The sequence below is a fragment of the Streptomyces swartbergensis genome (genome assembly GCF_002148965.1).
GTDB classification, from domain to species: Bacteria; Actinomycetota; Actinomycetes; order Streptomycetales; family Streptomycetaceae; genus Streptomyces; species Streptomyces swartbergensis.
Genome location: NZ_NGFN01000024.1, coordinates 1 through 44,427, shown reverse-complemented (window position 1 = coordinate 44,427; position 44,427 = coordinate 1). Strand labels below are relative to the sequence as shown.

General features: G+C 70.8%; 42 protein-coding genes and 1 pseudogene. 31 read left to right on the top strand and 12 right to left on the bottom strand.

Annotated features, from left to right (window positions below):
* On the top strand, positions 1-631 hold a 631-nt coding region (locus CA983_RS06700), incomplete at its 5' end, for a hypothetical protein (protein ID WP_086599953.1).
* 173 nt (positions 632-804) lie between these two features.
* On the opposite strand, the gene CA983_RS06695 is transcribed toward CA983_RS06700, so the two are convergent.
* Positions 805-1,413: a TetR/AcrR family transcriptional regulator gene (locus tag CA983_RS06695; protein WP_059415723.1), complete on the bottom strand. Its 609-nt coding sequence runs from the start codon at positions 1,411-1,413 to the stop codon at positions 805-807.
* A gap of 166 nt (positions 1,414-1,579) precedes the next feature.
* Here CA983_RS06695 and CA983_RS06690 point away from each other — a divergent pair, with 166 nt between their 5' ends.
* Both CA983_RS06690 and CA983_RS06685 read left to right on the top strand, forming a co-directional pair.
* The gene (locus CA983_RS06690) at positions 1,580-2,434 is read left to right on the top strand and encodes a phosphatase PAP2 family protein (protein ID WP_086599952.1); all 855 of its coding nucleotides are present in this window, start codon (positions 1,580-1,582) and stop codon (positions 2,432-2,434) included.
* Positions 2,431-3,378, top strand: a complete 948-nt coding sequence (locus CA983_RS06685) for a DMT family protein (RefSeq protein ID WP_086599951.1) — start codon at positions 2,431-2,433, stop codon at positions 3,376-3,378. Before CA983_RS06690 ends, CA983_RS06685 begins: the two co-directional genes overlap by 4 nt.
* Here the strand turns inward: CA983_RS06685 and CA983_RS06680 are convergent.
* A complete protein-coding gene (locus tag CA983_RS06680) occupies positions 3,368-5,419 on the bottom strand; it encodes a phosphocholine-specific phospholipase C (RefSeq protein WP_086599950.1) in 2,052 nt (683 codons plus the stop codon). The two genes, CA983_RS06685 and CA983_RS06680, sit on opposite strands and share 11 nt — an antisense overlap.
* A gap of 163 nt (positions 5,420-5,582) precedes the next feature.
* Here CA983_RS06680 and CA983_RS06675 point away from each other — a divergent pair, with 163 nt between their 5' ends.
* A complete protein-coding gene (locus tag CA983_RS06675) occupies positions 5,583-6,872 on the top strand; it encodes an MFS transporter (RefSeq protein WP_086599949.1) in 1,290 nt (429 codons plus the stop codon).
* Between the two features lie 12 nt (positions 6,873-6,884).
* Here the strand turns inward: CA983_RS06675 and CA983_RS06670 are convergent, their stop codons facing one another.
* Positions 6,885-7,973 (bottom strand): hypothetical protein, encoded by a 1,089-nt coding sequence (locus CA983_RS06670; protein WP_244206690.1) that lies wholly within the window; start codon positions 7,971-7,973, stop codon positions 6,885-6,887.
* A 332-nt stretch (positions 7,974-8,305) separates the two neighbouring features.
* Positions 8,306-9,541, bottom strand: a complete 1,236-nt coding sequence (locus tag CA983_RS06665; RefSeq protein ID WP_086599948.1) for a PP2C family protein-serine/threonine phosphatase — start codon at positions 9,539-9,541, stop codon at positions 8,306-8,308.
* A gap of 275 nt (positions 9,542-9,816) precedes the next feature.
* Between CA983_RS06665 and CA983_RS06660 the strand changes: the two genes are divergently transcribed.
* The 5 genes from CA983_RS06660 (at position 9,817) to CA983_RS06640 (ending at position 16,308) form a co-directional block, all read left to right on the top strand.
* On the top strand, positions 9,817-10,455 hold the full coding sequence (locus CA983_RS06660; protein WP_086599947.1) for a (2Fe-2S)-binding protein: 639 nt from the start codon (positions 9,817-9,819) through the stop codon (positions 10,453-10,455).
* A 13-nt stretch (positions 10,456-10,468) separates the two neighbouring features.
* Entirely contained in the window at positions 10,469-11,449 is a 981-nt protein-coding gene (locus CA983_RS06655) for an FAD binding domain-containing protein (RefSeq protein ID WP_086599946.1), read from the top strand.
* The gene (locus CA983_RS06650) at positions 11,446-13,644 is read left to right on the top strand and encodes a xanthine dehydrogenase family protein molybdopterin-binding subunit (RefSeq protein ID WP_086599945.1); all 2,199 of its coding nucleotides are present in this window, start codon (positions 11,446-11,448) and stop codon (positions 13,642-13,644) included. Before CA983_RS06655 ends, CA983_RS06650 begins: the two co-directional genes overlap by 4 nt.
* A 179-nt stretch (positions 13,645-13,823) precedes the next feature.
* Complete coding sequence (locus CA983_RS06645; protein WP_086599944.1) at positions 13,824-14,975, top strand: XdhC family protein; 1,152 nt, start codon at positions 13,824-13,826, stop codon at positions 14,973-14,975.
* Positions 14,976-15,057: 82 nt separating this feature from the next.
* Positions 15,058-16,308 carry an MFS transporter gene (locus CA983_RS06640; protein ID WP_086599943.1) on the top strand — a complete coding sequence of 417 codons (1,251 nt, stop codon included), beginning with the start codon at positions 15,058-15,060 and terminating at the stop codon, positions 16,306-16,308.
* A gap of 14 nt (positions 16,309-16,322) precedes the next feature.
* On the opposite strand, the gene CA983_RS06635 is transcribed toward CA983_RS06640, so the two are convergent.
* Both CA983_RS06635 and CA983_RS06630 read right to left on the bottom strand, forming a co-directional pair.
* Positions 16,323-17,192 carry a helix-turn-helix domain-containing protein gene (locus CA983_RS06635; RefSeq protein WP_086599942.1) on the bottom strand — a complete coding sequence of 290 codons (870 nt, stop codon included), beginning with the start codon at positions 17,190-17,192 and terminating at the stop codon, positions 16,323-16,325.
* Entirely contained in the window at positions 17,189-17,698 is a 510-nt protein-coding gene (locus CA983_RS06630) for an MmyB family transcriptional regulator (protein WP_425276424.1), read from the bottom strand. Before CA983_RS06630 ends, CA983_RS06635 begins: the two co-directional genes overlap by 4 nt.
* 183 nt (positions 17,699-17,881) lie before the next feature.
* Between CA983_RS06630 and CA983_RS06625 the strand changes: the two genes are divergently transcribed.
* The 7 genes from CA983_RS06625 (at position 17,882) to CA983_RS48865 (ending at position 23,101) form a co-directional block, all read left to right on the top strand.
* Positions 17,882-18,898 (top strand): zinc-dependent alcohol dehydrogenase family protein, encoded by a 1,017-nt coding sequence (locus CA983_RS06625; RefSeq protein WP_086599941.1) that lies wholly within the window; start codon positions 17,882-17,884, stop codon positions 18,896-18,898.
* Between the two features lie 67 nt (positions 18,899-18,965).
* Positions 18,966-19,631 (top strand): SDR family NAD(P)-dependent oxidoreductase, encoded by a 666-nt coding sequence (locus tag CA983_RS06620; protein ID WP_086599940.1) that lies wholly within the window; start codon positions 18,966-18,968, stop codon positions 19,629-19,631.
* A gap of 184 nt (positions 19,632-19,815) precedes the next feature.
* Positions 19,816-20,166: a cyclophilin-like fold protein gene (locus tag CA983_RS06615; protein WP_341866649.1), complete on the top strand. Its 351-nt coding sequence runs from the start codon at positions 19,816-19,818 to the stop codon at positions 20,164-20,166.
* A gap of 121 nt (positions 20,167-20,287) precedes the next feature.
* Complete coding sequence (locus tag CA983_RS06610) at positions 20,288-21,544, top strand: MFS transporter (RefSeq protein ID WP_086599938.1); 1,257 nt, start codon at positions 20,288-20,290, stop codon at positions 21,542-21,544.
* Between the two features lie 124 nt (positions 21,545-21,668).
* Positions 21,669-22,442 (top strand): SDR family NAD(P)-dependent oxidoreductase, encoded by a 774-nt coding sequence (locus CA983_RS06605; protein ID WP_086599937.1) that lies wholly within the window; start codon positions 21,669-21,671, stop codon positions 22,440-22,442.
* 67 nt (positions 22,443-22,509) lie between these two features.
* Entirely contained in the window at positions 22,510-22,938 is a 429-nt protein-coding gene (locus CA983_RS06600; protein WP_086599936.1) for a (R)-mandelonitrile lyase, read from the top strand.
* A 34-nt stretch (positions 22,939-22,972) separates the two neighbouring features.
* Positions 22,973-23,101 carry a hypothetical protein gene (locus tag CA983_RS48865; protein WP_279628423.1) on the top strand — a complete coding sequence of 43 codons (129 nt, stop codon included), beginning with the start codon at positions 22,973-22,975 and terminating at the stop codon, positions 23,099-23,101.
* Here the strand turns inward: CA983_RS48865 and CA983_RS06595 are convergent.
* Positions 23,091-23,984 carry an alpha/beta hydrolase gene (locus CA983_RS06595; RefSeq protein ID WP_086599935.1) on the bottom strand — a complete coding sequence of 298 codons (894 nt, stop codon included), beginning with the start codon at positions 23,982-23,984 and terminating at the stop codon, positions 23,091-23,093. The two genes, CA983_RS48865 and CA983_RS06595, sit on opposite strands and share 11 nt — an antisense overlap.
* Positions 23,985-24,378: 394 nt before the next feature.
* Here CA983_RS06595 and CA983_RS06590 point away from each other — a divergent pair.
* From CA983_RS06590 to CA983_RS06560, 7 genes and pseudogenes are all read left to right on the top strand, one after another.
* Positions 24,379-24,926, top strand: a pseudogene (locus CA983_RS06590) (beta-galactosidase trimerization domain-containing protein); the annotation flags it as partial.
* A 319-nt stretch (positions 24,927-25,245) separates the two neighbouring features.
* Complete coding sequence (locus CA983_RS06585; RefSeq protein WP_086599934.1) at positions 25,246-26,331, top strand: LacI family DNA-binding transcriptional regulator; 1,086 nt, start codon at positions 25,246-25,248, stop codon at positions 26,329-26,331.
* 399 nt (positions 26,332-26,730) lie between these two features.
* Positions 26,731-28,116, top strand: a complete 1,386-nt coding sequence (locus CA983_RS06580) for an ABC transporter substrate-binding protein (protein WP_086599933.1) — start codon at positions 26,731-26,733, stop codon at positions 28,114-28,116.
* Between the two features lie 96 nt (positions 28,117-28,212).
* A complete protein-coding gene (locus CA983_RS06575) occupies positions 28,213-29,151 on the top strand; it encodes a carbohydrate ABC transporter permease (protein ID WP_086599954.1) in 939 nt (312 codons plus the stop codon).
* A complete protein-coding gene (locus CA983_RS06570) occupies positions 29,148-30,098 on the top strand; it encodes a carbohydrate ABC transporter permease (protein ID WP_086599932.1) in 951 nt (316 codons plus the stop codon). Before CA983_RS06575 ends, CA983_RS06570 begins: the two co-directional genes overlap by 4 nt.
* 57 nt (positions 30,099-30,155) lie before the next feature.
* On the top strand, positions 30,156-32,315 hold the full coding sequence (locus CA983_RS06565; RefSeq protein ID WP_086599931.1) for a beta-galactosidase: 2,160 nt from the start codon (positions 30,156-30,158) through the stop codon (positions 32,313-32,315).
* Positions 32,316-32,331: 16 nt separating this feature from the next.
* Positions 32,332-34,137, top strand: a complete 1,806-nt coding sequence (locus CA983_RS06560; protein ID WP_086599930.1) for an RICIN domain-containing protein — start codon at positions 32,332-32,334, stop codon at positions 34,135-34,137.
* A 274-nt stretch (positions 34,138-34,411) separates the two neighbouring features.
* Here the strand turns inward: CA983_RS06560 and CA983_RS06555 are convergent, their stop codons facing one another.
* Entirely contained in the window at positions 34,412-34,714 is a 303-nt protein-coding gene (locus tag CA983_RS06555) for a hypothetical protein (RefSeq protein WP_143645458.1), read from the bottom strand.
* Positions 34,715-34,762: 48 nt separating this feature from the next.
* Between CA983_RS06555 and CA983_RS06550 the strand changes: the two genes are divergently transcribed.
* The 4 genes from CA983_RS06550 (at position 34,763) to CA983_RS06535 (ending at position 37,428) form a co-directional block, all read left to right on the top strand.
* The gene (locus CA983_RS06550; protein ID WP_086599928.1) at positions 34,763-35,056 is read left to right on the top strand and encodes a hypothetical protein; all 294 of its coding nucleotides are present in this window, start codon (positions 34,763-34,765) and stop codon (positions 35,054-35,056) included.
* A 193-nt stretch (positions 35,057-35,249) separates the two neighbouring features.
* On the top strand, positions 35,250-36,320 hold the full coding sequence (locus CA983_RS06545; protein WP_208636907.1) for an aromatic ring-hydroxylating dioxygenase subunit alpha: 1,071 nt from the start codon (positions 35,250-35,252) through the stop codon (positions 36,318-36,320).
* The gene (locus tag CA983_RS06540; protein WP_086599926.1) at positions 36,317-36,496 is read left to right on the top strand and encodes a hypothetical protein; all 180 of its coding nucleotides are present in this window, start codon (positions 36,317-36,319) and stop codon (positions 36,494-36,496) included. The genes CA983_RS06545 and CA983_RS06540 overlap by 4 nt, the downstream gene beginning before the upstream one ends.
* Complete coding sequence (locus tag CA983_RS06535; protein ID WP_086599925.1) at positions 36,493-37,428, top strand: PDR/VanB family oxidoreductase; 936 nt, start codon at positions 36,493-36,495, stop codon at positions 37,426-37,428. Before CA983_RS06540 ends, CA983_RS06535 begins: the two co-directional genes overlap by 4 nt.
* Here the strand turns inward: CA983_RS06535 and CA983_RS06530 are convergent.
* Positions 37,343-38,194 (bottom strand): IclR family transcriptional regulator domain-containing protein, encoded by an 852-nt coding sequence (locus CA983_RS06530; protein WP_086599924.1) that lies wholly within the window; start codon positions 38,192-38,194, stop codon positions 37,343-37,345. The genes CA983_RS06535 and CA983_RS06530 overlap by 86 nt on opposite strands.
* A 192-nt stretch (positions 38,195-38,386) precedes the next feature.
* Between CA983_RS06530 and CA983_RS06525 the strand changes: the two genes are divergently transcribed.
* The 4 genes from CA983_RS06525 to CA983_RS06510 are packed head-to-tail and all read left to right on the top strand — an operon-like array spanning position 38,387 to position 41,724.
* On the top strand, positions 38,387-39,361 hold the full coding sequence (locus tag CA983_RS06525) for an ABC transporter substrate-binding protein (RefSeq protein WP_086599923.1): 975 nt from the start codon (positions 38,387-38,389) through the stop codon (positions 39,359-39,361).
* 13 nt (positions 39,362-39,374) lie between these two features.
* On the top strand, positions 39,375-40,148 hold the full coding sequence (locus CA983_RS06520; RefSeq protein WP_086599922.1) for an ABC transporter permease: 774 nt from the start codon (positions 39,375-39,377) through the stop codon (positions 40,146-40,148).
* On the top strand, positions 40,145-40,924 hold the full coding sequence (locus CA983_RS06515) for an ABC transporter permease (protein ID WP_086599921.1): 780 nt from the start codon (positions 40,145-40,147) through the stop codon (positions 40,922-40,924). The genes CA983_RS06520 and CA983_RS06515 overlap by 4 nt, the downstream gene beginning before the upstream one ends.
* Before the next feature lie 20 nt (positions 40,925-40,944).
* Complete coding sequence (locus CA983_RS06510; protein WP_086599920.1) at positions 40,945-41,724, top strand: ABC transporter ATP-binding protein; 780 nt, start codon at positions 40,945-40,947, stop codon at positions 41,722-41,724.
* Here the strand turns inward: CA983_RS06510 and CA983_RS06505 are convergent.
* From CA983_RS06505 to CA983_RS06495, 3 genes are read right to left on the bottom strand one after another with little or no spacing between them, the layout of a single operon-like run.
* Positions 41,721-42,461: a GntR family transcriptional regulator gene (locus CA983_RS06505; protein WP_244206688.1), complete on the bottom strand. Its 741-nt coding sequence runs from the start codon at positions 42,459-42,461 to the stop codon at positions 41,721-41,723. The two genes, CA983_RS06510 and CA983_RS06505, sit on opposite strands and share 4 nt — an antisense overlap.
* Positions 42,458-43,459 (bottom strand): proline racemase family protein, encoded by a 1,002-nt coding sequence (locus CA983_RS06500; protein ID WP_086599919.1) that lies wholly within the window; start codon positions 43,457-43,459, stop codon positions 42,458-42,460. Before CA983_RS06500 ends, CA983_RS06505 begins: the two co-directional genes overlap by 4 nt.
* A 5-nt stretch (positions 43,460-43,464) precedes the next feature.
* The gene (locus CA983_RS06495) at positions 43,465-44,355 is read right to left on the bottom strand and encodes a dihydrodipicolinate synthase family protein (RefSeq protein ID WP_086599918.1); all 891 of its coding nucleotides are present in this window, start codon (positions 44,353-44,355) and stop codon (positions 43,465-43,467) included.
* Between the last annotated feature and the right edge of the window lie 72 nt (positions 44,356-44,427).

The following is a 44,427-nucleotide window of genomic DNA, read 5'->3' as shown; positions in this document are numbered from 1 at the left end:
CCCGCTGACCGCGTCGGTCACCGAGCCGCTCCTGATCTTCGGCGGCTCCGGGGGCTCCGGGGGCCAGAGCCCGTCGCCCGGGCAGTCCCAGCCGCCGAAGATCAGGAGCGGCTCGGTGACCGACGCGGTCAGCGGGATCAGCCTGCCGATCCCGGAGGGCTGGTACGGCCAGGAGGCCCCGGTCGGCGCGCAGGTGACGTCCGACGACTCCTACAAGTGCCCCGGCGACACCACCTCGACCTGCACGAAGGGCGGAGCCTACTCGGCACCGGCCCTCGCCCTCGGCACCAAGGGCGCCACCGCCGAGGAGGTCGCGAAGGCGGACATCGCGGCGAACGCCGAGGAGTCCTACGGCGGCAAGTCCTACGGCGGGATCACCTCCCACGACGTGCTGGCCGCCAAGTCCGTGACCGTGGCCGGGCAGAAGGGCTATCTGGTCCGCTGGAAGGCCGTCACGAGCAAGGGCGCCGACGGCATCGTGGAGTCGCTCGCGTTCCCCTCCCCCGCGAACGCCAAGCAGATGGTCGTCGTGCGCTTCGGCGTCGACGCCGACCAGAAGGAGTCCGTCCTGGACGAGATCACCAAGGGCATCAAGGTGTCGACGGGCGGCGGCAGCGGCCAGGTGGTCTGACCGGCCCGGACACAGCCGGACAGCAAGGGGGACCCGGACACTGTCGGCCGGGTGGGGCGCCCCGCCGCTCACAGGGGAACCCCACCCGGCCGGGGGGTGCGCGCCGCCCCCGTCCCCACGGGTCGGCGCGGTCGGGTCGCCGTCCGGTCATCCCGTGGACGGCGGCCCGGGTCTCAGGTGAGGCCGAGTGCCGGGAGCACCGCCGCCTCCACGAACCGGACCAGATAGTCCGGGTCCGCGTCCTCGCCCTCCAGGACGGGCCGGATGCGCAGGACGCCGTACATCTGCGCGGGGATGTACTCCAGCGCCGGATGATCGGCGGGCACTTCCCCCCTTTCGACCCCGCGCCGGATGATCTCCTTCAGCGCGGCGATCTCCGGTTCGACCAGCGCCTCGCGCAACGCGCGCTGCAGCTCGGCGTCCTGCGGCGCGGCATGGGCGAGCGCCTGGAGCAGCTTGGTGTCCCGGCCCGACAGCTCGCCCGCCGCCCGGGCGGCCTCGCGCAGGTCGTCCGCGAGCGAGCCGGTGTCGATGCAGCGCGTCCGCCGGTGGGAGCGCAGTGCCGCCGCCACGAACTGGGGCTTGGTCTTCCACTGCCGGTAGAGCGTGGACTTGCTGCACCGGGTGCTGGCCGCGATCCCCTCCATGGTGACGGAGTCGTAGCCGCACTCGCGGAGCTGCTCCAGCACGGCGTCGTAGAACTCCTGCTCACGCTCGGGCGTGATCTTGGAGCGGCGCGAGGAACCGACCGGCTCGGGCCGGTCCGCAGCCTGCGACGTCATGGGCTGTGCTCCTGGCTTCCTCGGGCGGCCGGAAAATTCCCGGCCGGCGGTGTGTCCTTCGTCTATCGATACACCAGTGTACCGGTACGCGGACGTATCGGTACACTGGCGTATCGGTACGCACTCGTACCGATAACAGCAGCACCGTCACCGAAGGGGCCGGGGGATGAATGCCCGCACCGAGCCTGCGCCGGCGGGGTCCGACGCGATAGCGCGACCGCCGCTCGTCCGGGAGTTCCTGCTCGTCGCAGGGCTCTTCCTCGTCTACAAGCTCGGTCGGCAGCTGGCCACGGGCCACACCGGCGAGGCCTTCCACAACGCGTACCGCGTGTGGGACGTCGAACGAGCGGTCCGGCTGCCCGGTGAGGGGGCGGTGCAGTCCCTGCTGCTGCACGGCGACGGCCTGGTGCACCTCGCGAACACCTACTACGCGGCCGTCCACTTCCCGGCCACCGCCGCCTTCCTGATCTGGCTCTACCTGCGCCGCCCGGCCCACTACGTGTGGGCCCGCCGGATCCTGGCCGCGGTCACCGCCGCCGCCCTGGTGCTGCATCTGCTGTTCCCGCTCGCCCCGCCGCGCATGCTGGCCGCGACCGGCCTGGTGGACACGGCGCGGGTGTACGGCCCGTCGGTGTACGGCAGTCCCGCGACCGACTCCCTGTCGAACCAGTTCGCGGCGATGCCGTCGCTGCACTTCGGGTGGGCGCTGATGGTGGCGGTCGGCCTGATCGTGGCGACCCGCTCGCGATGGCGCTGGTTGTGGCTGCTGCATCCCGCGCTGACGCTGCTGGTGATCGTCGGCACGGCGAACCACTACTGGCTCGACGCGATCGTGGCGACGGCGTTGCTGGGTCTCGCCCTCGCGGCGATCCTCCCCCAGACCTGGTCCGGGGGCACCCCCGTCTCGCTTCGCTCGCCGCACCGCACGGTGACGACGGCGGGCCGCGCGCAGGGCAGGCTCGTACCGGCCCAGGCGCAGGTCCGGGCCGAGGAGCAGGCGCTCGCGGGGGCGGGCCGGTGAGCGCCGTCCTCGTCGCCGTGGTCCTGTCCCTCGTCTCCGCCGTCGCCTACGCGGCCGCCGCGGTCTCCCAGGAGCGGCTCGCCTCCCGCTCGCCCGGCGCGGGCACGCTGCGGCTGCTCGGCAGCGGCGCCTGGTGGTGGTCGGTCGGGCTGAACGCGGCTGCCGCACTGCTGCACGTCGTGGCGCTGAAGTACGGTCCGCTGACCGTGGTCCAGCCGCTCGGCGCGCTCACCCTGGTCGCGGCGGTGCCCATGGGGGCACGGCTCGCGGGGCGGCGGGTGAGCGCCGTCGAGTGGCGGGGCACCGCGCTCACGCTGCTCGGTCTGGGGGCGATCCTGGTCACGGCGTCCGGTCCGGCGCCCGACGACGTACTGAGCGTTCCCGAGGCCCTGGCGGTCGCGGGCGCCACCGCGGCCGTCATCGGGGTGCTGTCCCGGCCCGGCGCCCGCCCGGGGCTGCGGCATGCGAGCGCGTCCGGCGTGGCCTCCGGGGTCGCCTCGGCCCTCACGCAGACCGTGACGGTGGCGGCGACGGACCGGTCCGGTCCGTTGCTGAGCGTCCAGGTGGTCGGGGTGGCGCTGCTCGTGGCGGCCTTCGCGGCCGGCGGGCTGCTGCTGTCGCAGACGGCCTACCGGGGCGGTCTCGGCGGCCCGCTCGCGGTGGTGACCCTGGCCAACCCACTGGCCGCCGCGGTGATCGGCCTGTCGCTGCTGGGCGAACGCCTCCAGGGCGGCCCGGCGGGCGTGCTGCTCGCGCTCGCCGGGGGCGGCCTGGCGTCCTGGGGCGTGGTACTGCTCAGCCGGGCGACACCCGTGGTCGCCCCGGTGGACGACGACCATCCGGTGGCCGCCGTCCTGGCCCTGGAACCCGGTTCCGCCACGGCCGAACCGGCGTTGGTGCCCCGGCCGCACGATCCGGGGCACCTCGCCACGGCTACGCGGTGACGATCGCCGGGTCGCTCACGCCCGGCTGCCCGTTCTCGACGTGTCCCGCGAACCGCCGCAGGAACGCCGCGTCGCCCTCGGCGGTGACGGTCACGTCGTACCAGCGGCGGCCGGCCGTGAGGTCGACGGTCCGCCGCACCTTCGCGCCGGGGCGGACGGTGACGGTCGAGGACCGGCCTCCGTAACCGTCGGAGAGCTTCAGCCATGCCGTGCCGGAGCCCTTGTTGGTGAAGGTCAGCTCGATGTCGTCACCGGTGTGGCGTGCGGTGACCTCGCAGCCGGCCGTCCTGTTCGACCCCTTGAAGACCCGCACGAAGCCGTTCGGGCCGTGCACGGTCAGGTCGTACGAGCCCGCCGACCAGTCCGAGTTCCAGGTGTCGGAGAGGGTCTTGCCGGCCTCGGTGGTGTACATCCAGGGGCCGTCGGCGCGGTTGCCGGAGGTGACGTGGAAGGCGGCGCCGGCCTTCGGCCCGGAGGCGAAGGCGAGGGTGAGCTTCCCGGCCGCCGCGTCGACCGAGGCGTCCACGTGCGGTGCGTACTTCAGCGGCCGGGCGCGGCGCAGGCCGCGTTCCTGCCGGGGCATGCGCGGATCGGCGGGCGGGGTCGGCTTGTAGTCGGGGTGGCGTTCGCGGTCCTGCGGCTCGTACGCGTCGGTGCCGGGCAGCGGGGCGGGCCGCGTGTCCTTGCGGGAGAAGTCGAACGCGGAGGTCAGGTCACCGCAGATCGCCCGGCGCCACGGCGAGATGTTGCTTTCGCGCACGCCGAAGCGGCGCTCCATGAACCGCAGGATCGAGGTGTGGTCGAACGTCTCCGAGCAGACGTATCCGCCCTTGCTCCACGGCGAGACGACCAGCATCGGCACCCGGGGTCCGAGGCCGTAGGGGCCGGCCGTGTTCTTGCCGTCGCCCGGGAAGAGGTCGAGGGAGACGTCGACGGTGGACTTGCCGCGGGAGGCGTCCTTCGGCGGCAGGGGCGGCACGACGTGGTCGAAGAAGCCGTCGTTCTCGTCGTAGGTGATGAACAGGGCCGTCTTCGACCAGACCTCCGGGTTGGCGGTGAGGGCGTCCAGGACCTGGGCGATGTACCAGGCACCGTAGTTCGACGGCCAGTTGGAGTGCTCGCTGAACGCCTCGGGGGCGGCGATCCAGGAGATCTGCGGCAGCTTGCCGGCCTTGACGTCGGCCTTCAGCTGGTCGAAGTAGCCGTCACCCGCCTTGACGTTCGTGCCGGTGCGGGCCTTGTCGTACCAGGGCTCGCCGGGCCTCGCGTCGCGGTACTTGTTGAAGTACAGCAGCGAGTTGTCGCCGTAGTTGCCGCGGTAGGCGTCCTGGATCCAGCCCCAGGAGCCCTTCGCGTCGAGGCCGTCGCCGATGTCCTGGTAAATCTTCCAGGAGATGCCGGCCTGCTCCAGGCGCTCGGGGTAGGTCGTCCAGCCGTAGCCGAGTTCGTCGTTGCCGAGGACCGGGCCGCCGCCGGTGCCGTCGTTGCCCGTGTAGCCGGACCACATGTAGTAGCGGTTCGGGTCGGTGGAGCCGATGAACGAGCAGTGGTAGGCGTCGCAGACGGTGAAGGCGTCGGCGAGGGCGTAGTGGAAGGGGATGTCCTCGCGGGTCAGGTACGCCATGGTCGTGGTGCCCTTGGCGGGCAGCCACTTGTCGTACTTGCCGCCGTTGTAGGCCTGGTGGCCGTCGGGCCAGCCGTGCGGCAGACCCTCCAGGAACTGCATGCCGAGGTCGTCGGCGTCCGGGTGGAACGGCAGGATCTCCTTGCCGTCCTTCTCCTGGTGCCAGACCGGTTTGCCGTTGTCGAGAGTGACGGGACGGGGGTCGCCGAAGCCGCGGACGCCTCTCAGGGTGCCGAAGTAGTGGTCGAAGGAACGGTTCTCCTGCATCAGGACGACGATGTGCTCCACGTCCTCGATCGAACCGGTGCGGTGGTTGGCCGGGAGCGCGGCGGCGCGCTGGATGCTGGCGGACAGCGCACTGAAGGCCGTGGTGGCACCCGCGAGTTGGAGAAAGCGGCGCCGGTTGACTTCGGACATGAAGGACAGACCTCTCATCCTGAGGTACGGGATGGCCGGAGCGTGACGGAATCTGCGCGGAAGGAGTGTTTCAGGGACACCAAACGTCAAGGAAGGGGCCGGTGACACTCATGTGAAAGTCGCCGGTACGTGAGGTGTGCCGGGGCATTGTCAGGGGAGGGTCATGGACGTGACAGAGACGCAGACGGTTTCCCCGCCGACGAAACGGCCCGTTCGCCAGCTCCTCGCCGCCTCCGTGGGCAACGCCGTGGAGTGGTACGACTGGTACGCCTACACGTTTCTGGCCACCTACATCGCCGCCCAGGTCTTCCCGAAGAGCGCGGACAACTCGCTGGTGCCGCTGCTGTCCACGTTCGCGGTGTTCGCGGTGGGCTTCTTCATGCGGCCGGTCGGCGGGCTGCTGATGGGCGCGGTCGCGGACCGGCACGGGCGGCGAGCGGCGCTGACGGTCACCATCCTGCTGATGGGCGGCAGCAGCCTGCTGGTCGGGCTGACCCCGACGTACGCGTCGGTGGGCGTGCTCGCGCCGGTGATCCTCGTCCTGGCGCGGCTGCTGCAAGGTCTGTCCGTGGGCGGCGAGTTCGCGGCCTCGACGACCTTCCTGGTCGAGTCGGCAGGCCCGGGCAGGCGCGGCCTGTTCTCCAGCTTCCAGTACGTGTCGACGACCGTGGGACAGCTGGTCGCCTCCGGCATCGCCACGCTGCTCGTGGACACGCTGAGCGACGGGCAGATGAACAGCTGGGGCTGGCGCGTTCCGTTCATACTCGGGGCCGTCCTGAGCCTGGTCGGCTTCTGGATCCGGCAGGGCGCGCAGGAGACCCGCAGCGCCGAGCAGCAGCAGGCCCCGCGCCCCGGCCTGTTCGAGGCGCTGCGGAGGCACCCGCGCGAGTCGCTCCTCATCGGCGGCATCACGGCGGGCGGCACCATCGCCTACTACACGTGGACGTCGTACCTGCCGACGTACGCCGAACTCAACGCGGGTCTGGAGAAGTCGGACGCGCTGCTCGCGGGCACGATCTCACTGGCCTTCTTCGCCCTGCTGCAACCGCTCGGCGGCCTCCTGTCCGACCGCTTCGGCCGCCGCCCCCTGCTCCTCTTCTTCGGCCTGGGCTTCGCCCTGCTCACCGTGCCTCTGCTGCACGCCCTGCGCGACTCCTTCGCCGTGCTGCTGCTCGTGAGTTGCGCCGGCATGGTGCTGCTGACCGGGTTCACCTCGATCAGCGCGGCCGTGAACGCGGAGATCTTCCCGCCCCGGGTCCGCGCGGCCGGTATCGGCTTCCCCTACTCGCTGACGGTGGCCCTCTTCGGCGGCACGGCTCCGTACGTGGGCACGCTGTTCAAGGAGGTGGGCCACGCCGGGCTCTTCCCCTGGTACGTCGCGGTGCTCTGCCTGCTGTCGTCGCTGGTGTACCTGCGGCTGCCGGAGACGGCGCACACACCGCTCAGGCGGTGAGAGGGCGGCAGGTCAGGGCCCGGCTCGTGGGCGAGGCCCCTCCACCCCTTCGTCCATGTGCCCTCTCTCGCGCGTCCCCTCGTCCGCCCCGTCGTGCGGTCCCGCGCCGTCCTGGAAGGCGGTCGGCGGTCCGGACGCCCCGGTCGTCTCCCCCAGCATGTTGCTCTCCCTGACGGCGGCTCTCTCCGGGTCGATCACGGCGTCGGTCGTCTTGCCCACCTCCGCCAGCGTCATCTGGGCACGGTCGTCGACCAGCCGGGTCACCAGGTGCTGGGCGGCGCCGAAGGCCGCGGCCCAGCCGAGGACCTGCGCCCTGCTGTCGAGATCGCTGAGCCCGGGGACGAAGGCGCCCCGGATCAGCAGCAGTCCGAGGAAGGCCGACAGGGCGCCGGTGGGGAACTTCAGCACCGCTGACGCCAGGGGCAGCATGTAGGGAGCGTCGGTGCCCCTGATGTGGCGCAGTGAGGCGATGACGGTGAGTGCCGCGCCGGTGAGCCCGGCGATCTCGACGGTGAGGATGTCCCTCGACTGGGCCCGCTCGCTGGCGGGGGTGTTCGCCGGCACGTCGTGATCCTCCGCGGTGGGACACACGACGTCGATCCCGGTCGCGTCCCCGGGGCTGACCTTGGGCGTGAAGCACATGCTCAGCGACTCGGGGAAGAACCAGCCGTAGACGGCGAGGCCCGCCACGCCCAGCAGGACGAGGAACGTGGCGGTCCACAGGATGTTGCGCAGGCTGCGCACCCGGGCCAGTTCGTCGTCCAGGGCGTTGTACGCGGCGTCGAGCGCCCGGACCATGAGGTCCCGGTCGCTCGGTGACATCTCGCCGGAGATGATGGAGCGCAGCCGCCGGGCGAGACGGACTCGTCGTGGGTCGTCCGTTTCCAGATGATCCTTGACCAGCGCCATGACCTCACTGGCGCGGCCGGCGGCTTCCTCGTCGGAGACCAGTTGGAGGAGCGTCACCTCCGCGCTGCGGACGTTCGACCAGACGCCCTCACGGGCGGCCGACCCCGACCACATGCGCCGCCATCCGAAATCCTCTTCGGCAGCCGAGCGGGCCTTTTCCAGATGGCTCCGCATTCCCTCGACGAGCGTCATACGGTCTTCAGGGCAGGGCCGGACACTCTCGCGATCCAGTTGCGCTTCCAGATACGCGATCCGGGTTTTCGCCCGGGCGCGCCATGCGGTCCGCGGCGGCCGGCGCGGAGCGATGCCGGTCACTCGTGGACGGCGGGCACGCGCAGCCTCTCCCACGACTTCCGGCCCGGCGTGCCGTCAACGTCCTGGCCCCTGAATGACCTGCGTCTCCGGTGCGGCGACGTTGTTCTTTCCATGCGTCCACACTAAATGAATTCACGGCCATGAAAAAGTCGAGAATTCCGTTTCAATTTCACTATTTGATGGGGAAACGGCTTCCGCCGAAAACCGGCTCACAGGCGGACGATGACCAGGGCGATATCGTCGCGGCCACCGCCGGAGACACCCATGTGGGCCAGCAGTCCGTCGGCGAGTTCTTCCACCGGGAGGGTGCTGCACCGGGCGAGAGTGTCCATCAGCCGGGTCAGGCCGGTGTCGATGTCCTCGCCGCGGCGTTCGATGAGGCCGTCGGTGTAGAGCACGAGGGTGTCCCCGGGGGCGTAGGACAGGCCGGCCTGGGGGCGGGGGACGTGTTCCGGTCGGGCGCCGAGCGGCGGGTCGGTGGCCTGGTCCAGCAATTGGCAACTGCCGTCCGGACTGAGCAGTATGGGCGGTGGGTGGCCGGCGTTGCTGTAGATGATCAGCCGGCTGCGCGGGTCGACGAGGACCTTGGCCACGGTGGTGGCGAGCGCGCCGTCGACCGCCCGGGCGTACAGGCCCAGTACCTCAAGGGCCTGCGCGGGGCTGGGAACGGCCCGGATGGCGGCGCTCAGGGCGCTGCGCAGCATGCCCATGACGGCGGCGGCCTCGAGGCCGTGTCCCACGACGTCCCCGATGGCGACGGAGTAGCGGTCGGGCGGCAGATCGACCACGTCGTACCAGTCGCCGCACACGTTGAGCGATCCGCTGGCCGGCAGGTACCTCACGGCGATGTCCCGGTGCCTGTCCAGGTCGGGCGAGCGGAGCATGACCTCCTGGAGGGTGACGGCGATCTCGCGTTCGCGGGCATGCGCCTGGCGCAGCTGCTCGTTCAGCTGTTCCAGATCGTGCGCCCGGGCGTGCACCTGGGCCGCGATCCCTGCCGCCTGCTGGTTCAGCAGCGGGGTGAGTTCACGGATGAAGGGGGAATGCATGAACTCGGTGACGTCGTCGGCGCGCGCGATGATCCATTTCACGGCGCTGTCCGGCCCCAGGACGGGGCTGGACATCCCGCACCACCATCGCTCCTCGACCTCGCCCGGCCGGCCGACGACGGGGATGTCGAATCGCCGCGGTGCCACGACGTCGGGCTTCCGGGAGTCCAGCACGCGCTGAAGCGAGGCGCCGAAATCACGCGCCGCGTCCAGCGCGGCAGGCGTGTCCGGGAACGCCCCCAGGATGGAGCGCCCCGCCAGTTCCTCGCGGCTCCTGCCGGTGACCTGGAGGTAGGACCGGTTGGCGTAGCGGATCACCAGGCCGGCGTCCAGCACCAGGTACGGGTTCGGTGCGGCGTCGAACAGCTCCTCGAAATCGATCTCCGCTGTCGTCACGCGCGTGACCTGCCGATCTCTCAGGCGTGACCGCTTCTTCTCCAACCTACGAGCCGTCCGGCGGGCGCGCACCTGAGTCGGCTCAGCCCTGGGGGGAGAGAAGGATCGGGGGACAAAACTCTCCCTCCCACGGGCGCCACCGGCGATGCCAGACTTCCGGCGTGACCGGCCGCGGCTGTGATCCGCACGGTTGTCCAGGTCCTGCGGCGACGACGGTCCCCGCCTCCCGTGCCGCTGTGCGCGGCATGATCCGTCCGCGATGCGAAGGCGTACCCATGTCCACTGAACTTTCCGAGGCTGCCGCTCCACCCCCCGCTGGGACGGGTGAGTCCTCCCCGGCGCCCAGTCGGCGCACCTTCATCGCCACCAGTGCCGCGGTCGGCGGTGCCGTCGTGGCCTCAGGGACGTTCCTCGCGAGCCCGGAGGAGGCCACCGCCGCAGGATCGGCGCCCTCCAGCCGGGTCTCCCTGACGGTCAACGGCACCCGCCGGACCGTGACCGTCGACAACCGCACCTCGCTGCTGGACCTGCTGCGCGAACACCTCGGCCTGACCGGCTCGAAGAAGGGCTGCAACGCCGGCGCCTGCGGCGCGTGCACGGTCCTCGTCGACGGCCACCGGGTCAACTCCTGCCTGACACTGGCCGTCCGGCTGGAGGGCGCCGAGGTCACCACCGTCGAGGGCCTGGCCGAGGGCGACCGACTGCACCCGTTGCAGCAGGCGTTCATCGACGAGGACGCCTTCCAGTGCGGCTACTGCACCCCCGGCCAGATCGTCTCCGGCGTCGGCTGCATCCAGGAGGGCCACACCAACTCGCCGGAGGAGATACGGGAGTGGATGAGCGGCAACATCTGCCGCTGCGGCTGCTACGTCAAGATCGTGCGCGCGGTCGAGCAGACCGCGGGCCGGAAGTAAGGAGCGGCCCACCATGCATCCCTTCGCCTACACCCGCGTCTCCGACACCCGCGAAGCCCTCGGCGCCGGTCGCCGCGGCGGCCGTTACATCGCCGGCGGCACCACGCTGGTCGACCTGATGCGCGAGACCGTCGAACGCCCCGAGACCCTGGTCGACATCAGCGGCCTGCCGCTGCGCGAGGTCACGGCCACCGAGCGCGGTGGACTGCGCATCGGTGCGCTGGTGCGCATGGCCGAGGCCGCGGCCCACCCCAAGGTGCGCGCCCTGTACCCCGTCATCTCCCAGGCGCTGGAACTGAGCGCTTCGGCCCAGTTGCGGAACATGGCGACCATCGGCGGCAACATCATGCAGCGCACCCGCTGCACCTACTTCCGTGACGTGACCGCCGACTGCAACAAGCGCGAGCCGGGCTCCGGTTGCGCGGCGCTGCACGGCCACAACCGCTCGCACGCGATCCTCGGCGCCTCCGACCACTGCGTGGCCACCCACCCTTCCGATGTCGCCGTGGCCTTCGCCGCACTGGAGGCGACCGTGCACCTGCTGGGCCCGGACGGGGAACGCCGTGTTCCCTTCGCCGGCTTCCTGCTACGGCCCGGCAGCACCCCCAACCGCGAACAAGCCCTGCAGACGGGCGAATTGATCCAGGCAGTGGAGATCCCGGCTCATCCGCGCCCGTTGAAGTCCGGCTATCTGAAGGTGCGGGACCGCCAGTCCTACGAGTTCGCCCTGACCTCGGCGGCCGTCGCCCTGCACCTGCGCGGCGGGGTGATCCGCGAGGCGAGGGTCGCCGCAGGCGGGGTCGGCACGGTGCCGTGGAAGCTGCCCGCGGTCGAGAAACACCTCGTCGGCGAACGCCCCTCCGAGGCTCTCTGGGCAGCCGCCGCCGCGAAGGCGGCGGACGGCGCCCGCCCGCTCCAGCACAACCGCTTCAAGGTCGACCTGCTCAGCCGGACCGTCGAACGCCAGCTGCGCATCGTAGGAGGTACCAGGTGAGCCCCCAGCCGCAGGCAGCCGTGGGTGCGCCGCTGTCCCGGGTGGACGGCCGGCTGAAGGTCACGGGGAAGGCGCTGTACGCCGCCGAGCACGACGTCGACGGGGCCGTGCACGCGGTCATCGTCGACGCCGGTATCGGCCGTGGCCGCATCACGTCCATCGATGCCCGGGCCGCTCTGGCCCACCCGGGCGTGCTCCGGGTGATCCACAACGGCAACGCGCCGAAGCTGCCGTACCGCGACAACTCCGGGTCCAACAACCCCCCGGAGGGCCGTCGGCTGCGGGTCTTCCAGGACGACCGGGTCCGCTTCCACGGCCAGCCGGTCGCCGTGGTGGTGGCCACCACCCTGGAGGCCGCGCAGCACGGCGCGAGCCTGGTCGAGGTCAGCTACGACGCCGAGCGGCCGTCCACCGACCTGCACGAGGCCGAGCCGGACGAGCCGACCCGCTACGCGCGCGGCGATGCCGATGCCGGATTGCGCTCGGCCGCCGTGCGGCTGGATCTGACGTATCGCATGGCCCGCAACCATCACAACCCGATGGAGCCGCACGCCACCATCGCCCGCTGGGACGGCGACCGGCTCACTGTGTGGGACAAGACCCAGTGGGTGGTGGGCACGCAGACCGAGCTGTCCACGGTGTTCGACCTGCCTCTGGAATCCGTGCGGGTCATCTCGCCGTTCGTCGGGGGCGGCTTCGGCAGCGGGCTGCGCTGCTGGCCGCATGTGGTCGTCGCCGCGCTCGCCGCCCGTGAGACGAAACGTCCGGTCAAGCTCGTCCTGAGCCGCAAGCAGATGTACCTGGGCACCGGCTTCAGGCCCTCGTACGAGTACCGCCTGCGGCTGGGCAGCGACCGGCGTGGCCGACTCTCCGCGGCGGTCCACGAGATGGATGGCGAGACCTCGTCGTACGAGAAGTTCACCGAGGGCATCATGGCGGCCGGGCAGATGTTCTACAGCATGCCCCACGTCCGTCAGGCGTACCGGCTGGTGCCGCTGGACGTGAACACGCCGCTGTGGATGCGCGGTCCGGGCTTCGCGACGGCGTCCTTCGTCATCGAGTCGGCCATGGACGAACTCGCCCACCGGATCGGCATCGACCCCATCGAGCTGCGCCGGCGCAACGAACCGAACGAGGACGAGTCGAACGGGCTGCCCTGGTCCACCCGCCGGCTGCGTGAGTGCTACACCGTGGGTGCCCGCGAGTTCGGCTGGCACCGCCGCAGCCCGAAGCCCCGCTCGACGCGCGACGGGGACTGGCTGACCGGCCTGGGCATGGCCGCGGGCGTGTACGACCCCGGGCGTTTCCCCGCGCAGGCCCGGGTCCGCCTGGACGCCGACGGCACCGCCGTGGCCGAGGCCGCCGCCAGCGACATGGGACCGGGTACCTACACCGCCCAGGCCCAGGTCGCCGCCGACGCGCTCGGGCTGACCATGCGCACGGTGACCTTCCGGCTCGGCGACTCGCTCTACCCGCCCACTCCGCCGCACGGCGGCTCGATGACCATGACGTGTGTCGGCTCGGCCGTTCTCGACGCCTGCAACAAGGTCCGCCGACAGGCGATCGAGCTGGCAGTCGAGGACGAGGACTCCCCGCTCCACGGGGTGCCCGCCGATGACATCGTGGTCCGCAGCGGACGGCTGCACGTGCAGGGCAACCCGGCCCGCGGCGAGACCTACCAGCGGCTGCTGGCCCGCAACAACCGCACCCACCTCGAAGCGGACGGCTCGTACGCCGGGGCGCCGGAGCCCGCGCGGCACTCGTACTACGCCTACAACGCGACCTTCGCCGAGGTGGCCGTGGACGCGACGCTGGGTCTGGTGCGGGTGCGGCGCATGCTCGGCGTGTACGACGCGGGCCGCATCATCAGCCCCAAGCTCGCCGACAGCCAGGCCCTGGGCGGCATGGTCGGCGGCATCGGCCAGGCCCTGCTGGAGCACACGGTCACCGACCACCGCGACGGCCGGATCGTCAACGCCAACCTCGCCGACTACCTCGTGCCCGTCAACGCCGACATCCCCGACCTCAAGGCGATCTACCTGGAGGGCGAGGACATGGACGCCGACCCCCTCGGCGTCAAAGGCATCGGAGAGATCGTTCAGGTCGGTGTGGCGGCCGCCATCGCCAACGCGGTCTTCAACGCCACCGGCCGACGGATCCGCGAACTGCCCATCACCGCCGAGGCGTTGCTCTGACCGAGTGCCCGGGGCCGCTGCGGAGCGGCCCAGCGGCCCGGGGCACTCCTCCCTCGTCCGGCAGACGGTCCCCCCGTCCGGCTGCCGGGCCTTCCAGGGCCGCCGCCGCGTAGAACGACGCTCCCCGGTGGCGCGGCGGCGGCCCACCCATGCCCCCCTTTGCACGAAGGACCGCGTTCATGCTGAACATCGCCGACACACTGCACCGCTGGTGCCGCGAAGCACGCCCCTTCGCCCTGGCCACCGTCGTCGACGTCAGCGGCAGCGCGCCCCTGCCCACCGGTACGTCGGTCGCGGTGGACGCGGACGGCAACGCGGTCGGCAGCATCTCCGGCGGCTGCGTCGAGGGCGCGGTCTACGACCTGTGCCGGCAGGTGCTCCACGATCGGGCCGCCCCCCGGCGCGCCTGGTTCGGCTACTCCGACGACGACGCCTTCGCCGTGGGCCTGACCTGCGGTGGCGAACTCGACGTCCTCGTCCAGCACGTCGACCCCGCGACCCAGCCGCACCTCGCCGCGGCCCTCGCCGACGCCATGGAGGGCCGGCCCGCCGCCGTGGCCCAGGTCGTGGACGGCTCCGACGACCTCCTCGGCGCCACCCTGAGCGTGCTCGGCGACGGCAGCATGACCTACGGAACCCTGGACGGCGGGCCGACCGACCGGCTGGTGACGGAGGAGGCCAGGGCCCTGCTGCGGGCGGGCCGCACCGCCCGTGTCACGGTCGGCGGGGACGGGGACGGCTGCCCGGAACCGCTGACCGTCCTCGTCCACGTCCACGCGCCCCCTCCGCGCCTGCTGGTGTTCGGCGCGGTCGACTTCGCCGCCGCCCTCAGCCAGGCCGGACACTTCCTCGGCTACCGGGTCACCGTGTGCGACGCCCGTCCCGCCTTCGCCACCACGGCACGCTTCCCGCACGCCCACGAGGTCGTGGTCGACTGGCCCCACCGCTACCTGGAACGCACCGAGGTCGACGCCCGCACCGCCGTCTGCGTCCTCACCCACGACGCCAAGTTCGACATCCCCCTGCTGCGCCTGGCCCTCGACCTGCCCGTCGGCTACATCGGCGCCATGGGATCCCGGCGCACCCACGACGAACGCCTGCGCCTCCTGAGCGAGACAGGCGTGACCGACGAACAACTCGCCCGGCTGCACTCCCCGATCGGCCTCGACCTCGGCGCCCGCACCCCCGAGGAGACAGCGATCTCCATCACCGCGGAGATCGTCGCCCACACCAACCAGGGCACCGGCCTGCCCCTGTCACAGGCCACCGGACCGATCCACCGGCCGCTTCCCCCACCTGTTGAGGTCGCGCATTCCGAGATGCAGCCGTAGGGCACATCCGGGGACGCATCACAGCGCATCACGAGTTCTCCCCGCATCGTCGCACGTCGCCCTGAAAAGAGAACGCCACCGAATGTCACCCTCAACCGACAACCGCCCCCGCACACTGCCCTTCGTCGTCCTGGTGCTGTCCGCCGGAACCTTTCTCATGGGCACCACCGAATTCGTCATCGCGGGCCTGCTCCCGGAGATCGCCGACGATCTGGGCGTCAGCGTGGCTGACGCGGGTCTGCTGATCACGGCGTTCGCGGCAGGCATGATCGTCGGCGCGCCGGCGATGGCGATCGCGACGCTGCGCCTGCCCCGGCGCTCCACGCTGGTCCTCGCACTCGTCGTCTTCTCCCTCGGCCACCTGGTCGCCGCGCTCAGCTCGTCCTTCGCGGTCGTGCTCGCGGCCCGCGTGGTGACCGCACTGGCCACCGGTGCCTTCTGGTGCGTCGGAGCGATCGTGGCCACGACCGCGGCAGGGCCGGCAGCGACGTCTCGGGCCCTGGGCATGCTCCTGGGGGGCCTGACCGTGGCCAACGTGGCCGGCGTACCACTGGGCTCGTGGCTCGGCCAGGTCTCTGACTGGCGAGGGCCCTTCTGGGTGCTGGCCGCGTTGTCAGCCGGCGCCGCGGCTGTCATCGGACGGTTCATCCCCGACGAGGGGCGGAAGGAAGTACCCTCCGTCCGAGCCGAGTTCACCGCGCTGCGCCAGGGCCGGATCTGGCTGACGCTGAGTTCCATGACGCTGCTGATGGGCGGTGTCCTGGCGACCTACAGCTACATCTCGCCCCTGCTCACCGTCCGGGCCGGAATCCCCGCTGAGGCCGTGCCCGTGGTCCTGACCGGCTACGGTCTGGGCGCCCTGCTGGGCACCACGGCCGGCGGGCGCCTGGGCGACCGTCGGCCACTTGCCACACTCTTCACTGCCGCCGCCACGACCACGCTGGTCCTGCTGTTGCTGACCTTTCTCTCCACGAGCCCCGTGGCGACCGTCGTCCTGGTGACACTCATGGGGGTGACCGGCTTCGCCGCGACCCCGGTGCTCGGCGCGCTGGCTTTGCGCTTCGCCGGTTCCGCGCCCACCCTCGCCTCCGGCCTGGGCGGCTCGGCGCCCAACGTGGGGGTCGCCGTGGGCTCCTGGACGGCAGGCATCACCCTGACCTCACCGCTGGGGCAGGCCGGGCCCCCGCTGGTCGGCACAGTGGCGGCCGCACTCACCCTCGTACCGCTGACCGCGCTCGCGCTGATGCGCGCCACTCGTTCCGAGGCACCCCTGCCTCAGCGAGGTGCCGTCGCAGACCGATCGGCCGGGGCGAGCATGCAGGACGTCGACTGACGCGGCGGCATCGGTCAGCGGAGGGAAGAAGAGGGCGACAGGTCCTGGTCGGCGGCCCAGGAGGCGAGGATGCGCAGCCGCTCGTGGGTGCGGGAACCCGGGGCGGCGGTCCAGACGGTCAGGTGCTGGTCGGGGTCGGTGTTGGCGGTGAGCGTGTCCCAGTCCAGGACGAGCTCTCCCACGACCGGATGATTGAGGGTCTTCGTGCCGACGGTGCGGGCGGCGACCCGGTGATCGCCCCACCACTTGGCGAACTGCTTGTCGCGCGTGGACAGTTCGCCGACCAGTTCGATCAGCCGGGGGTCCTCGGGGTACTTGGCGGCCTCCATCCGCAGCTGCGCCACTGAGATCTGGGCGGAGGCCTCCCAGTCGGCGTACAACGTGCGCATCGTCGGCTCGGTGAACTGGATCCGGGGATAGTTGCGGTGCTTTTCCGGGATGCGGGAGAAGTCGATGACCAGGGCGGCGGCCAGCGCGTTCCAGGCCAGGATGTCCCCGCGTCGGCCCTGCACGATGGCCGGGGTGGCGGTGAGGTCGTCCAGGACGCGCTGGAGCTGTGGCTGGACCTGCTGCCTGCCGCGGCGCCGGGTGCGGGTGGTGGTCTTACCCGCGAGCTGGAAGAGATAGCCCCGCTCGTCGTCGTCCAGATGCAGGACCCGGGCGAGGGTGTCCAGCACCGGAGCGGACGCCTGCATGCGGCCCTGCTCCAGCCGGGTGTAGTAGTCGGTGCTGATGGAGGCGAGCTGGGCGACCTCCTCCCGGCGCAGCCCGGCGACCCGGCGGGGCCCGCCCGTCTCCGGCAGTCCGACCGTGCGCGGGCTCAGCTCCGAGCGGCGCTTCTTGAGGAACTCACCCAGCTCATTGAGGGGAACGTTACTGGTCATGCTTCCATCCTGACGGGACCGGCAGGTTCTGGTCGGCGGCCCGGGAGGCGAGGATGCGCAGCGGATCGTGCGCGGGCCATCCGCAGCTGCGTCACCGTGGCCTGCGCGACCGTCTCCCAGCCGGCGTACGGGCTGCGCATCGCCGGATCCGTGAACAGCAGCCGGGGATGGTCGCGGTGCTTCGCCGGGACGCGGGTGCAGTCGGTGACCAGCGCCGCGGCCAGGGCATTCCAGGCCGGAATGTCACCGCGCCGCCCCTGGACCATGGCCGGGGCGGAGGTGAGGTCGTCCCGTACCCGCCGCAGTTGCGGCTGCGCCTTCCGCACGCCCCGGCGCCGCGTGCGGACGGTGATCTTGCCCGCGAGCCGGGCGACCTCCTCGCGGCGCAGCCCTTCGCCCCGGCGCGGCCGACGGGCCGAAGGAAGTCCGACCGTGCGCGGGCTCAGCTCAGAGCGGCGCTTCTTGAGGGATTCACCCAGCTCATTCAGGGTGAAGTGGCTGGTCATGCTTCCCAGCATGACATCGATCGCACGCGGGGAAAGGGGGAGAATTCCCTCCCAGGATGTTCCGCTCCCTGGATAGATTCCTCCGCTTTTCGCACCTGCCCTCGCGTGTGAGGCTCGATTCCGAGCAGCCGTTCACGATTCCCGGTTGCGGTTCCAGACCCTCGTACCTAAGGAAGCACCCACATGCGCGGAGCAGTCATTCACGCCCCCGGCGACGTGCGCTTCGAGGAACTCGACGACCCGGAGATCAGCCGGCCGACCGACGCCGTCATCCGCACGGTCGCCACCTGCGTGTGCGGCTCGGACCTGTGGCCCTACCGCGGCGCGGAGCCGGTGGACGAGCCCCAGCCGATGGGGCACGAGTACGTCGGCATCGTCGAGGAGGTCGGCAGCGAGGTCACCAACGTGGAGCCGGGACAGTTCGTGGTCGGGTCGTTCGCCACCTCGGACAACACCTGCCCGAACTGTCTGAACGGCTGGCAGTCCTCCTGCCTGGGCCGCGAGTTCATGAGCACCTGCCAGGCCGAGTACGTCCGCATCCCCAACGCGCACGGCACCCTCGTCGCCACCGACGACCAGCCGGACGGCGAGTTCGTGCCCAGCCTGCTCGCCGTCTCCGACGTGATGGGCACCGGCTGGTACGCGGCCGTCGCCGCCGAGGTCACGCCCGGCTCCACCGCCGTCGTGGTCGGGGACGGAGCGGTCGGACTGTGCGGCGTCATCGCCGCCAGGGAACTGGGCGCCGAGCGGATCATCGCCATGAGCCGGCACGAGTCGCGCCAGAAGCTGGCCGTGGAGTTCGGTGCCACCGACATCATCAGCGAACGCGGCGACGAAGGCATCGCCCGCGTCAAGGACCTCACCGGCGGCATCGGCGCCGACTCGGTCCTGGAGTGCGTCGGCACCCCCGAGGCCATGCGGCAGGCCCTGCACTCCGCCCGCCCCGGCGGCAACGTCGGCTTCGTCGGCGTCCCGCACGACGTGGCGATCGACGGCCAGGAACTGTTCTTCTCCCACGTCGGCCTGCGCGGCGGCCCCGCCCCCGTGCGCGCCTACCTGCCCGACCTGATCGACCGGGTCCTGACCGGCCGGATCAACCCGGGCAAGGTCTTCGACCTCACCCTGCCCCTGGAGCAGGTCGCCGAGGGCTACCGGGCGATGGACGAGCGCCGCGCCATCAAGGCGCTCCTGAAGCCCTGACCGCGAACCGTCCCACCTCGGGGGCCGGGCATCCCCCACCCGGCCCCCTCCCGCAAAAGGAATCACCGTGACCACTTTCGCCCTCGTCGGCGCCGGCCCCGGCCTCGGACTCGCCACCGCCCGCCGCTTCGGAACCGCCGGCCACACCGTCGCCCTCATCTCCCGCAACGCCCAGCGCCTGGACGACCTCGCGACCGAACTGGCCCGCGACGGCATCCAGGCACGCGGCTTCACCGCCGACGTCCTCGACATCGAGTCCCTGGACTCCGCCCTGTACGCGGCCGGAGCCACGCTGGGCCCCGTCGAGATCCTCCAGTACAGCCCCGTGCCCCGCGCCGATTTCATGAAGCCGATCCTCGACACCGGCGCCGACGACCTCGACGACCCCCTCGCCTTCTCCGTCAAGGGCCCCGTCACCTGCGTCAACGCCGTCCTGCCCGGCATGTGCGAACTCGGCCGCGGCACCCTGCTGTTCGTCAACGGCTCCAGCGCCGTACGCCCCCACCCCGACCGGGCCGGCACGTCCATCGCCTTCGCCGGCGAAAGCGCGTACGCCCGCATGCTCCACGACGCGCTCGCCCCGGAGAACATCCATGTCGCGCAGCTGATCGTCCCCGGAGCCATCCGGCCCGACGCCGAACACAGCAGCCCCGAGGCCCTGGCACAGCGCCTCTACGACATCCACCACAAGCGCGACGGCTTCCGGCACTACTCCGAGCCGCTGCCCGACTGAATCGCCTGGACGCCCCGTGATGCCGACCGCCCTGCCCGCCCTGGCACGTGGCGCCGTAGCCGCGGCCCTGCTGCTGGCCATGACCGCCTGTACCGAAGCGTCGCCACCACCCGCGTCCCCGAGCACGCCGGCGCGGACGACGACAAGTCCCGCACCCACCGCAACCCCTGGCAGGTCCACCGTCATGAACATCCGGGTCACCCTCGACGGCCGACCCGTCGACGCCACCCTGAACGACAACGCCGTAGCCCGCGACTTCGCCTCCCTGCTCCCGCTCAGCCTCGATCTGGAGGACTTCCACCAGACGGAGCGGATCGCTTATCCGCCGCGCAAGCTGGACATCTCCGACGCCCCGGACCCGGCCGCACCGAAGGCCGGGGACCTGGCCTACTACGCGCCTTGGGGCAACCTGGCCCTGTTCTACCGCGACGGCGGCTCTGCGTCCGCCGACCTGATCGTCCTCGGCCACGTCGACGACCGCGACACCGAACGGCTCGCCAACGCCGAGCACATCAGCATCGAAGCCGCCTCCTGACCCGGCCGGCAGCCACCGCAAGCACGTCGAAGAGGTGGCAGCCGTCCGCTCCGACAGCCTCCCCGTCCCCACCCTGACCTGTCCCTTCCGCCACCCTTCCGCTCAAGGAGAGACCACACGCATGCCTTCCGCATCCGGGACCACGCCCGGCAAGCTGCCCTTCGTCGTCTGGGTGCTCGCCGCCGGCACGTTCCTGATGGGCACCACCGAGTTCGTCATCGCCGGACTGCTGCCCGAACTGTCCACCGGCCTCGGCGTGAGCACCTCCCAGGCGGGCCTGCTGATCACCGCCTTCGCGGTCGGCATGATCATCGGCTCGCCGACCATGGCCATGGCCACCCTGCGCCTGCCCCGGCGTCAGACGCTGATCCTGGCTCTGTCCGTCTTCAGCCTCGGTCACGTGGTGGCGGCCCTCAGCACCTCCTTCACCGTCGTCCTCGCCGCCCGCGTCGTCACCGCCCTGGCCACCGGCGCCTTCTGGGCCGTCGGTTTCGTCGTCGCCACCGCCGCCGCAGGCCCGCAGAAGGCCACCCGCGCCACCGGCGTCATGATCGGCGGTCTGACCCTCGCCAACGTCGTCGGCGTGCCCATCGGCTCCTTCGCCGGCCAGTTCACCGGCTGGCGCGGCCCGTTCTGGGCCCTGGCGGCCCTCTCCGCACTCGCCGCGGCCTTCATCGGCCGCTTCATCCCGGCCCAGGAACAGAGCGCGAGCGTTTCGCTGCGTGCCGAGGTGGGCGCTCTGCGCCAGGGCCGGCTGTGGCTGGCGCTGAGCGCCGCCGTGCTGATCATGGGCGGTGTTCTGGCGACCTACAGCTACGTCACCCCGCTGCTGACCGACCGCGCCGGCATCCCGGCGGGTGCCGTACCGTTCGTCCTCATCGCCTTCGGCATCGGCGCCCTGGGCGGCACCACGACCGGAGGCCGCCTGGGCGAGCGCCGTCCGATGGCCACCACCCTCACCGCCGCCGCGGCCACCACCCTGGTCCTGTTCCTGATGATCCCGCTGTCCGCCGACGCGGTCACGGCCACCGCCCTGGTCTTCCTCATGGGCCTGACCGGTTTCGCGGTGAACCCCGTCGTCACCGCGCTCGCCATGCGCTTCGCCGGCGACGCCCCCACCCTCACGTCCGCGCTGACCACCTCCGCCTTCAACGTCGGTGTGGCCGGCGGCTCGTGGATCGCCGGTGTGGCCCTGGACTCCTCCCTCGGCCTGACCGGACCGCCCCTGGTCGGCACCGTCATCGCCGCCCTCACCCTGCTCCCGCTGATCGCCCTCGCCGTCCGCGGCACCTCCGGCAGGGGCCGAATCGTGGCCCAGCGCACTGCCCCGGCCCACGCGCCGGGTGACGTACCCGCACAGGGGCCGTCCCCTCGCTGACCGCAGATCCTCCGCTGCCCGACCACCCACACGGACCGGCGCGCAGAGCAAGCGCGCAGGCCTCGCCACGAACCCCCGAACGACAGCCGGACCACTAACAGCCCGCGATGGGAGAGGGAACGACATGAACCCCACCTACGACTTCACCGGCCGGGTCGCCTTCGTCACCGGAGCCGGCTCCGGTATGGGCCTGGCGACCGCCCGGGCCTTCGCCGAGTCCGGGGCCGCAGTCGCCCTCACCGACATCGACGAAGCCGCCCTGGACGCGGCCGCGCGGGAACTCACCGACGCCGACGCCGGCCACCACGTCCTCGCCCTCACCTGCGACGTCAGCGACGAGGACCAGGTCGCCGCCGCGGTCGACCGCACCGTGGAGACCTTCGGCCGCCTCGACATGGCCTACAACAACGCCGGCATCCAGATCCCGCCCAGCGACGCGGCCGACGAACCCGCCGAACGCTTCCACCGCGTCAACGCCATCAACCTCCGTGGCGTCTGGGCCTGCATGAAACACGAGCTGCGGCRCATGCGCGCCCAGGGCAGCGGAGCCATCGTCAACTGCTCCTCGCTCGGCGGCCTGGTCGGCCTCCCCGGCCGCGCCTCCTACCACGCCTCCAAGCACGGCGTGATCGGCCTGACCACCAGCGCGGCCCTCGAATACGCCCCGCGCGGCATCCGCGTCAACGCCGTCTGCCCCGGCACCATCAACACGCCCATGGTCAGCGACATGATCGCCAAGGGAGAACTCGACCTCGCCGAGGCCGAGGCCGACCAGCCCGTCAACCGGCTCGGCACCGCAGAGGAGATCGCCCAGGCCGTCCTGTGGCTGTGCAGCCCCGGAGCCGGCTTCGTCGTCGGCGTCGCCCTCCCCGTCGACGGCGGCTACGTCGCCCGATAGGGACGGGCCACGACGCCGCCCGGCCAGCACCCGAACCCCGCCCACAGGCACCGATGTGAGAGACGCCATGAAGTTCATCCAGCAGCAGCTCAGCAGCAAAGCCCCGGCCGACCGGTTCACCGGTGACGTGTGGTGGGACGTCATCCACGCCGGCCAGGAGCCGTCCCGGATGCGGGTCAACATGGTCCGCTTCTCCCCGGGCGCCCGCACCAACTGGCACTCCCACGTTCTGGGCCAGGCCTTGCACGTCGTCTCCGGCGTCGCCCTGATCGGCACCCGGGACGGCACGGTCTTCGAGGCCCACCCAGGCCAGACCATCACCTGCCCGCCGGGCGAGGAGCACTGGCACGGCGCGGCCCCCGACCGGTTCATGGAGCACCTCGCCCTGTGGGAGGGCAACGGCGACGGCAGCACGGAAACCACCTGGGCCGAGCCGGTCACCGACGAGCAGTACAACGGCCCGCGCACCCGCGAACTGCCGTACGCCGCCTCCTGATCCCGCACCTGACACGCTGAGAACCATCCGTGCCATGAAGACTCCCACCGAAGCCACAGCGGACAGACTCATCCATCTCCGGGCAGCAGGCGTGAGCCTGGTGCTCTACCCGCGGGCCAACGGCCTGCCCACCGTGCTCCACTGGGGCGGCGTCAGGCGCTGAGTGCGTTGCGCAGGGTGGTGGCCATCAGGTCGATGGCTTCTTTCCCTTCCGGGACCGGGCCGGTGTGGGTGAAGTAGTGGTCGACACCCTCGAAGACACGGTGGGTGACCGGAACGCCGGCGGCTTCGAGAGCCTTGGCGTAGGCATCTCCCTCGTCCCGCAGGCGGTCGTTCTCCGCGGTGATGACCAGGGCTGGCGGCAGTCCGGCGAGGTCATCGGCCAGTCCGGGCGAGACGAGGGGATGGTCGCGGTCGGCGGGGTCGGGGACGTAGGCGGCCGTGAAAACCCGCATGAGCTGGGGGGTCAACAGCGGCTTGGCGATGAGGGACTGCTTGGTGGAGGGGTCGGCGAGCTGGTCGAGCGGTGCGGAGTCGATGATCTGGAGCAGGGGCGTGAAGGTGCCGCGATCCCGGGCCATGCGGCAGACCGCGGCGGTCAGGTTGGCGCCGGCGCTGTGTCCGCCCACAGCAATGCGCGAACCGTCCCAGTTGCAGGCGGGGCCGTTCGCGGAGACCCAGGCGGTGACGTCGTATGCCTGGGTGACGGGCACGGGGAACTGCCGCTGCGGGGCGACTGCGTAGTCCACATTGACTACGACACAGCCGGCCGTGGCGGCTATGTAACGGCAGATGTGGTCGTCCTGCTCCGGGCGGCCGACCACGAAACCGCCGCCGTGGAAGTTGACGTACACGGGGGCAAGGGCTCCGGAGATGGCCGGCGGGCGGTAGACCGTGCAGTTCACCGGTCCGGCGCCGGTCGCCACCCGGAGTACTTCGGTGCGCTTCGGGATGTCGGTGAAGCGCAGGTCCTGGTGCACACGCGCCATCATGCGGCCGAGCAGCAGTTGGATCCCTCTGGCCTGGATTCTTGGACTGAATGGCATGACTTGCCTCTATCGCTACAAGTTTAAAGTAACAGGAATCCTGATAATGGATGCTCATCCCTCATCGCGCAACGGGGAGCGCGTGCACCAGCACCCGCGCTTGCGGCGCATCGTCTCCACCGCCCCATCGCCGCCGTCCAGCTTGCGGCGCAGCGCCTCCAGCACGTCGCGCGCCAGGACCGTATGGTCAGGCCGATCAGGGGCGGGACGCGTTCGCCAGTCCCTTGGCGATCACCAGTAGTGTCGCGGGCCCCGGGGGCGCGGCGGTCAGCAGACCTCTTCCGAATCCGCGGCGGTCGAGCCGGTAGCGCGGGGCTCGGCGAGGACGGCACGCATGCCCCGTACCGCACGGCAGGTGCCCAGCCAGGTGCCGGTGACCTCCGAACGGCCCGTGCGAGCGGGACTCGGTGTGCGGACGGACGAGCTCTTCCCGCTGCTCCCCGGCGAGACCCGACAACTCACGGGCCAGGTCCCCCAGGACGCCGGCGCCACCTGCGGTCCGAACGGGTCCGGCTCACGAGCGCCGAGGCCATCGCCTCCTACGCCGACGGGCCACTGTCCGGCGTGCCGGCCGTGACGAGGAACGTCCACGGCACCGGCACCGCCTGGTACCTGGCCACCCGCCCCGATCCGGACACGCTGGCGGCACTGTTGGGCCGTATCCGCGACGAGGCCGGCGTCCGTCCCGCCCTCGCCACCCCGGCGGACGGCATCGAGGCCGTTCGCCGCAGCGGGACCGACGCGGACTACCTGTTCCTGATCGACCACTCCGGAGCCGGCGCCGAGATCCCGGCCCACGGCATGGAACTCCTCACCGGCAAGTCCGTCCACGGATCGGTCGCCGTTCCCGCCGGTGGCGTTGCCGTGGTGCGGGAGACGCGCCGAACGCAGTCGCCCGGGGCGGGGCAGTATCGGCAGGAGGTTCCGGGAACCGGTGAGTGATGTGATGGCCCCGCGCCGACGCATCCCCGCGAGCCGGCGGTGCGTTCTGCCCGGTGTCAAACGGTCGAGAGCCGGTTCGGGGAGGACGTCGTCTTCCCCATGGCTGCGGACGGTGATACCCGGCTCCGACCTCAGGGCGGCCCCAGATTCGCATGGGGTTACGAATTTGTTCCAGACGCTTGACGGCCGCCCTATGACTGCGTAGACATGTCAGCGTAGTCAGGCAGGCACCGGACAGCAGCGGTTCGGATCACGATCGTCGGGAGACACCATGGCGCGAGAGGCAAGGCGGGGCGGAAGTTCCGGCGCAGCGCGCAGTGTGGATGTGGCCCGCTTGGCGGGCGTATCGCAGAAGACGGTGTCCCGTGTCTTCAACGACGAGCCGTATGTCTCCGCCGACGTACGCCGACGCGTACTCGATGCTGCCGAGGAACTCGGATACCGGCCGAACAACGCCGCCCGAGCGCTGGCTTCCGGACGTACACGGTCCATCGGTGTCGTGACGCTGGGAACCGCCTTGTACGGGCCCGCCTCACTGATCATGGGGATCGAGCGCGCCGCACGGGACACGGGCTACGCCCTCCGTGTGGTCAACACGATGGAAGGCGATCCCGCGGGAGTCGCCGGCGCGGTGGAGTCGCTGCTCGATCAGGGTGTGGACGGCATCGTGGTCTCCGAGCCGATCGACGAGGGGCACGACGGAGACCTGTCGGCCCGACTCGACATGCCCGTCCTGGTCCTCGGTGCGCCCCCGATACCCGCACCCAGGGCATTGGCCGCCGGCACGGGCGCCGATCTGATGGCGCGGGCGGCCACCGAGCACCTGCTGGAGCTGGGGCACACCACCGTTCACCACCTCGCCGGCCCGCAGCGGTGGTACGCCGCCCGGGACCGCTTGGAGGGCTGGCGAGCGGCGCTCACCGCGCACGGCAGGACGGTGCCGCCCGTCGTCGAGGGTGACTGGTCGGCCGCGTCCGGCTACGCGGCGGGCCGTGAACTGGCCTCCGACGGCGAGGTGACCGCGGTGTTCGCCGCCAACGACGACATGGCGATCGGCCTCATCCGGGCACTGGCGGAAGCAGGCCGACGTGTGCCGGAGGACGTCAGCGTCGTCGGCTTCGACGACATCCCCGTGGCCCCCTATGTGACCCCTCCTCTCACTACGATGCGTCAGCCGTTCGACGCCGTGGCGCAGGAGGGACTCAAGCGCCTCGTACATGCCATCGAGAATCCCCAGGCGCTCCCCTTGGCGGCGAGTGATCCCCCGGTCGACCTCGTGATCCGCAGTTCGACCGCGCCCCCTTCGACCCGGATGACCCCAGGTCGGAGTCGGAGTGCCGCCTCTCGTTCGAGTGGGGGCCGACACAGTCCGCCCCTGAACGGAGGCGCCTCCAACCACCACTGAACAGCGCAGACCAGCCCGAGCCGCTTTCCTCACTTCCGCACCTGGCCACAACGCGAGCCGCCGTATCGGGCTCGCTCGCTTCCCCTTCTCCAGAGCGCGCCCTCGCACGTGCAGACATCCCCGTTGCGCGAGCCACGCGTCTCCCCGCCGTCACGCGGCAGTCACTGACCAGGTGAGCTGCCACGAACGGCTCACAGCCCCACCCGTTGCTGCCCCGGGCCGCAGGCTTCCACCTCACCGGTAGGTGGACCGCCCGCCGGGCGAAGTCCGTTTGAAACGTGTGTCCGTGCCACGGCGACGCCATGTCCTGTCCGTCACGCGCACAGCCCTTCACGTCTCCCTCGTTGCGCACGTCCCAGCCCGGCGTGCCATTCCCTCAGCCATTGGCGGGAGTTCACCATGAACAGAGCCAGCTTCACCCCCAACACCTCCCAGATGAGCCGCCGGCTCTTCCTCACCGCCGCGGGAGCCGTCTCGCTCGGAGCCGCACTGACCGGCTGCGGCGGCAGCGGCGGCTCCGCCTCCACCGCCAAGTCGGTCACCCCGGCCGACATCGACAAGGCGATGAAGACTCCGACCGAGCTGACGTTCTGGACCTGGGTCCCGGACATCGAGCAGGAGATCGCGCTCTTCGAGAAGAAGTACCCGGCCATCAAGGTCAAGGTCGTCAACGCGGGCCAGGGCGTGGAGCACTACACGAAACTGCGCACGGCGATCAAGGCCGGCAAGGGCGCGCCCGATGTGGCCCAGATGGAGTACCAGGCCATTCCCACGTTCACGATCACGGACAGCCTCCTGGACCTGAGCCCGTACGGCGCGTCCGAGCTGAAGGACACGTTCGTCGACTGGACGTGGGGGCAGGTCAGCGGCCCCAAGGGCGAGATCTGGGCGATCCCGCAGGACACCGGCCCCATGGGCATGCTGTACCGGGCGGACATCTTCGACAAGCACGGCATCGAGCCGCCGAAGACCTGGGACGACTTCGCCGCCGCGGCGCGCAAGCTGCACAAGGCCGACCCGGACGTCTACCTGACCAACCTGGCCGCGAACGAGGCCGCCGCCTGGCACGGTCTGCTGTGGCAGGCAGGGGCAAAGCCCTACGCGACCTCCGGCAAGGGCAATGTCTCGATCAACGTCAACGACGCGATCTCCAAGAAGCTCGCGGCCTACTGGGGCGGGTTGGCCCAGGAGGGAGTCATCGGCGTCGAGCCGGACTTCACCGACGCCTGGTTCTCCGCCCTCAACAAGGGCAAGTACGCCACCTGGATCACCGCCGCCTGGGGGCCGGTCTTCCTCTCCGGCTCGGCCAAGTCCACCGCGGGCAAGTGGCGGGCGGCGCCCCTGCCGCAGTGGGACGCGGCGAAGCCGAGCTCGGGCAACTGGGGCGGCTCCACCAGCGCGGTCATCAAGGCGACCGAGAACCCGATCGCCGCGGCGGTGTTCGCGCAGTTCCTCAACAGCGACCCGGAGAGCGCGAAGCTCTTCAGCACCAAGCAGTCGTTCTTCCCGGCGACGAAGCCACTGCTCACGGACCCCTCCTTCGCCGGCGACGCCTCCGCCTTCTACGGCGGGCAGAAGGTCAACCAGTTGTTCGCCGAGATCGGTGAGACGGTCAGCACCGAATTCCAGTGGCCTCCGTTCCTCGACCAGGCCGTCACCGACTGGACCGAGACCGTCGGCACGTCTCTCGCCAGGAAGAAGGACACCGTCGCCGCGCTCGACGCGTGGCAGACGCGGCTCACCACGTACGCCAAGAAGCAGGGCTTCTCCGTCCAAGCCCCGTGAGGTCCGGCGGGTCCCGCACTCCGGCACTCCACCGCGAGGACACGGGACCCGCACCCGGCAGCCCTCCCCTCACTCCCCCCTCCGAAAGGCCCGATGATGACCGCCACAACCGCGGCCTCCACCGAGGACCCGCGCCGAGCGGGACCGAAGCGTCGGCGGCTCGGTGGACCGCGTCATGGTGCGGCAGGTCCACTGTTCATCGCACCGTTCATGGTGCTGTTCCTGCTGATGTTCCTCACGCCGCTCGGCTACGCCGCCTACCTCAGCCTTTTCCAGGAACGGCTCATAGGCGGGACCGCGTTCGTCGGGCTGGACAACTATGTGACCGCGCTGAAGGACCCGCTCCTCAGAGAGGGGGTCGTGCGGGTCGGGGCGTTCTTCGTGATCCAGGTCCCGCTGATGCTGCTGATGGCCCTGCTCTTCGCGCTCGCGCTCGACAGCGGCCTGCTGCGGCTCGCGCGGGTGATCCGCCTGGGCATCTTCGTCCCCTACGCCGTCCCGAGTGTGGTCGCCACCCTGATGTGGGGCTACCTCTACGGGCCGGACTTCGGGCCGTTCGCCCAGCTGGGCGAGAAGTTCGACCTGCCGGTCCCCCACTTCCTCAGCGACGGATGGATGCTCAGCAGCCTGGCGAACGTCGTGACCTGGGAGTTCGTCGGCTACAACATGATCATCCTGTACGCGGCCCTGCGCACCGTCCCCCAGGAGCTGTACGAGGCCGCCGCGATGGACGGCGCCGGCCCCTGGCGGATCGCCTGGTCCATCAAGCTCCCCGCCCTGCGCCCGGCGCTCCTGCTCACCCTGTTGTTCTCCGTGATCGGCAGCTTCCAGCTGTTCAACGAGCCGAAGCTGCTGCAGGACATCGCGCCCGACGTCATCGACAGTTCGTACACCGCGAACCTCTACGCCTACTCCCTCGCCTTCACCGGGCAGCAGGTCAACTACGCGGCCGCGGTGTCCTTCCTCCTTGGTCTGGTCATCGTGATCTTCTCCTACGTCGTCCTGTTCACCGCGAACCGCAGGAGGACCTCATGACGACCACCAGTCCCCCGGCCGCGCCCTCCCGGGCGGCGCTGAGCAGCACCGCGACCGGCACGCCCCGCACCGCCCACCGGCGGCGCCGGAGGCCGGCCCGGCGCCACAGCACACCGCTGACCATCGTCATGCTGGCCGTCCTCGCCTACTTCCTCCTGCCGCTGTTCTGGCTGGCCGTGGCGTCGACCAAGAGCACCCAGGACCTGTTCACCTCGTTCGGACTGTGGTTCTCGCACTCCCCGCAGCTGCTGGAGAACATCCGGGAGACCGTGACGCACGACGACGGGGTCTTCCTGCACTGGCTGCTCAACACGGTCCTGTATTCCGTGGGCAGTGCGCTCGGTGCCGCGCTCCTGGCGGCCGCCGCCGGGTACGGGTTCGCCAAGTACCGGTTCCGCGGCAACAACGCCGCCTTCTCCCTGGTGCTCGGCGCCATCATGATCCCGACCACCGCCCTGGCCATCCCGACCTATCTGCTCTTCGCGAAGGTCGATCTGGTCAACACCCCCTGGGCGATCGTCCTGCCCTCACTCGTCAGTCCGTTCGGCCTCTACCTCATGCGCATCTACGCCCAGGACGCCGTACCCGACAGCCTGCTGGAGGCCGCGCGCATCGACGGAGCCGGCGAACTGCGGATCTTCTGCACGATCGCGCTGCGCCTGCTGGCCCCGGGGCTGGTGACCGTCGTCCTCTTCACGCTCGTGGCGACCTGGAACAACTACTTCCTGCCGCTGATCATGCTCAACGACCCGCGGCTGTACCCCGTGACGGTCGGCCTTTCCTCCTGGGCGTCCCAGGCCGTCGGCGGCGGATCCGGTGCGAACAGCAACATGCTCGCTCTGGTCACGACCGGCTCGCTGCTCTCCATCATCCCGCTCGTCATCGCCTTCCTGCTCCTGCAGCGGTACTGGCAGAGCGGTCTGGCCACCGGCGGCGTCAAGCAGTGACGCCCCGCCGGTGCGCACAGGCCGGCACGCCCCATTGACTCCTCGGAGGTTCCACTCATGGCGGATCTGCCCGCCCGCGTCCTGTTCGGCGCCGCGTACTACCACGAGTACACGCCTGCCTACGACCCCGAACTGCGGCCCGACGAACGGCTGAAGACCGACCTCGACCTGATGGCCGAAGCCAAGTTCACCGTCATCCGGGTCGGGGAGTCGGTCTGGTCGACGTGGGAGCCGGAGAACGGGACGTTCGACCTCGACTGGCTCCAGCCGGTCCTCGACGGCGCCCGCGAACGCGGCATCTCCGTCGTCCTCGGTACGCCGACCTACGCCGTGCCGCCGTGGCTGGCCCGCCAGTACCCGGAGATCACGGGCGAGCGGCGCACCGGCGAACGCATCGGCTGGGGCGCCCGTCAGGAGGCCGACTTCACCCACCCCGCCTTCCGCTTCCACGCGGAGCGCGTCATCCGCAAGATCGTCGCCCGGTACGTCGACCACCCGGCGATCATCGGCTGGCAGGTGGACAACGAGCCCGGCCTGCACCTCTTCCACAACCACGGTGTCTTCCAGCGCTTCGTCGACCACCTGCGCGACAAGTACGGCGACGTCGAGACCCTCAACCGCGAGTGGGGCCTGGTCTACTGGTCGCACCGCCTGTCCACCTGGGCCGACCTGTGGACCCCGGACGGCAACGAGCAACCTCAGTACGACGTCGCCTGGCGGGAGTTCCAGGCCCGGCAGGTCACCGAGTTCATCGGCTGGCAGGCCGACATCGTCCGCGAATACGCCCGCCCGGAGCAATTCGTCACCACCTGCATCTCCTACACCCGCAACGGGGTGGAGGACGACGAGATGTCGGACCGCCTCGACATCGCCTCCGGCAACCCGTACTACGACATGCAGGACGGCCTGCTGCTCCCCGACCCGACGCCCGACGACCACGAGCAGGTCTGGAAGACCACCGGAGTCTGGTCGATGTACCAGACAGCCGACTGGATGTTCTCCTCCCGCCAGGAGCCGTTCCTGGTCACCGAGACCAACGCGAACTCCATCGGCTTCTGCTGGGACAACCGCCCCGGATACGACGGCCAATGGCGGCAGGCCGCCTGGGCCCATGTGGCACGCGGCGCCCGGATGATCGAGTACTGGCAGTGGCAGACCCTGCGATTCGGCGCGGAAACCTACTGGGGCGGCGTCCTCCCGCACAGCGGACAGCCGGGCCGTACGTTCACCGAAATCGCCCGTCTGGGGGCCGAGTTCGACAAGGCGGGACCCCTCGTCGCCGGGATCGAGCCGGACGCCGACATCGCGATGGTCTACTCGATGCCGAGCAAGTGGCTGATGCAGAAGTACCCGCCGCTGTCCAAGCCGGACGGCGCCCCCGACCCGGCCTCCTACCACCGCATCTTCGACCCCTTCTACCGAGGTGCCTTCGACTCGGGCCGCCAGGTACGGATCGTCCACGCCCGGCAGCTGCACGACGCGAGCGGCCGACGGGAGGGAATGAGCCCCGAGGAAGCCGTGCGGCGCCATCCGGTGCTCGTCGCACCGGCCCTGTACGTCGTCGACGACGCCACGGTCGACTGGCTCGCGGACTACGCCCACGCGGGCGGCCACCTCGTAATCGGCCCACGCACCGCGTACGCCGACCACGAGGCCCGCGCCCGGCACGAACCGGCCCCCGGGCGTCTCACCGAGGCCGCGGGCGTCCGCTACGACGAGTTCAGCAACCTCACCCGGGACGTTCCGGTCCGCACCGTCCCCGGCGGCCCGCTCGAGGTGCCCACGGACGCGACGGCGACGCACTGGATCGAGGGACTGACGGTCATCGACGCCGACGTGCTGGCCTCGTACGAACACCCGCACTTCGGCCGCTTTCCGGCCGTCACCACCCGTCGCCATGGCACAGGGCGCGTCACGTGCGTGGGCACCGTGCCCGGCCGCGACCTCGCCCGGGCACTGGCCGCCTGGATGGCTCCGGCCTCGCGCGACGGATGGCAGGGTCTGCCCGCGTCCGTGACCGTGACGACCGGTACGTCACCCGACGGCCGCCGCTTGCACATCGTGCACAACTGGAACTGGGAGCCCGCACGCGTCCAGGTTCCGGCCGACCTGTCCGACGTCCTGACCGACGACCCCGTACCGGCCGGCACCCTGCTGGACCTGGACCCGTGGGATGTCCGCGTCCTCGTCTCCGCCGACACCACCCCGACCCCGTAAGCAAGTTGGAGGAACCATGCAGAGAAGAAGAGTGGGGAAGGCGCTGGGCACCTTCACCGCCGCGACCGCGCTGCTGGCCATACCCGCGTCCGGTGCGCAGGCGTACAACCCGACGGGCGGGACTCTGTACCAGCTCGGCACCGAACCGTGCCTGAAGGGGCGGGGCAACTGCGCGGTCTACCCCAAGTCGGCACAGCTGCCGAGCGGACGTCTGGTCGCGTCGTTCGAGAAGTCCACCGTCGTGACGGAGACGGGAAGCGCCGACAAGCAGACCCTCCCGGTCTACAAGAGTGACGACGACGGCACCACCTGGCAGCCCCTGTCCGAGGTCAAGGCCCCGGCGTACCTCTCCACCGACCCCAAGTACGCCAAGTACACGAGCAACTGGACCAACCCCTACCTCTACGCACTCCCGCAGGATGTCGGGGACCTGAAGCAGGGCACCCTGCTCCTCGCGAGTGTCGTGTCGGGCGACGACTACTACTACAAGGAGCACAAGGCAGCCGACCCCAACTGGACCCCGTCCAACGACGGAGACCGCAAGGACATGGCGATCGCCCTGTACTCCAGCACCGACGACGGCGCGACCTGGAAGATCCTCGACATCGTCGCGACAGGCGGCTGGCAGGGCGGCAGCGCGGGCGCGACCGGGCAGAACATCGCGAACGCAAACACCAACAAGCAGGTGGACCCGCTCTGGGAGCCGTACCTGATGGTCCACAAGGGCAAGATCGTCTGCTACTACTCCGACGAGAACGACTACACCGGCTTCGACCCCACCACCGGCGTCCCGACCCTGGACCCGGCGAACGACACCGCCAAGGACTCGCTGGGCCAGATCCTCGTGCACAAGACCTGGGACGGCCGCAGCTCGCAGTGGAGCAACCCCGTCGTCGACATCGCGGGACTGACCCAGGACATGGGCGGCGGCAAGACGGAGATCGGCGGCGGCCGGCCCGGCATGACGAACGTCGTCCGCACGACGGACGGCAAGTGGCTGCTCACCTACGAGTACTGGGGCGGCGGGGCCAACACCCGCTACCGGCTCGCCGACGACCCGCTGAAGTTCCACACCGGCTCGCCGACCGGCACGGGGGTCAACTCGCTGCCGGTCGACACCGGTTCACGCACGCTGTCGATGGGCGGCAGCCCGGTCCTCATCAAGCTCCCCGGTGGGCGTCTGGTCTACAACGCCGCGGGCAGCGGCAGTGTCTGGGTCAACGAGAGCGGACGCAGCGACGGTGAATGGAAGGAGTATCAGACGACGTCCCAGGCCGGCTACAGCCGCAACTTGACGTACGTCGAAGGCACCGGCCGCGTCTCGATCCTCAACAACCAGGGCACCTCCACCCTCAAGTTCGCCGAGGTCGACCTCGGCGACTCCGACGGCGCCTACCACCAGCTGGTCAACCGCAAGACCGACCAGGTGATCGGCACCGGGAACAACAGCAACGACGCGAACCTCGGCAACGGCGACGTTCCCGACGTCCGGCTGGAGGCCCCCGGTTCCGCAGGCGACCCGGACACGCAGTACTGGCACATCGTGACCGAACCGAACGGCGGCAAGACGCTGCTGAACAAGTCGGGCGGACGCGCGGCGGCCATCTGGACCGGGAACGCGACGGCCGGACAGAAGATCGGGCAGTGGGTGGACAACAGCGCCACGGGCAGTTGGAACCTCGTCAAGACCGATGACGGGTTCTACAAGCTGCAGTCCCTCAAGAACCCGAACCTGTACCTGACCGGCGCGTCGGCCGGGGCGCAGCTGACCTTGCAGAACGCGCTCACGGACGGTTCCCAGGACTGGGAGCTCGTTCAGTAGGCACGGTTTCCAGGGGCCTGACAGGTCCAGCGGCCGGGGCCCGGTGATGGAGCCGGGCCCGGGCACTTCGGGTTCAGCGCATATCCGCCAGTTCGAACGATGTTGCTTGGGCCCCACAGCCAGTCGACGGCCGTGGACCAGCATGCTCGATGTCGTCTAGGGCAACGGAGCGGTGGGCGCGGCGGTGGCGGGTGCGTTACCGCCGTCACCGACGCCATCGCCGCGGCCGCCAGGAGGCGGGTGAGCCGACGCAGGGGTACTCCTCCCGTTCTGTTCATGCGGATCCACGGACTTGTACTGCGGACGGCGTGTTGTGCCGCTCCTGTGCGGCCAGCTCCCGCAGCCACATGACCAGGTGCCAGTCCTGGTCGTTGGCGAGGGAGTCGGCGCGGTGCGCGGCCCGGCCGTCGACGGTGGAGGGCATGACGAAGGCGCAGGTGGCGGAGCCGTCCTCGGTTTCGCGTTCCACCGACGACCGTGCGGGCCACGGCACGCACGTCGCCTCCACCATCGTCGGCTCCGGCGCGCGCAGCGGCGGGAAGTACGACGTACGGGCACGACGACAGGGCCGGCTCATCCCGTACGACGCTCGGGCTTCGCGGACGACTCCTGGGCCACGGACGACATGGCCTGCACCGCCAACGGCGGGCTGCGGGTGACCTTCGACCGCGGCGAGGTGGGTGTTCCAGCCGCCGGGGCTTACACGGTGGCCTTCCCCGAGGAGACGGTCACGCCCTGGCTGTCCGCGTTCGGACAGCGTGTCCAGCGGCAGACCGTGACACCCAGCCGCTCGCTCGACCTGGGCGCGGCGCACATCCCGGAGACCGCAACCCTCCCGCTGTCCCCACTTCCGGACAATCACGGCAGCATCGCGATCGGACGTGTTCGCCAAACACATCACCGGCCGCCTCTTGAGTGATCCACCCAGCGGCGTCACCCCGCAGCCCCTGCCAGCGATGAGCAAGACGCATGACATGGCTCTGACCAGCCCTTTCACAGAGGTGCTTCCGTCTGGCAGAAGCCGCCTTGCGCGGCAACCCCAGCCGCCAGGACCCTGAGTCCAACCACGGCACGCGGGGCGACGACGCCCCGCCGACAGGGACGGGAACCCCATGCCTCACATGACCGCCTTCGCCAGGAACCAGTGGTACGTCGCCGCCTACAGTCACGAGGTCGGGCGGGAGTTGCTCGGACGGACGATTCTCGGTGAGACGCTCGTGCTCTACCGGACCGAGGAGGAGGGCACACCCGTCGTGCTGCACGACCGGTGTGTGCACCGGCGGTACCCGCTGTCCGAGGCCCCGACGCGCCTCGACGGTGACCGGATCGTGTGCGGGTACCACGGGTTCACGTACGACACGACCGGTACGTGCGTGCACGTGCCGGGGCAGAAACGGGTGCCGCGCACGGCCCGGGTCGCCTCCTACCCGGTCGTCGAGCAGGACTCACTGATCTGGGTGTGGATCGGTGACCCCGCGCTCGCCGATCCGCAGGGCATCCCGCGGGCCAGGCACCTCGACTCCCCCGGCTGGGTCACCGTGCGCGGCATGGAGCCCATCGACTGCGACTACGGGCTCCTCGTCGACAACCTCTTGGACCTGTCCCACGAGACGTATCTGCACGGCGGGTACATCGGCACCCCCGAGGTCGCCGAGACGCCGATCACGACGGAGGTCGACGAGGGCGCCGGGATCGTCCGGGTCAGCCGGCACATGGACGACGCCGAGTGCCCGCCGTTCTACGCCAAGTCGACCGGCATAGAGGGCCGGATCACCCGCTGGCAGGACATCGAGTACCACGCGCCCTGCCTGTATCTGCTGCACAGCCGCATCGCCCCGGTCGGTGTGCTGCCCGAGGCGGACGGCAGCGACCCGAACGGCTTCCACACCGAGATCACGTACGCGATCACACCGTCCGGCGACGGCAAGGTGTACGACTTCTGGGCCGTCTCGCGCGACTGGGCGACGGACGACGCCGAGGTCACCGAGTTCCTGCGCGGCAACAACCACACGGTCGTGATGCAGGACGTCACCGCCCTCAACCTGCTCCAGAAGACCCTCGGCACCGAGCGCACCGGCTACCAGGAGCTGAGCATCAACATCGACACCGGTGGCCTGGCCGCCCGCCGTATCCTCGCCCGGCTGGTCGAGGAGGGCGAGAAGCCCGTGGAGAAGGTCCAGTGACGAGCCCGACCGGCGAGATCTACCGCATCGACTGGCTGCCCGGCACCGACGTCCTGCACGGCACCTGCCACTGCGGCCGCGAGTACACCGCACAGGACCCGGTGGAGATGTGGGAGTGGATGCTCGCCCACCCCCAGGGGCACGACGTCGACGAGCCGCGAGGAAACAGTTCATGAGCGTCTACGAAGCCGAACTCGTCGTCGAGCGGCGTGAGTTCGCCGCCGACGGCGTGCTCGCCCTCAGCCTGCGCCACCCGCTCGGCGAACCGCTCCCGGCATGGGAGCCGGGCGCCCACATCGACGTCGTGCTCGGCCCCGGGCTGGAGCGGCAGTACTCGCTGTGCGGCGATCCGGCGGACCGGTCGGCCTGGCGGATCGCGGTGCTGCGCGAGCCGGACGGCCGGGGTGGTTCCGCCCATGTGCACGAGCAGGTGGGGCAGGGCGACAAGGTCCGCGTGCGCGGGCCCCGGAACAACTTCGGCCTGGAGCCCGCCCCCCGCTACCGCTTCGTCGCGGGCGGCATCGGCATCACCCCGATCCTGCCGATGCTGGCCGCGGCCGAGGCGGCGGGCGCCGAGTGGACGCTGCTGTACGGCGGGCGCACCCGCCGGTCGATGGCGTTCGGCGAGGAACTCGCCCGGTACGGGGACCGGGTGACGATCGCGCCCGAGGACGAGACGGGGCTGCTGGACCTGCCCTCCGTGCTGGACGACGTGCCCGAGGGCACGCTCGTCTACTGCTGCGGCCCCGGGCCGCTGCTGGACGCGGTCGAGGAGCGCTGCCCGTCCGCGGTGCTGCGCGTCGAGCGGTTCCGGCCGAAGGAGCAGGAGACCGGCGGCGACACCGGGTTCGAGGTGGAGCTGGCGCGGAGCGGCAGGACGCTCTCGGTCGGGCCGGACGTGTCCGTACTGGACGCCGTGCGCGCCGCCGGGGTCGAGGTGCTCTTCTCCTGTACCGAGGGCACCTGCGGGACCTGTGAGACCGACGTCCTGGACGGCACCCCGGAGCACCGGGACTCGGTGCTCACTCCGGAGGAGCGGGAGAGCGGCGAGACGATGATGATCTGCGTGTCCCGGTGCCGGGGGCGGCGGCTGGTGCTGGACTTGTGATCCGCAGGTCGGCCTCGATCCCGGCGACGGTCGCCAGCAGGTGCGGCAACAGGTCGCGGCGGACGGAATCGACGGAGTTGCGCCCGGCGTGCACGGCGATGTTGACGGCCGCGACCACGAACCCGTCCCGGTCCCGCACCGGGGCGGCGACCGACCTCAGCCCCTCCTCCAGCTCCTGGTCGACGACGGCGTAGCCCTGCCTGCGGACGCGGCGCAGCTCCGCCCGCAGGGCCTCCGGGGTGGTGATCGTGCGCGTGGTGAGGGGCTTCAACTCCGCCCGGGCGAGCCGGGCTTGGACCTCCTCGTCCGGCAGATGGGCGAGGATCACCCGGCCCACCGAGGTCACGTACGCCGGGAACCGGGTGCCGACCGTGATGGACGCGGTCATGATGCGGCGGGTCGGGACCCGGGCCACGTACACGATGTCGTCGCCGTCGAGGACACAGAGCGAGGACGACTCCCGTACCCGGGCGACGAGTTGCTCCAGATGGGGCTCGGCGAGCTGGGGCAGCGTGTAGCTGGACAGGTAGGAGTAGCCGAGTTCCAGCACCCGCGGGGTGAGGCGGAAGCGGCGGCCGTCGGTGTGCACGTAGCCGAGGTCGGCGAGGGTGAGCAGGAAACGGCGCGCCGCCGCGCGCGTCAGCTCGCAGGCACGCGCGACCTCGCTCAGAGTCAGCGCCGGACGCTCGGCGTCGAAGGCGCGGATCACGGCGAGGCCACGCTCGAAGGACCGGACGAAATGCGGTGCGCGGGCTTCAGCGGACATCCTGGGCCTCCGGCGTGACGTACGACCGTGCGCTGTGCGCACGCTAGGAGTGCGGATCTCGTGATGTCAACGAGCGGTGCCGGCAAGGGCATTGACCATGGAGCGGACACGGCCATACGTTCTCGCTGAGCACAAGCGTGCTGTCTGCGCACAACCTGTCGGAGAACCACAGCCGGTCCCACAGGAGGAGTCTTGCGTCGTCGTCTCTTCACCCGTCTCGCGGCCGTGTCCGTCCTGCTCACCGCGGCGGCATGCGGCTCGTCCGACGGCGGTGGCGCCTCGGACGCGGGCGCCTCGTCCGGCGGGACGACCACCGTCGAGGTCGGGCTCATTCCCATCGTCGATGTGGCACCGCTCTATCTGGGCCAGGAGAAGGGCTTCTTCGAGAAGCAGGGCCTGAAGCTGCGGTTCACCACCGCGCAGGGCGGCGCGGCGATCGTGCCGGGTGTGGCCAGCGGTCAGTTCCAGTTCGGGTTCTCCAACGTGACGTCGCTGATGATCGCCCAGTCCAGCAACGTGCCGATCAGGGCCGTCGCGAACGCGATCGCCTCGACCGGCGTCGAGGGCAAGGACTTCAGCGCGATCACCGTGGGCAAGGACAGTCCGATCAGGTCGCCGAAGGAGCTGGAGGGCAAGCGGGTCGCCATCAACACCCTGAAGAACATCAACGAGACGTCCGTACGCGCGTCGGTGCGCAAGGCGGGCGGCGACCCGGACAAGGTGAAGTTCGTCGAGCTCGCCTTCGACCAGATGCCGGCCGCCCTCGACAGCGGGCAGATCGACGCCGCCCAGGTGGTCGAACCCGCTCTCGCCACCGTCAAGAGCCAGGGCGGACGCGTCATCGCCTCGCCCTTGGTGGACGTGGCACCCGACCTCACCGTCGCGCTGTACTTCACCTCGACCCGGTACGCCCAGCAGAACCCGGACGTGGTCGACAAGTTCCGCAAGGCCACCGCCGAGTCCCTCGCCTACGCCGACGCCCACCCGGACGAGGCCCGCCAGATCGTCACCACGTACACGAAGATCCCGGCGGCGGTGCTGGAGAAGGTGACCCTGCCGAAGTGGCCGGCCGAGCCGAACCGCGCCTCCATCGAGGCGCTGATGAAGCTCRGCGAGGACGACGGCCTGTTCAAGTCGACGCCGGACCTGGACAAGCTGCTGCCGTGAGGGACACGGACGCATGAGGGGCGTGAACGCCGCACTCGGCGCGGCCGGACTCGCCGCCTTTCTCGCCCTGGGCGAGGCGGTGCCGCGGCTCGGCCTGGTCGAGGAGGCCTACTTCCCGCCCACCAGCCGTATCGCCGAAGCGCTCGCGGACGAGGCGGCCGATTCGGCCTTCTGGACGGCGCTCGGTGACACGCTCACCGGCTGGGCGCTGGGCCTGGCGATCGCGTCCTGCGCGGGGATCGTGGCGGGCGTGCTGATCTCGGTCGTGCCGTATCTGCGCGAGGCGACGGCTTCCACGATCGAGTTCCTGCGCCCGATCCCGTCGGTCGCGCTGATCCCGCTGGCGGTGCTGCTGTACGGCACCGAACTGCGCTCGGTGCTCCTCCTCGTCGTCTACGCGTCGTTCTGGCAGATCCTGATCCAGGTTCTGTACGGCGTCCAGGACGTCGACCCCGTCGCCGACGAGACGGCGCGGTCGTACGGCCTCGGTACCTGGGCGCGGATCCGGCATGTGCTGTGGCCGACCGCGCTGCCGTACGTCATGACCGGCGTCCGGCTGGCGGCGGCGGTCGCGTTGATCCTCGCCATCACGTCCGAACTCGTCATCGGGGCACCGGGGCTGGGCAAGCGCATCGGGGTGGCACAGGCCTCGCAGGCCGTGCCCGAGATGTACGCGCTGATCGTGGTGACCGGGCTGCTGGGGCTGCTGATCAACGTCGGCGCGCGCACGGTGGAGCGGCGGGCGCTGGCCTGGCACCAGTCGGTGCGCGGGGAGGTGGCGGTGTGAGGCGTGCGCTGCTGCGGCTGGTGTTCACCGTCGCCCTCCCGGCCCTGCTGGTCACGGTCTGGTGGGTGGCGTCCGCGGGCAGTACGGACGTGTACTGGCCGCCCTTGCGGACGATCCTGGAGGCCTTCCCGGACGTGTGGACGGCGGAGCGCCTGCGGGGTGACGTGCTGCCGAGCGTGCTGCGGCTGGCGGGCGGTTACGCGCTGGCGGCGGTCGTGGGGGTGGCGCTCGGTACGGTCATCGGGTCGTACCGGCGGGTGCGGGCGGTGTGCGAGCCGGTCCTGGAGTTCCTGCGGGCGGTGCCGCCGCCGGTGCTGGTGCCGGTCATCATGCTGTTCGCGGGGATCGGCGACACGATGAAGGTCACGGTGATCGCGGTCGGCTGTGTGTGGCCCGTCCTGCTCAACACGGTCGAGGGCGTGCGGGCGGTGGACCCGGTGATGGCCGAGACGGCCCGCTCGTACGGCATCACGGGCGTGGCGCGGCTCAGGAACCTCGTGCTGCGGTCGGCGAGCCCGCAGATCTTCGCGGGCCTGCGCCAGGCCCTGTCCATCGGCATCATCCTCATGGTGATCAGCGAGATGTTCGCCGCGAGCAACGGGCTCGGCTTCACCATCGTCCAGTTCCAGCGCGGCTTCGCGATCCCGGACATGTGGACCGGCATCCTCGTGCTCGGTCTGCTCGGCTTCCTGCTGTCGGTCGTCTTCCAGTGGGTCGAGCGGCGGGTGCTCGGCTGGTACCACGGCCTTCGCGCCTCGGCCCGGCGGTCGCCGTGAGCCTCTCGAAAGGGCGGTCCATGCTCGACGTACGGGGTCTGAAGAAGGTCTACGAGGGGTCGGGGCGGCGTGTGGAGGCGGTCCGCGACCTCACCTTCACCGTCGACGCCGGGGAACTCGTCTGTCTCGTCGGGCCGTCGGGCTGCGGCAAGACGACGCTGCTGAAGTGCGTGGGAGGGCTGCTCACGCCGAGCGGCGGTGAAGTACTCCTGGACGGGCGGAAGGTGAGCGGGCCGCCGCCCGGGATGGCGTTCGTCTTCCAGGAGTACGGGCGCAGCCTCTTCCCCTGGATGCGGGTCGGCGAGAACGTCGAACTGCCGCTGAAGCAGAAGGACTTGAGCAAAGCCCGCCGCCGGGAACTGGTCCGCGACGCGCTGGAGTCGGTGGGGCTGGCGGACGCCGTGGGGGCGTATCCCTGGCAGTTGTCCGGCGGCATGCAGCAGCGGGTCGCCATCGCCCGTGCGCTGGCGTACGAGCCCCGGGTGTTGCTGATGGACGAGCCGTTCGCGGCGGTGGACGCGCAGACCCGGGCCGATCTGGAGGACCTGGTCCGGGGGCTGTGGCGGGAGCGCGGCATCACGATCCTGTTCGTCACCCACGACATCGACGAGGCCGTCTACCTCGGGGAGCGGGTGATCGTGCTGTCCGCCTCACCGACCGTCGTCCGGGAGCAGCTGAAGGTCGATCTGCCCGTCGAGCGCGATCAGTTGCACACGAGGGTGGATCCGCGCTTCGCCGAGCTGCGTACGCATGTGTACGAGCAGATCCAGGCCGCGAAGAAGGGGGCCGCCGCGTCCTAAGAGCTCGGTCCGGCATGTCCTCTGGAGGCTGCGGGCCGTGGGGGCTTGTCGCGCAGTTCCCCGCGCCCCTTGGGGGCACTTGCCCACAGGCCCCTGACATGCCCGAGATGCCGGGTCATCACCGTCTGTACCGCCTCCTCGTCCCGGGCGAGCAGTGCGTCGAGGATCTCCAGGTGCTCCTCCGCCGACGCCTCCAGCCTGCCCTGCTCGGCGAGCGCGGTCAGGCCGTACAGCCGGGAGCGGCGTCTGAGGTCCCGTACGACGTCGACGAGGTGGTCGTTGCCGGCGAGGGCCAGCAGGCCGAGGTGGAAGTGCAGGTCGGCCTCGACGTAGGCGATGAGGTCGCCGGCTGCGGCGGAGGTGACGATCTCCTGGGCGACCGGCCGGAGGGCCTCCAGCGCCACCGGGTCGGCCGAGGCGGCGAGGCCCGCCGTGGTGGGGATCTCGATCAGCGCGCGGATGTGGGTGTACTCGTCGAGCTGCTTCTCGGAGACGGCCGTGACCCGGAAGCCCTTGTTGGGGACGGTGTCGACGAGGCCTTCCTTGGCGAGGTCGAGCATGGCCTCGCGCACGGGGGTGGCGGAGACGCCGAAGCGGGCGGCGAGGCCGGGGGCCGAGTAGACCTCGCCGGGGAGCAGTTCCCCGGCGATAAGGGCGGCCCGCAGCGCGTCCGCGACCCGCTCGCGGTGGCTGGGTTTCCTGCTGCCCAGCACGGGCAGCGCGGGTGTGCGGCTCACAGGACGAACCCCGCCGGGAACGGGTCCTCGGGGTCCAGCAGGTACTGGGCGGTGCCGGTGATCCAGGCGCGTCCGGTGAAGCTGGGCAGCACGGCCGGGCGGCCGGCCACCTCGGTGGTGCCGAGCAGTCTGCCGGTGAACCGAGTGCCGATGAAGGACTCGTTCACGAACTCGGTGTGCAGCGGGAGTTCGCCGCGCGCGTGCAGCTGCGCCATGCGGGCGCTGGTGCCCGTGCCGCACGGCGAGCGGTCGAACCAGCCGGGGTGGATGGCCATGGCGTGCCGGGAGTGGCGGGCGGTCGAGCCGGGAGCGGCCAGGTAGACGTGGTGGAGGCCGCGGATGGACGGGTCCTCCGGGTGGACGGGCGGGTCCTCGGCGTTGACGGCGGCCATGAGGGACAGGCCGGCCCGGAGGATGTCGTCCTTGCGGGACCGGTCGAAGGGCAGGCCGAAGCGCTCCAGCGGCAGGATGGCGTAGAAGTTGCCGCCGAAGGCGAGGTCGTAGGTCACCGTCCGGCCGTCGGCGAGGTTGGCCTTGCGGTCGAGGCCGACGGCGAAGGAGGGCACGTTCCGGAGGGTGACCGCCTTGGCGGCACCGCCCTCGACCGCCACCTCGGCGACGACCGGGCCCGCCGGGGTGTCGAGCCGGATGGTGGTGACCGGCTCGACGACCTCGACCATGCCGGTCTCGACGAGCACGGTCGCCACGCCGATCGTGCCGTGCCCGCACATCGGCAGATAACCGGAGACCTCGATGTAGACGACGCCCCAGTCGCAGTCGGGCCGGGTCGGCGGCTGGAGGATCGCGCCGCTCATGGCCGAGTGACCGCGTGGCTCGTTCATCAGCAACTGCTTGATGTCGTCGCGGTGTTCGCGGAAGTACAGCCGCCGCTCGTTCATGGTGGCGCCGGGGATGGTGCCGATGCCGCCGGTGATCACACGGGTCGGCATGCCCTCGGTGTGCGAGTCGACGGCGTGCAGGACGAGTCTGCTGCGCATGATCCCTACGACAATCCGGCCGCGACGGCCTTCTCGGTGGCGGCTCGGACGGCGGCCTCCTGCTCGGGCAGCAGGGGCATGCGCGGCGGGCGGCAGGGTCCGCCGTGGCGGCCGACGAGGTCCATGGACAGCTTGATGGCCTGGACGAACTCCACCCGCGAGTCCCACCGCAGCAGCGGATGCAGCCGCCGGTACAGGGACCGCGCGGTGTCGAGGTCGCCGTCGACGGCCGCGTGGTACAGCTCGACCGAGGCCTGCGGCAGCGCGTTCGGGTAGCCCGCCACCCAGCCCTTGGCGCAGGCGACGGCCAGCTCCAGCAGGACGTCGTCCGCGCCGATCAGCAGGTCGAGTTCGGGGGCGAGTTCGGCGATGCGGTAGGCCCGGCGGACGTCTCCGGAGAACTCCTTCACCGCCCGGATGTATCCCTCGCCGTGCAGCCGGGCGAGCAGTTCGGGCACGAGGTCGACCTTGGTGTCGATCGGGTTGTTGTACGCGACGACCGGCAGGCCCGTCTTCGCGACCTCGGCGTAGTGGGCGAGGACGGAGCGCTCGTCGGCGCGGTAGGCGTTCGGCGGCAGCAGCATCACCGCCCGGCAGCCCGCCTCGCCCGCTTGCTCGGCCCAGCGCCGGGACTCGGCGGACCCGTACGCGGCGACGCCGGGCATGACGCGCTGCCCGCCGATCGCGGCGACGGCCGTCTCGACGACCCGGGCGCGCTCCTCGGGGGTGAGCACCTGATACTCGCCGAGGGAGCCGTTCGGCACGACGCCGTCGCAGCCGTTGTCGACCAGCCAGGCGCAGTGCTCGGCGTACGTGTCGTAGTTCACGGAGAGGTCGTCGTTCAGCGGGAGCGCGGTGGCGACGAGGACGCCGCGCCAGGGGCGGTGGTCGGTCATGACAGTTCCTCCTGGGTGTGCTGCCGTGCGAGGACGCCGAGCGGTACGGGACGGGCGAGGGGCCTTCTGGAC

Coding starts and splice junctions, on each gene's coding strand:
- CA983_RS06535 (WP_086599925.1), top strand. CDS start 36,493: ATGAGCGTCTACGAAGCCGAACTCGTCGTCGAGCGGCGTGAGTTCGCC.
- CA983_RS06530 (WP_086599924.1), bottom strand. CDS start 38,194: ATGTCCGCTGAAGCCCGCGCACCGCATTTCGTCCGGTCCTTCGAGCGT.
- CA983_RS06675 (WP_086599949.1), top strand. CDS start 5,583: ATGGACGTGACAGAGACGCAGACGGTTTCCCCGCCGACGAAACGGCCC.
- CA983_RS06630 (WP_425276424.1), bottom strand. CDS start 17,698: ATGACCAGCCACTTCACCCTGAATGAGCTGGGTGAATCCCTCAAGAAG.
- CA983_RS06495 (WP_086599918.1), bottom strand. CDS start 44,355: ATGACCGACCACCGCCCCTGGCGCGGCGTCCTCGTCGCCACCGCGCTC.
- CA983_RS06595 (WP_086599935.1), bottom strand. CDS start 23,984: ATGCCATTCAGTCCAAGAATCCAGGCCAGAGGGATCCAACTGCTGCTC.
- CA983_RS06555 (WP_143645458.1), bottom strand. CDS start 34,714: ATGAGCCGGCCCTGTCGTCGTGCCCGTACGTCGTACTTCCCGCCGCTG.
- CA983_RS06645 (WP_086599944.1), top strand. CDS start 13,824: ATGCTGAACATCGCCGACACACTGCACCGCTGGTGCCGCGAAGCACGC.
- CA983_RS06550 (WP_086599928.1), top strand. CDS start 34,763: ATGGCCTGCACCGCCAACGGCGGGCTGCGGGTGACCTTCGACCGCGGC.
- CA983_RS06565 (WP_086599931.1), top strand. CDS start 30,156: ATGGCGGATCTGCCCGCCCGCGTCCTGTTCGGCGCCGCGTACTACCAC.
- CA983_RS06570 (WP_086599932.1), top strand. CDS start 29,148: ATGACGACCACCAGTCCCCCGGCCGCGCCCTCCCGGGCGGCGCTGAGC.
- CA983_RS06545 (WP_208636907.1), top strand. CDS start 35,250: ATGCCTCACATGACCGCCTTCGCCAGGAACCAGTGGTACGTCGCCGCC.
- CA983_RS06635 (WP_086599942.1), bottom strand. CDS start 17,192: ATGACCAGTAACGTTCCCCTCAATGAGCTGGGTGAGTTCCTCAAGAAG.
- CA983_RS06625 (WP_086599941.1), top strand. CDS start 17,882: ATGCGCGGAGCAGTCATTCACGCCCCCGGCGACGTGCGCTTCGAGGAA.
- CA983_RS06655 (WP_086599946.1), top strand. CDS start 10,469: ATGCATCCCTTCGCCTACACCCGCGTCTCCGACACCCGCGAAGCCCTC.
- CA983_RS06660 (WP_086599947.1), top strand. CDS start 9,817: ATGTCCACTGAACTTTCCGAGGCTGCCGCTCCACCCCCCGCTGGGACG.
- CA983_RS06510 (WP_086599920.1), top strand. CDS start 40,945: ATGCTCGACGTACGGGGTCTGAAGAAGGTCTACGAGGGGTCGGGGCGG.
- CA983_RS48865 (WP_279628423.1), top strand. CDS start 22,973: ATGAAGACTCCCACCGAAGCCACAGCGGACAGACTCATCCATCTCCGG.
- CA983_RS06560 (WP_086599930.1), top strand. CDS start 32,332: ATGCAGAGAAGAAGAGTGGGGAAGGCGCTGGGCACCTTCACCGCCGCG.
- CA983_RS06680 (WP_086599950.1), bottom strand. CDS start 5,419: ATGTCCGAAGTCAACCGGCGCCGCTTTCTCCAACTCGCGGGTGCCACC.
- CA983_RS06580 (WP_086599933.1), top strand. CDS start 26,731: ATGAACAGAGCCAGCTTCACCCCCAACACCTCCCAGATGAGCCGCCGG.
- CA983_RS06600 (WP_086599936.1), top strand. CDS start 22,510: ATGAAGTTCATCCAGCAGCAGCTCAGCAGCAAAGCCCCGGCCGACCGG.
- CA983_RS06690 (WP_086599952.1), top strand. CDS start 1,580: ATGAATGCCCGCACCGAGCCTGCGCCGGCGGGGTCCGACGCGATAGCG.
- CA983_RS06520 (WP_086599922.1), top strand. CDS start 39,375: ATGAGGGGCGTGAACGCCGCACTCGGCGCGGCCGGACTCGCCGCCTTT.
- CA983_RS06640 (WP_086599943.1), top strand. CDS start 15,058: ATGTCACCCTCAACCGACAACCGCCCCCGCACACTGCCCTTCGTCGTC.
- CA983_RS06695 (WP_059415723.1), bottom strand. CDS start 1,413: ATGACGTCGCAGGCTGCGGACCGGCCCGAGCCGGTCGGTTCCTCGCGC.
- CA983_RS06500 (WP_086599919.1), bottom strand. CDS start 43,459: ATGCGCAGCAGACTCGTCCTGCACGCCGTCGACTCGCACACCGAGGGC.
- CA983_RS06670 (WP_244206690.1), bottom strand. CDS start 7,973: ATGACGCTCGTCGAGGGAATGCGGAGCCATCTGGAAAAGGCCCGCTCG.
- CA983_RS06575 (WP_086599954.1), top strand. CDS start 28,213: ATGACCGCCACAACCGCGGCCTCCACCGAGGACCCGCGCCGAGCGGGA.
- CA983_RS06615 (WP_341866649.1), top strand. CDS start 19,816: ATGAACATCCGGGTCACCCTCGACGGCCGACCCGTCGACGCCACCCTG.
- CA983_RS06610 (WP_086599938.1), top strand. CDS start 20,288: ATGCCTTCCGCATCCGGGACCACGCCCGGCAAGCTGCCCTTCGTCGTC.